The following is a 57,671-nucleotide window of genomic DNA, read 5'->3' as shown; positions in this document are numbered from 1 at the left end:
CCTCAAATCATTCTATGCTTCTGTGGAATGTAAGGAGCGAAATCGCGATCCTTTAACGACAAATCTTGTGGTTGCAGATCAAAGCCGGACGGAGAAGACGATCTGCCTTGCGGTATCTCCATCGCTGAAAATCTATGGAATACCAGGCAGACCACGTTTGTTTGAAGTCGTGCAAAAGATTAAAGAAGTCAATAATACCCGCAGGTGGAAAGCTTTAAACAGAACATTTACAGGTTCGTCGGATGACAGCACAGAATTAAATGCAAATCCGGCATTGAAGGTTGATTATATTGTTGCCCCACCACGTATGGAATACTATTTGGAATATAGTTCCAAGATTTATAATATTTATCTGAAGTATATTGCGCCAGAAGATATTTTTCCGTACTCAATTGATGAAGTATTTATAGATGCAACAGATTATCTGAATACTTATCAGATGACTGCAAGGGAACTTGCCATGACTATGATACGAGACGTTTTAAAAACAACGGGAATTACAGCAACCGCCGGAATCGGAACGAATATGTATCTGTGCAAGATTGCGATGGATATCGTAGCAAAGCATATTAAACCGGATAAGGATGGCGTAAGGATCGCCGAATTAGACGAAATGTCTTACCGTAGGAAACTATGGAATCACAGACCGCTTACGGATTTCTGGAGAGTAGGCAAAGGCTATGCGAAGAAGTTGGAAGAACACGGTCTTTTCTCAATGGGAGATGTTGCAAGATGTTCCGTCGGAAAGCCAAATGAATTCCATAATGAAGAACTGCTTTATAAGATGTTTGGGATCAATGCGGAACTGCTGATCGATCATGCCTGGGGCTATGAGCCTTGTACGATGGAGCAAGTCAAAGCGTACAAACCGGAAACCAACAGTGTATGCTCCGGGCAAGTACTTCACTGCCCCTATGACTTTGATAAAGCAAAGTTAGTTGTAAAAGAAATGACTGATCTTATGACACTTGATCTGGTAGATAAGAGCCTTATTACTGACCAGATCGTATTGACCGTAGGTTATGATATAGAAAATCTAACGGATCCAGACAGATATAGGAAGTACAAGGGATCTGTTACGATTGATCGGTATGGGAGGAAAGTTCCCAAACATGCTCACGGAACAACAAACCTAAAAAGGCAGACATCATCTACCATGCTGATCACAGATGCAGTGATGGAATTATATGATCGGATCGTGGATAAAAATCTGCTGATCAGAAGAATCAATATCATAGCGAACAAGCTCGTGGATGAAAGTTTTTCAAAGGAAGAAGAAACGTATGAGCAGCTTGATCTTTTTACAGATTATACGGTAAAGGAACAGGAACAAGCCGAAGAAGAGGCTGTTTTAGAGCGTGAGAAACGGATGCAACAGACAATGCTCACAATCAAAAAGAAGTTTGGGAAGAACGCTATCTTGAAAGGAATGAACCTTCAGGAGGGAGCAACAGCAAAAGACCGTAATGAGCAGATCGGCGGACATAAAGCATAGAAAGTAAGTATTCAGTGTCAATGGAGGAATATTATGAAGGATCAGTGCAATCATAAATACGATGATATTATCAATCTGCCGCATCCAACTTCAAAGAAGCACCCTCGTATGTCACTTTATGCCAGGGCAGCACAGTTTTCGCCTTTTGCGGCACTTACCGGACACGAAGCAGCTATTAAAGAAACTGTAAGACAAACAGATGCAAAACAGGTGTTGAGTGAAGAAGTTATAGCAGAATTAAATAAAAAGTTATATCTGATTGCTGAAACGATCGGTACACAGCAAATGGTTGAGATCACGTATTTTGTACCAGATGCTAAGAAAGATGGGGGAGCATATATTACCTGTTCTGGTTGTGTAAAGAAAATTGATAAATATAAACATACAGTTGTTATGACTGATCAGACGATCATCCCTATTGAACAGATAAGTGATATAGAGGGAGAAATGTTTGAAGAATAGTAATGGTGCCTGATTCGATCAAAAAATCAGGCACCATTGCTGTTTCATAAAAATCTACATACTCTGATGGAATGTACGACGAATCTTTTCTTTTGTTCCCGCAAGATATCCCATATAAACCGCCTGAACAGCTTCTTTCGCATTTTTTGCAGGTTTTGAAATATCAACACCATAAGATGCAGCCATTTCTTTCATTTTAGAAAGGGCACGGATCTGCTCAGAAATTTCTTCACGCAGACGGATGCGGTCTTCTGTCATAGGTCCATCTTCAAAGTCTAAATCTTTTTGTTTTTCTTCGATCAAGTGGTCGATTCCATAAAGAGCAACACGACGGTAGTCTCCAATAATACGTCCACGTCCATAAGCATCAGGAAGTCCTGTTAGAAGTCCAGCAGTTCTTGCAAGACGGGTACGTTTTGGATAGGCATCAAAAACCCCTTCATTGTGTGTTTTTCTGTATTCATTAAAATGGCGGTCGCTCTCTTCATTTAGTTTATAACCATATTGTTCCAGTGACTGGTGCGCCATACGTTTACCGCCATATAGATTGACAATACGTTTTAGGGGTGCATCTGTCTGAAGTCTAACGATCACCTCATTTTCTTTATCAATATATCCAGGTGCGAAGTTCGTGATACCAGAAATGATATCTGTCTCAACATCTAAAACGCCTCCTTTTTTCAATTCTTCAGCAAGCAGTTCTTCACATTTATTCCAGACTTTTTTTGTTTTCTGAGATACATCAGCTAAGAAAGAGTCATCTCCTTCATAGAGAGTGTAGTTTTTCTGTATAAAATTTCTTACATTGATTTCTTTTGTCCAGACACCATCGTTGAATCCATTCCATTCGTTTAACATGATTTTTCCTCCGTAAAATAAACATGATTAAAATAGGTTTGTTGTAACATCTCTGTTTTCTTTTTATCCATGGCAGGTACACCTTCTAAAGAATAAGGAATATCCATAACTTTATATTTGTTGGTACCAAGTAAATGATAGGGAAGCAGCTCAACTTTCTTTACATTAGGAATCGTTTGAATATAAGCTTTTAACTGATCCATATGATCTTCGCTGTCAGTAATTCCTGGAACAACGACATGGCGAATCCATATCTTAGTCTGATGTTTTTTTAAAGCATTCAAAAATTCTTCAAAACGATCCATTGATCTTCCTGTCATTTTTTCATAATCCGTTTTATGGATGTGTTTCAGATCAAGAAGAACAAGATCTGTATGATTTAAAATCTCATCATAATCAGAAAGTCCATAACCTGCAGTGTCGATGCAAGTGTGAATGCCTTCATTCTTGCATAGTTTTAAAGTCTCTTTTAAAAAATCAGGTTGTAATAAAGGTTCTCCACCAGAAAAAGTAACACCACCATCTTCTTTAAAATAAGGTTTAAATCGTCGGATCTTTGCAACGAGTTCTTCCGGTGAGTATTCGGTCCCGCCAGATAATTCCCAAGTATCAGGATTATGGCAGAAACAACATCTTAGAGCACATCCTTGTAAAAAGATAACGGTTCGTATCCCTGGTCCATCAACCAGACCCATGGATTCGATGGAATGGACATGACCAACTGTCATAATATTCCTCCTTATGGATGATACGTACTTAGGACAAATACGTAAAAAGTTAACAGGATCAATATCTGAACGATGAAGCGTTGTAAAAATAGAATAAAAAAACGCCGCACGTCCAGACAGATTGCCCAGACGGTCGGCGATTAATGATCATACTTCCATGTGGTTAATTCCACGTGCTCCGTCAGTTATATGACCTTATGGCTATAAGATACTATAGAAAATGAGATTCATCAACCCCTTAATTTTGTCGAAAAGCTTCACAAATTGTACAAAAAGTGATACAATATGATTATCAAAACAACTTAAAGGAGGATATGCCTATGAAGCTAGAGAAATTGCAGTTCGTTGTAGAAGATGGAGTTGGTATCATCACAATGAACTATATGAAGAATCTTAATGCAATTGATGATCAGATGGCAGACGAGTTGATGTACGTAGTAGATACTTGTGAGAATGACCCGAATGTGAAAGTTGTTGTTTTAAAAGGAATGCCAAAGGCATTTTCAGCAGGAGGAGACATTGGATACTTCTATAACCTGATCCAACAAGGTGGAGAAGTGAATATGGATTCTCTGATCAGTAAAGTTGGCAATGTAACCGATGGTCTGAAGCGTATGAGTAAGCTTGTGATCTCAAGTGTAAGTGGAGCGGCAGCAGGTGCAGGAGTAAGTCTTGCATTTTCGGGGGACTTTGTTGTATGCGCAGACAATGCGAAGTTTATTATGGCATTTGTGAATCTTGGACTAGTTCCAGATACCGGTGGAACGTACCTGTTTGTTAAGAGTCTTGGAATTCAGAAGGCAATGGAACTGTGTGTTACAGGAAGACCAATGAAAGCACAGGAAGCAAAAGATGCCGGAATGGTATATGATGTAGTTCCAGCGGAGGAATTAGATGATACCGTTATGAAACTTGCTAAGAAATTTGCTAGTGGACCATTACTTTCTTATAAGAATATCAAGAAACAGATTTATCAGGCAGGGCTTGCTGATTATAAGAAATACCTGGATGAATGTGAGATTCCGACACAGCGTGAATGTGCGGCATCTTCTGATTTTATAGAAGGAGTCAAAGCTTTTATGGAGAAGAGAAAGGCTGAATTCAAAGGAGAATAAAGCCAGGATCAAACCATGAACATAGAAGGGAGGTCACGCCTTTGAAGTCAAAAGTTGTAACAAGAGAGGAAGCGCTCTCAAGAATTCATGATGGACAGACGATCATGTTTGGAGACTGGCATGGAGAATTTGCAGCAGATGAGATCATTGATGGAATGTTAGAAAAAGGAATCAAAGACATTGATGCGATCGCTGTATCTGCTGGAATGGCGGATCAAGGAGTCGGAAAGCTGATCAAAGATCACAGAGTTAAGAGTTTGATCACAACACATATTGGGTTGAACCCGATCGCCAAGGATCAGATGTTTGCAGGAGAACTTGCGATAGAATTTAGTCCGCAAGGAACCTTTGCAGAAAGAATCCGTTGTGGTGGAGCAGGCTTAGGTGGCTGTCTGACACCAACAGGACTTGGTACAGAAGTAGAAGAAGGTAAACAAAAACTAACGATCGATGGCAAAGAATATCTTCTGGAATTACCATTGCGTGCAGATGTTGCTTTAATCAAAGCAACGAAAGCAGATACTGCAGGTAATATTTCATTCCGAATGAATTCCAGAGCAACAAACAGTACGATGGCTATGGCTGCTGATACGGTGATCGTTGAAGTCGAAGAGATCGTGGAAGTGGGTGAACTAGGACCAGAAGAGATCGATGTTCCAGCACCTGTGATTGATATGATCTATGAAAGAACCGGTGAGAAACGACCAATGTGTCCAATGTGGCAGCGAGCCAAAGCAAAAGCGGAAGGAGGTCAGTGATATGGCAGGATTGACAGGAAGAAAGCTGATCGCATCACGATGTGCAAAGTTTTTTAAAGATGGAGATTTTGTAAATCTTGGTATCGGAGTTCCGCTGATGTGTGTAAATTATCTCCCAGAAGGTGTGGATCTGTGGCTGGAAGCAGAGATCGGAACCGTCGGAAGTGGACCAACCCCAAGCTGGGATAAAGTAGATATTGATGTTATTGATGCCGGCGGACAGCCTGCATCTGTGATCAAAGGTGGAAGCGTGTATGATCATGAGATGTCTTTTGCATTTATACGTGGCGGACATATTGATGCAGCAGTTCTTGGTACACTTCAGGTAGACCAAGAAGGCAATATCGCTAACTGGACGATTCCAGGGAAGATGGTGCCAGGAATGGGTGGTGCCATGGATCTGTGTGCCGGAGTGAAGAAGATCATCGTAGCAACAGACCATTGTGAAAAGAGTGGAAAGTCTAAGATATTAAAGAAATGTACACTTCCTTTGACGGGAGTTCATTGTGTAACAGATATCGTAACAGAACGTTGCTATTTTGAAGTTACAAAAGATGGTCTCGTGTTAAGGGAACTTGCAGAAGGATATAGTGTAGAAGATATCCTTGCATGCACAGAAGCTGATGTGATCGTACCGGATGAAATTGGTGTTATGAGCTGATAATAGACGCAGGAAAGCATATAGAAAAACAGCACTGTACAGGAATAAAATTCCCAATGCAGTGCTGTTTTTATTAGTTTATTTAATCTTCTTTTGGTAATGCAATATTTAAAATAATTGCAACAAGTGCCGCAGGTACAATACCAGATCCTCCAAAGATTAACTGAATTCCTTCAGGAAGTCCGGAAAGAACTGTACTGTTTGCACCGATTCCGTATCCAAGTCCAAGTGCTACAGATACGATTGTGATATTTCTCATACCCATTGGTTCTTTTGTGATCAGCTGAATACCACTGATTACGATAGAAGAGAACATCATAACGGCTGCTCCACCTAATACGCTCTGTGGCATGATAGAGATCAGGGCAGCAAGTTTTGGAAATAACCCACAAAGAATTAAGAAGATTGCTCCTGTAGCCAGTGCAAAACGGTTTACGATCTTTGTCATAGTAACAAGACCAACGTTCTGGCTGAATGATGTATTTGGTAAAACACCAAAGAATGCTGCGAGTGTAGATCCGATACCATCACAGACAACACCACCAGAAAGCTCAGAATCTGTAGCTTCACGATCCATACCACCTTCGATAACACCAGAAATATCTCCGACTGTTTCTACAGCGGTTACGATAAACATGATAAGTACAGGAATGATCGCTCTTGCATCAAAAACAATTTTTACAGGCATAAATTTTGGAACAGCAAACCAGCTGGCTTGTGCAACTTTATCCCAATTTAATACCCATGCTTTTGTGTATTCTACACCATCTGCATTCACGGCAGTTGTGGGAAGTACAACACCCATGATTCCCGCAATGATATATCCTGCGATAATTCCAATCAATACGGAAGAAGCACTTGTCATACCTTTTGTTCCATGCTTTAATGCGATGATGATCACAAGAACAATAGTTCCAAGTAATAAGTTCTCAATTGATCCGAAATCATTAGCGGAATTTCCACCACCAAAAGAATTGACACCAACACCGATCAGTGACAATCCAATGGAAAGTACAACCGTACCGGTAACAACCGCTGGGAAAAATCTTCGAAGTGGTTTTAACATAAATCCTAATACAGATTCAAATAATCCACCGATAATGGAAGCACCCATGATCGCACCATATCCAAGAATTCCACCACCCATGACTCCAGCAACACTGCTGCAGACACCGATAAATCCTGAACTGGTTCCCATGATGATTGGAACTTTTCCACCGATTGGTCCAATTGCATACAACTGGATCAGAGTGACAATTCCGGCAATTAACATAGCATTTTGTAAAAGCGCAATCTGAACGTCTGCAAATTCGGTTCCGGAAGCAATACCACAAGCCCCTGTAATGATCAGAACTGGAGTTAAGTTTCCTACGAACATGGCGAATACATGCTGCAGACCAAGGAGAATCGCTTTTTGCAGCGGAAGTTTTCCATAAAAATCGTACTCCGCACCTTTGTTTTTCTCTTGATTCATTTTTCTTTCGTCTCCTTTTTATAATGCATGATGAGCAGTTTTATACTGCTGTTTTTACAGCATAATATTATAAAGGATTTGGAAGAAAATGTATAGTTCTTTTTTATGAGCAATTAATTATTATAACTTTATAATTTAAGAATCTGATTAAGAATCTAAAAAATAGAAATATATAAGGAGATTTAAAAGAAAACACAAAATAAGTTTGAATAACTATAACATATTTGCTATAATAAATCATATCAGTATGCAGAAATACAGGAGGCTTTTACTATGGAGAATAAAAGTAGTTACCAGATAAACGAGCAGGGAGTGCTCGGAGAAGTGAAAATTGCAGATGATGTGATCGCAGTGATCGCAGGAATCGCAGCGACTGAAGTGACAGGTGTTGCCAGAATGTGTGGAAATATTACAAATGAACTGGTAAGTAAACTAGGAGTTAACAATTTATCCAAGGGAGTCAAAGTTGTCGTAGAGGATCATCATGTAAGAGTCAATCTTGCATTAGAACTTGATTATGGAGTAAGTATTCCAGAGATATCAGAGAAAGTTCAGAATCGAGTAAAGTCTGCCATTGAGAATATGACGGGATTGAAAGTAAAAGAAGTCAATGTTCGTGTTGCAGGTGTGGCAGCAGAAGAAGAGTAGAAATAATATAAAAGCAAAGTCAGACGGGACTGATCAACAGTTCCGTCTTTGTATCGCAGAAAGGAATCATAATGAAAAGAAGTGAGGTAAGAGAACATATTTTTAGAATTTTATTTTGTGTAGAATTCTGTGAAAAGGAAGAATTTGAAGATCAGGTAGAGTTATATTTTCATGGACATGAGAGTATTAATGAGAAGACTCAGAAAGAGATTACAGCAAAGACAGAGAATCTGATTGAACACTTAGATGAGATTGATGAAGAAATTTCAGCTCATACAAATGCATGGAATCTTGAAAGACTTGGAAAGGCAGAATTGTCTATTTTAAGACTTGCAACATATGAAATCTTATTAGATGAACAGGTGCCAAGAAAGGTAGCGATCAATGAAGCAGTAGAACTTGCAAAGAAATACTGCAACGAGAAAGCAGCTCCATTTATCAATGGTGTGTTAAGTAAGATTGGACAGGATATGAATGAAGAATAAAGTTTTTTCTGTAACACAGATTAATACTTATATCAAGAGAATGTTTCAAAGTGATTATGCTCTGAGAAGAATCTCGATCAAAGGACAGGTATCAAACTGCAAATACCATTCTTCCGGGCATATTTATTTTTCATTAAAGGATGAAGGAAGCCAGATATCTTGTGTTATGTTTGCGAATGCAAGATATGATGGGCTGAAGTTTGAGTTAGAAGATGGACAGGAAGTTGTAGTTGATGGGAATATCAGTGTGTATGAGCGTGGAGGAAGTTACCAGCTTTATGCACAAGAGATCCGCCTCAATGGAATCGGGGAGCTTTATGTAGCTTATGAGATGTTAAAGCAGAAGTTATATGAAGAAGGTTTATTTGATCATGAGAAGAAGAAACCAATTCCTAAGAATCCAAAGAAGATCGGAGTGGTAACTGCAAGGACAGGTGCGGCGATCCATGATATCATTAGTACAGCAAAGAGAAGGAATCCTTATGTCCAGCTTATTTTATATCCAGCGAAAGTGCAGGGAGATGGAGCGTCAGATACCATTGTTGCAGGAATTAAAGCATTAGATCAATATGGAGTGGATATCATCATTGTCGGAAGAGGTGGTGGATCCATCGAAGATTTATGGGCATTTAATGAGGAGAAGGTTGCAAGAGCAATCTATGAAGCACAGACACCGATCATTTCTGGAACAGGACATGAGGTAGACACAACAATTGCAGATTATGCTGCGGATCTTCGAGCAGCAACACCAACGGCGGCATGTGAGCTTGCAGTTCCAGATATCAGAGAAGTGATGGAAGGAATCACCAATAGAGAATATACGCTTCGAACATTATTGAAACAGGTGGTTCGTAGATATCAGATGAAATTGCAACAATATCAGATTACAATTGCTAATTTTGATCCTCGTTTTCAATTACAGGAACAGAAGATGCATTTAGCAGAATTGGAAGAACAGATCCATGCAGTAATGAAGAACAAGATGACTGACTATCAGCACAAACTGGAATTGTATACAAAGGAACTTCACGGATTGTCTCCGACGGCGAAACTTATTAATGGTTTTGGATATATCGAAGGATCAAACGGAGAGCCAGTGACAAGTGTTAAGAAGGTGATGGAAGGAGATCAGATTTCATTGACGATTTCTGATGGAACGATCATTACGAAAGCAGAGCAGATCAAGAGAATGGATGAAATTAAGGAAAGTTAAGAAAGAGGAAATTTGATATGGCAAAGAAAAAATTTGATATAGATCAGGGATTTGAGCAGTTAGATGAGATTCTTACAAAGCTTTCCGGAGAAGAGATCAAACTTCCAGAGGCAGTAAAATTGTATACGGAAGGTGTCGGGCTTGTAAAACAGTGCAAAGATTCTTTAGATAAAGTAGAAAAAGAACTGATCATATTAGAAGAAAATGGGGAAGAACATGAACTTTAAGGCTGAGATGAATGAAAGGGTAGAGCAGATTGAACAGATTTTAGATCAATATCTGCCACCCAAAGAAGGATTACAAAAAACAGTTTTAACTGCAATGAATACAACAGTAAAGGCAGGAGGAAAACGTCTTCGTCCAATGCTGATCAATGAAACTTATAAGATGTTTGGAGGAGAGGGAGATATCGTAAAACCATTTATGGCGGCGATTGAGATGATCCACACATATTCTCTGATCCATGATGATCTGCCAGCATTAGATAATGATGATTATCGAAGAGGACAAAAGACATGTCATATTGTTTATGGAGAAGATATGGCGATCCTTGCGGGTGATGCGTTGCTTAATTATGCATATGAAGTTGCAACGAAAGCATTTGATCTTGCGGATCAAGATGAGATGATGAATGTAGTTGAAGCAGTGAAGATTCTTGCGAGAAAACCTGGAATCTATGGAATGATCGGTGGACAGGTTGCAGATGTTGAGCTAGAGGGAACACCGCTTAGTATGGAACAGATTTTGTTTATCCATAAGAATAAGACATCAGCATTGATCGAGGCTTGCATGATGATCGGAGCAGTTCTTGCAGGGGCATCGAAAGAAGATGTTATGGCGATGGAAGAATGTGGGGAATATATTGGACTTGCATTCCAGATTCAGGATGATATTCTGGATCTTACTGGAGATGAAGAAGAGATTGGAAAGCCAGTCGGAAGTGATGAGAAGAATCACAAGACGACTTACGTGACATTAAAGGGATTGGAACAATCTGCAAAAGATGTAGAAGAAATTTCAAAGAAAGCAATTGAGATTTTAGCAAGATATGATGTGGGAAATCGTTATCTTACAAATCTTACAAGATTTTTAATTCATCGAACACACTAAGCAGAGAGAAAGAGGAAGCATTATGTTAGAATATATCAATGATCCAAATGATATAAAACGGATTCAGCCAGAGGATTATAAACTTCTGGCGAAAGATATCCGCCGTTTTCTGTTGAAAAATGTCAGTCGTACAGGAGGACATCTGGCATCGAATCTTGGAATCGTAGAACTTACGATGGCACTTCATCTTGTTCTTGATTTTCCAAAGGATCAGTTGATCTTTGATGTTGGACATCAATCCTATGTACACAAGATTTTGACAGGCAGAAAGGATGGATTTCAGAATCTGCGACAATTTCATGGTATGAGTGGATTCCCAAAGAGAAAAGAAAGTAACTGTGATGCATTCCATAGTGGACACAGTTCCATGTCTTTATCTGCTGCACTTGGGATGGTTACGGCAAGAGATATCAATCATACAGATGAGACGATCGTTGCGGTGATCGGAGATGGTGCTTTATCTGGAGGAATGGCATACGAAGCATTAAATAATATGGCAAGATTGCGTAAAGAAAAGAAAAATCTTATGGTTATTTTGAATGATAATAAGATGTCTATTGCAGAAAATGTCGGTGGAATGTCTGCATATTTAAATAAAGTCAGAACAAAGAAAGAATATGTTGAATTCAAAGGAAATGTAGAGCAGTCTTTGATGAAGATTCCGGGGATCGGAAGGGAACTGACAACGATCATTAAGAAATCAAAAGATTTGATCAAACAGTTATTTGTTCCGGGAATGTATTTTGAAGATATGGGGATTACATATGTTGGACCGATTGACGGACATAATATTCCTTTAATGGTGGATACATTAAATCGTGCAAAACAATTAGATGAGCCAATCATCATTCATGTTGTAACAAAGAAAGGAAAAGGTTATCGCCCTGCGGAACAAAATCCAGCGAAATTTCATGGAATCAGCCCGTTTTCCCTAAAGACAGGAGAAGTACTTAAAAAGTCAGATAATCCATCTAATACAGCTGTATTTTCCCAGACATTGATCGAAGAAGCAAAGAAAGATAAAACGATCGTTGCTGTAACGGCAGCTATGCCAGATGGAACTGGACTAGGTAAATTCAAGGAACATTTTCCAGATCGATTCTTTGATGTAGGAATTGCAGAGCAACATGCGGTAACATTTTGCGCAGGTATGGCTTCTAGAGGATTAAAACCAGTATTTGCAGTTTATTCCACTTTTTTGCAAAGAGGATTTGATCAGGTTCTTCATGATGTTGCGATTGGTAATTATCCAGTGATCTTTGGGATCGATCGTTCAGGTCTTGTTGGAGCAGATGGAGAAACGCATCAGGGAATCTTTGATATCCCATATTTATCTATGATTCCAAATGTTACAGTCATGGCACCGATCAATGGAAGAGAACTTAAAGAGATGTTAAAAGATGCACTACATCATGCAAAGGGACCAACGGCGATCAAGTATTCTAGAGGAGAAGCTCTTTCTTTGTATGAAGATCAGTTTGAAGAGTTACACTATGGAAAAGGTCAGGTAATCAAAGAAGGAAGCGATGCCGTGATCATTGGTGTGGGTAATATTTTTGATGAGGCAGATCAAGCAGTGAAGATCCTTGGAGAAGAAGGATATAATATTGGACTTGTGAATCCAAGATATATAAAACCATTTGACAAAGAAATGATTCTTGATCTGGCAGGAAAATATGACAAGATCATTACTGTTGAAGAAGGCGTTTTAAATGGTGGTTTTGGAATGATGATCAATGAATTCTTAAGTGAAAATGATTATAAAGGGAAAGTAAGATGCTTTGGAATTGATGATCAGTTTGTAGAACATGGCTCTGTGAGTGAATTAAGAAAAATGCTTAAGATTGATGGAGAAAGTATTGCTGACTCTATCAGACAATGGATGAAGGAATAGAACAATGAAAAAAGAACGTTTAGATGTATTATTAGTAAAGAAAGGGCTTGCATCTTCCAGAGAAAAAGCGAAAGCGATCATTATGTCAGGTATCGTGTTTGTCGATGGACAAAGAGAAGATAAAGCAGGATCTACTTTTGATGAGAAACAGGAGATTGTAGTAAAAGGAAAAACATTAAAATATGTTAGTCGTGGTGGATTGAAACTTGAGAAAGCCATGAATAACTTTGATATCGTACTAAAAGATAAAGTCTGTATGGACGTTGGAGCTTCCACAGGTGGATTCACAGATTGTATGCTGCAAAATGGTGCAGTGAAAGTTTATTCTGTGGACGTTGGACACGGACAGTTAGACTGGAAATTAAGAAATGATGAGAGGGTTGTCTGCATGGAACGCACAAACATGCGTTATATGACAGAAGATGATATTGATGAGAAAGCATCATTTGTATCAATTGATGTTTCCTTCATTTCCCTTACGAAGATTCTTCCTGCGGTATATCGAATCTTGAATATGGGCGGAGAAGTGGTTGCACTGATCAAGCCACAGTTTGAAGCTGGAAGAGAAAAGGTCGGGAAAAAGGGTGTTGTAAGAGATCCGAAAGTCCATGAAGAGGTAATTGAGAAGATTTGTGATTTTGCATCGTCTAATGGATTTGAATTACTACATCTTGATTATTCTCCGATCAAAGGGCCAGAGGGAAATATTGAATATTTATTACATATGAGAAAAACAGAGACAATGGAGAATGGACATACAATGGCAGATCAGATTATAAAGATCGTAGATGCATCTCATAATGATCTGGCAAAAAATAAGGAATAACATGAAGAATTTTTTGATTTTAACGAATGAGCAAAAAGATCCGGGATTTCGTATTTCAAAACAAATTCAGGATTATATTGAGAAAAATGGTGGAAAAAGCCATAGGATGTGTGAGTTTACAAGACATATTCAGAAAGATATGAAATGTATTACGAAAGATACAGAATGTGTGATCGTTCTCGGTGGAGATGGAACAATGCTTCATGCAGCCAGACTGGTTGTAGATCATGATATTCCAATGGTTGGAGTCAATCTTGGAACACTTGGCTTTTTGACAGAGATTGAGTTATCTAAGCTGTATGAGGGCCTAGATGGACTGTTAAATGATACTTTTCAGGTTGAAGAGAGAATGATGCTAGATGGACGTGTGATCCATGCAGATCAGGAAACAGATCATCTTCCTGCATTAAATGATGTTGTGATCGCAAGAAGTGGTTTTTCGAGAATTATTTCATTTCGTATTATGGTCAATGGAAAGCTGCTAGATGTTTATGAAGCAGATGGAATCATTATCTCGACGCCAACAGGTTCTACAGGATATAATTTATCTGCTGGAGGTCCTGTTGTGAATCCGAAAGCTAACGTAATTCTTGTAACACCGATCTGTCCTCATTCATTGCAGTCAAAGAGTCTTGTTTTGTCGCAGGATGATGAGATTGATATTTATATTGAGAATGTAAGGGAATCTCAGTTAGAAGAAGCCTATGTTACATTTGACGGGCAGGTTGCACGAAAACTTCAGCCGGGAGATGTCCTTCAAGTAAGAAGATCAAAGAAGATTGCAAGGATCATTAAAGTGAAAGGAGACAGCTTTTACAGAATCCTTCGAATCAAAGTTGGAGGTCAGAATGAAGAAGAATAGGCAGGAAGCGATCATTGAGTTGATTCAGAAGTATCCAATTGAAACACAGGAAGAGTTATTATCAAGATTGAATCAGATTGGCTTTAAGACGACACAGGCGACGATTTCGAGAGATATCAGGGAACTTGCGCTGATCAAAAAACCAGATGCAGATGGGAAACAGATATATTGTCTGATCGATCAAGAAGATGAGACTTCAAGAAAATATCAGAGAATTCTTGCAGAAGCGATTGTGTCCATGGAATTAGCAGAGAATATGCTTGTTGTAAAAACAGTTTCTGGAATGGCAATGGCATCAGCAGCGGCACTTGATTCGTTAAATATTATCGGTATGGTTGGGACGATTGCGGGTGATGATACAATTATGTGTGTCATGAAAGATAAAAATATTGGAAGAACTGCGATCGCAGAGATTAATCATATGATCAAAAAATTAAAAGAATAAAAAAACAGAGAGGAAATCTATGCTGCAGAATTTACATGTAAAGAATCTTGCGTTGATCGACGAGATTGAGATTACATTTGATGAACATTTAAATATACTAACTGGTGAGACAGGTGCAGGGAAATCGGTCTTGATAGGATCCATAGAAAGTGCACTAGGTAAGAAAATCTCTAAAGATATGATCCGTCCAGGTGCTAAAGAAGCAGTTATTGAACTGCTTTTTTGGATTGAAGATGAAAAACTCATCAAAGAAATTGAAGCGTTTGATCTTGAAGTGGAAGATGGGCAGATCTTTATTAAACGTGTGATCAACGAAAAGAGAAGTATTAATAAGATCAATGATAGTACAGTTACATTAAATACGTTAAGAGAAGTATCAAGAAGATTATTTGATCTTCATGGGCAACAGGAACACCAAGTGCTCTTAAAAGAGAAAAATCATCTAAGTATGATGGATCATTTTTTACCAATAGAAGCAAAAAAATCGTTAGAAGAATGCAGGGAACTGTCAAAGAAATATCACAAGATTGAAGAAAAAATTAAAGAAATATCAATCGATGATCAGCAAAGATTAAGAGAACTTGATTTTCTTAAACATGAGATTTCAGAGATTGAGAATGCAAATCTGATCGAAGGAGAAGATGAAGAATTAGAAGCGGTCTATAAAAAGATTCTTCATAGCAAAGAGATCATTACATCTTGTCAGGCGGCAAGTATGCTGACTGGATATGAAGAAGAGATTTCTATCGGGAATCAACTAAGTGAAAGTCTTAGAAAAATGCAGGAAATCAGTCATTTAGATCCGGTAATACAAGGATTTTATGAGCAGTTATTATCCATAGAAGATCTTTTGAATGGATTTCACCAGGAATTGACAGATTATATGGAAGATATGGATTTTGATGAACAGACATATCAGGAAGCAGAAGAACGATTAAATGTCATCAATTCCCTCAAAGATAAATATGGTTCCTCCATTGAAGAGATCCTTGCATACGGACAAAAAGCATCAGAGCGGTATAATATTTTATGTGATGTAGAACATGAGATTGATATACTAAAACAGGAACAAAAACAGATAAAAGAACAATATATAAAAGAAGCTGAAAATCTGTCGCAAAAACGAGAAAAAGAAGCTAAAAAACTGGAACGTGATATTACAAAAGCGTTGGAAGATCTGAATTTCTTAGATGTGAGATTTGAGATCGAAATGACAAGAAAGAATCAGATCTCACCAGATGGAATTGACCAGATACGTTTTATGATCTCAACAAATCCGGGACTTCCAATGCGTCCAGTTCAGGAAGTTGCATCTGGTGGTGAGTTGTCACGTATCATGCTTGCATTAAAGTCCGTTTCGGCACAGGCGGATGGTGTTGATACATTGATCTTTGATGAGATTGACACGGGAATCAGTGGAGAAACAGCAAATCGTGTTGCTAAGAAAATGGCAGTGATTTCAAAAGATCATCAGGTAATTGCGATCACGCATCTTCCACAGATTGCAGCTATGGCAGACAGTCATTATTTTATCAGGAAACAGACAGACCAAAAAAATACACAAACAATGATTTACAAATTAAATAAAGAAGAATCATTGAAAGAAATTTCGAGAATGATCAGTGGAGATCAGAGAAGTGAAGCATCCATGGAACATGCAAAAGAAATGAAAACATTGGCAGATCAAACAAAATTATACTGATTATGAAAACGGTAATTTTCATATAATAAAAAGGATATATCAATTACGATATGTCCTTTTTTAGGAGGAAGAATATGAAAAAATACAGTTACCGTAAGCTTCTCATTATACTTTTTATGTTGAATTTATTTGCAATCACAGTGTTTTATATCAAATATTGTAAATCACAATTGCCAAATACGATTCATATCAAGAAAGGAGAAAAAATATCACTTTGCTATAATATTCCAGCAAGTGCGACGATCAATAACCAGAAGATTAAACTAAACAGAACTTTTATTTTTCAGAAATGCAGCAGTGGGCAGTATGAGATGAAAACTAGTTTGTTTGGGGCTATTCCGCTTAAAAAGATTAAGGTAAAAGTAGTTGATGGACAGAAAGTTATCCCGAGTGGACAGGTTGTCGGAATTTATGTTGAAACAAATGGACTTTTAGTGATCGATACCGATGGTTTTACTGGAGAAAATGGAGTCGATCATGCACCAAGCAAAAATAAATTGTATCGTGGGGATTATATTAAAAAGATAGACGGAGCAGATGTTTTGTCGAAAAAGCAGTTTATTGAAAAAATTAATCAAAGTAATGGAAATTCTGTTACATTGACAGTCAGCCGTAGATCAAAAGTGTTGAAGATTAAGATTAAGCCGGAGTTTTCAAAGACAGATCATATGTATAAGATCGGGGCATGGATCAGGGATAATACACAAGGAATCGGAACTATGACATATATAAAAAAAGATTCTTTTGGAGGCTTAGGACATGGAATTTATGATATGGATACAGGAAAGCTTTTAAAGATCAAAGGCGGATTTTTATTAACTCCACAGATTTATTCTATCAAAAAGGGAAAATCAGGAACACCAGGAGAGATTGTTGGAAGTATCGAGTACAAAGAAGAAAATATTATAGGATCTATAAAAAAGAATACAGAAAAAGGAATTTATGGAACAGTATCGGATACGGAAAGTAAAGCATATGAAATTGGATACAGACAAGACGTTAAGAAAGGGAAGGCTTATATTTTGTCAAATCTTACAGGCTCTATGAAGAAATATGAAATTAGAATTTCTAAAGTTGTTCCATCCGATACAGATGTTTTAAAAAGCATGGAAATTGAAGTTACAGATAAGCGGTTGTTAAATCTTACAAATGGAATCATACAAGGAATGAGTGGAAGTCCGATCATACAGGATGGAAAATTGATTGGTGCAGTAACCCATGTTTTTGTAGATGATCCGACAAAAGGATATGCAATTTTGATGGAAACAATGATTTATGAGATGAAAAAATAGAAGATGCTTTTTAAGTATAAATTTGTTACAATAGAAAAATAAAAAATAGGAGGATGAGGGATATGAAGATTTTGCATCTGGCAGATTTACATCTTGGAAAAAGAGTGAATGAGATGTCGATGATCGAAGATCAGAAGTATATATTAGATCAGATCATAACATTGATCAAAGAAGAAAGTGTAGGAATTGTTTTACTATGCGGAGATATTTACGATAAATCAATCCCTACGATCGAAGCAATACATCTTCTTGATGAGTTTTTAGATCAATTAAGTAAAATGGCGATTAAAGTACTTATGATAAGCGGAAATCACGATTCAATTGATCGTTTATCATTTGGGAAGAGCTTATTTACACGTTCTAATTTATATATTGCATCGCAATTTGAAAATGAAATAGAAAAGATCACAGTAAAAGAAAATGGAATCACAGTGAATTTTTATATGTTGCCATTTGTAAAATCTGCTTATATCAGCCATATATTTCAGCTGCAGACAGACTCATATGAGGAATGTTTCCGATATCTGATTGAACACACAAAGATAGATGAAGAAGAAACAAACATTTTGTTATCCCATCAGTTTGTGACTGCAAATAAGAAAAATCCAGAGTTATCAGACTCAGAAACAAGTAGTCTTGGAGGAATTGATAATATTGATTTTCATATTTTTGATCCATTTGATTATGTAGCACTTGGACATATTCATAAACCACAGGCGATGGGACGTGAAATGGTTAGATATGCAGGATCGATTCTTAAGTATTCATTTTCAGAGATTCATATGGACAAGAAGGCAACAATTCTTACAATTGATGCAAAGAAAGAAATATCTTTGTCATTTCACCCACTAAAACCTTTGAGAGATATGAGAGAAATTGAATGTTCATTAGAAGAATTATTAAAAAAACAATGTGAGATTGGTAATCAAGAAGATTATATGCATGTAATTCTTACAGATGAAGAACAGATTTTAGATGCGATTGGAAAAGTGAGAACAATTTATCCAAATGTTATGCAGATCAGTTTCAAAAATCGTAGACACATGAAACAGTTAGAAAGTGCACAGATCAAAGAAGATCAGATTTCAGATCAAAGTCCAGCGGAATTATTTGAGCAGTTTTATAAGATGCAAAATCATATTGATTTGGATGAGAAAAGATTACAGCTGGTGTTATCAGTTTTTGAGGAGGTGATCCGATGAGACCACATACATTGATATTGTCAGCATTTGGACCATTTGCTGGAGAAACTATTATTGATTTTACAAAGTTCAAAGATGGTATTTTCCTGATTTCTGGAGAAACAGGTGCTGGAAAAACAACTATTTTTGATGGTATTTGTTTTGCTTTGTATGGGGAACCAAGTGGTTCTTATAGAAAACAGGATATGCTTCGTAGTGATTTTGCAAAAGAGGATGTAGAAACGAAAGTTGTTTTCTTGTTTTCACATAGAAATATAGAATATAAGATTGAAAGAATTCCATCTTATATGAGAAAAAGTAAACGTGGTGATGGTATGACACGTCAATCACCAGAAGCAGTTTTATATCAGGATGAAGAAATTCTTGAGACAGGAAATTATCAGGTGACAGCCAAAGTAGAAGAACTTCTTGGTATGGATCGGATACAGTATCAACAGATTTCTATGATCGCACAGGGAGAATTTTTAAAACTGCTTTATGCCAAAGGAAAAGAAAGAAGTGAGATATTTCGTAAAATTTTTGGTACTGGTTATTTATACGAATTTCAGGAAAAAATTAAACGACGTCATCTTTCTTGCAAATATGAATATAGCAATATTCAGGATACGTTATTAGAACAGGAAGATAGTGTTTATATACCAAAAGATGAGCCAGAATATAAGATATATAAAGAATATTATAAACAGAAGCATCAGATTCCGGAATTTCTGGATATTGTAAATAGGTATCATAATCGTAAACAAAAAGAATATGAAGTTTTAAGAGAGCAGAAAGAAAAAGACGAACAAATATGGAATGAGCAGAAGATTGTTTATTCACGAATGAAAGATAAAACTGAGGAGGCTAAAAAGCTTAAATTATTGATCAAGGAACTTTCAGAGGATGAAAAAGAAGCTAAAAGACAGCAGCGCCTGATAAAAAAACAATATGATAAGATTCAGAAAGATGCCCCCAAATTACATAAAAAAGAGCTCCGTGTGGTAGAGATTGAAAAACAGACAAAGCAGTATAAAGAATTGGAAAATCTGGTAAAAAAGCAGGAATCTTATCAAAATGTAAAACAAAGATATGAAAATCAAAGAGAAGAATTAAACCAGAAAAAAGAAAAAGAACAGCAAAGAGAAAAAACAATTGCAGAGTTTTTAGGTCAGACAGAAGAAATAGAGGAACAATATGATGAACTTCAAAAAGAGGAACTTCGTATGTCTGTTCGTGAAAAGCAGCTGAAGGAACTTTGTAAAGACAAAGAAAAATATCTTAAAGAACTTGTAGTTTATGAAAAGGAAATGAAAATTTATGAGAAAATTCGACTGGAACGCAGAAAATTAAAGGATCGTTTATCTGACTGGCAGGATCAGTATGATTGTAATCAGGCAGGTCTTCTGGCACGAACGTTAATAGAAGGAAAACCATGTCCTGTCTGTGGTTCAACAATACATCCGAATGTAGCACAGTTTAAAGAAAGTGATATTACGCAAGAATTGTTAAAAAATCTCAGAGAACAGACAGAAGAGATTGATCAGGAGTATAATACGGTTTTTTCAAAAGTAAGACAAAGAAAAGGGATGGTAGAGGCTCAAAGGGAAAATCTATGCCGAAAAAGTGGAAAAGAACCAGAAAATTTTGAAGAAATTGATCAATTATACGAAGAAACGATCAAAGAGTATAAAAAGATTAAAAAAGCGTTTGAGTGCATAGAGAGACAGAAAGAAAAAATTGCAGATCAGAGAGACAAGATTGAAAAATCGAAACAAAAGCAGAAATCTTATGATGAAAAAATAAATGAATTGTTGGAAAAGATACATGAGAAAGATATTTTATATAAAGAGGCAGGAGCAGGAATTTTTGAAATCAAAAAAAATCTTTTATATAAATCTCTTAAAGAGGCAAATGAAACAAAACAACAATTGCTTGATGAGATTGCAAAAACACATGAAACGGCAGATGAGATTAAGAACAAGCGGGAAATAATTCAAAGACAAGAAGTCCAGATCATAGCAGCAAGGGAAGAAAAAGAGAAAAATCTTCAAGAACTTACAGTCTGGTTAGAGCAGATGAGGTCATCCAAAGAAGAGTTTATAGATCTTAAAAAGTTTGAATTAAAATTAAACAGAGAACAAAAACAGATTCAAAAACAGACAGAAGTTCTTGAACAATTAAATAAGCAGATTCTTTTAAACAAACAGACGGCTGATCTTATGGGGAAAAAACTTGTGGAATATAAAGAAGCAGAAGAAAATTATACATTGTTAAAGGATCTTTCAGATACAGCAAATGGGGAACAAAAGGGAAAAAACAAAGTTTCTTTTGAACGATTTGTACAGTCGGTGTATTTTGATCGGATTCTTTCTGCTGCGAATCAGCGATTGGCTGTCATGAGTGAACAACGTTATTATCTGTTTAGAAAAGAAGAAAATGACAATAAAAAGGGATCTTCTGGACTTGAATTAGAAATTCTTGATGAATGGACAGGGAAAAAAAGAAATATCCGGTCTCTTTCAGGAGGAGAATCATTTAAAGCAGCTTTGTCATTGGCGTTGGGATTAAGTGACGTGATCCAGAATAAAAAAGGCGGGATCATGGTGGATACAATCTTCATTGATGAGGGATTTGGAACACTTGACGGAGATTCGTTAAACAAAGCAATACAGATCATACATTCATTATCACTTGAAGGAAATAAGCTGGTTGGTATTATATCACATGTTGAAGAATTAAAAGAGCAGATTGATCAGAAGATAGAAGTTTACAAAGATCATGCAGGGAGTAAAGTGAAATAATCAGGAATTCTTGTGACAGAAGATTATAGTCATGTTATACTAAGTGCAAAAGAAAAAATATGACAACGATTTTAAAAAATACAATTAATTTTGTCGAATTATGTCGAATCCTTTGGAAATCGACCAAAACTTGCGGAGAAATATGGGTTGTTTGTAAACTTAGAGAAAATATATAATAAAAATGTAGAGAAAAACAGAATGGGAGGACTGGATATGAACAAGATTAATGTGGCTATTGCAGATGATAACCAGAGAACCGTTGAGATGATGACAGAACTGTTAGAACAAGAAAGCGATATCGAAGTAATTGCAAGTGCTGATAACGGAGAAGATGCGTTGCGCATCATCAAGGAAAGACAACCGGATGTAGTGTTACTTGATATTATTATGCCAAAGCTTGATGGAATTGGGGTATTGGAACATTTGCAGAATGAAAATCTCAGTAAAAGACCAATCATTATTATGTTTTCTGCAATGGGCCAGGAAAATGTCTGTGAAGAAGCTATGGATTTAGGTGCATCCTATTTTATTTTGAAACCTTTTGATTTACGCACGATCATTAAACAGATCAAACAGGCAAGAATAAAGCAAGAGGTGCCTGAAAGACCATTCGTTTCTGTACCAGAGAAGATCCATGGATTAACAGAGAACCAGCTGGAGATCATTATAACGAATATGATTCACGAGATCGGAGTTCCAGCTCACATTAAAGGATATCAGTATTTGAGAGATTCTATTATGATGGCAGTATGTGATATGGATATATTGAATTCTATCACAAAGCAGCTGTATCCATCGATTGCTGAGAAATTTGATACAACACCAAGCAGGGTAGAACGTGCAATCAGACATGCAATAGAAGTAGCCTGGGGAAGAGGAAAAATGGATACGATTGATGCGTTATTTGGATATACGATCCATGCAGGTAAAGGAAAGCCTACAAATTCAGAATTTATCGCATTGATCGCTGATAAGATACGTCTGGAATATGGAGATGAGATAATATCTCAAGGGAAATAGGCAGTAGATATAGACATTGTCATGATCAGGAGGCTGAAAAAGATGGAAAAGAAGTTAAAGATTTTGATTGTAGATGGAGATGTATCGGAGGCAGAGATCCTAGAGTCTAGATTACAAACAGATTTTGAAGTAGCAGGAACTGCATTTGACGGAGTCAGAGCAGTGGAGAAAATCAAAGGACAATTACCAGATGTTGTACTAATTGATATTATGCTGCCACAGATTGATGGAATTGGTGTTATTGAAAAATGCAGAGAAGAGATGGAATATGAACAGCTTCCAGTTTTTATTGTATTGACTTCTATAGGAACAGAGAAACTCATAGAATGTATTAATCATATGGATATTGATTATTGTATGATGCGGCCGTTCAAACAAGAGGTTTTGATTCATAGGATCAAACAAGTGGCAAAGATTAAAGGGTTGGATCAAAAGATCCGTCAGAAGGAAAAACTACAAAGTGTAGAAATAAGAAAACAAAGAACGGTTCTGGATTATGAATTTAATATGAAGCAAGATGTGACAAAAATTATCAGGGATCTTGGAATTCCGGCACATATCAAGGGGTATCAATATATAAGAGAAGGGATTATTATGGCAATTGAAGATATAAATATGATGAATTACATCACAAAACTTTTATATCCGACAATTGCTAAAAAATATAAAACGACATCAAGCAGCGTCGAAAGAGCGATACGTCATGCGATCGAAGTTGCATGGAGTCGTGGAAAAGTGGAATTATTAGAAGAAATGTTTGGGTATACGATCAGTGCAGGTAAGGGGAAACCTACAAATTCAGAATTTATAGCACTGATTGCAGATAAGCTAAGATTAGATTATCATATCAATGCATCCTAAAAAGATGTAGATAGGATGTAGAAGAACAAAAATAGGGAGATTGCTTGGAGGAGAAAATATGGATGAGAGATACAATGTTTTAATTGCTGATAGCTATCCACACGAATCCAAACAATTAAAAGAAGAACTGCAAAAGCAATATAATGTAATAGCAATCGCAGAAAATGGTGAAGAAGCACTTTCTGGAATTATAAGTCTAAAACCAGATTTAGTGATCGTTGATCTGATGTTACCAGGACTTGATGGGCTTGGGGTTATTGAAAGGTGCAGGGAAGTGATGAGCCCAGATGAAGTGCCGGCATTTATAGCCTTGACAATGATGGAAAATCAAGATCTGATGGAGTATATCAGACATTTGAAAGTTGACTACTGCATGATGAAGCCATTTCAAGCAGCGATTCTTGCAGAGAGAATTACACAGATGATAAGAATTCGTTCTGTAAATACAAAGATTCAAAAAGAAATACATAAAGAAAAAGAAGAAATACCATCTATTGGTAATAAAAATGATATTCGAAGAGAGATAAGTCTTTTAGTAAGAAATTTAGGGATTCCAGCACATATCAAAGGATGCCGTTATATAAAGTGTGGAATTTTAATGGCTATGGAAGATGCAAACAGTGTTAATTATATTACCAAATCACTTTATCCGGATATTGCTAAGAAATACAAGACAACGATAGGAAGCGTTGAGAGAGCAATCCGTCATGCGGTTGACATTGTGTGGATCAGAGGAAACAAACAACTGTTAGGTGAAATTTTTGGAACTTTTGTGATTGAGCAGCAGGAAAGACCAACGAACTCTGAATTTATTGCTGCAGTTGCCGACTGGATGAGATTGGAATACCAGATTCGGGTATCATAAAATTTGGAGGAAAATATGAAACAATATATTCCAAGCTATTATAGAAATTTTCAATGCATTGCACAAAAATGTAAAGACAATTGTTGCATTGGATGGGATATTATGATTGATCGGCGATCATATGAACAATATCAAAAAGTTGCAACTCCATTTAAAAAACGTTTGAATGAGGGAATTATTCAGGAAGAGGAACCTAAGTTTTATATGAATGAAGATGGAAGATGTGCTTTTTTAAATGAGAATAATCTATGTGATATATATATTCAGCTAGGGGAAGAGGCTTTATGTGATATATGCACTGAACATCCAAGGTTTCATAATGAATATGGACATATTGTGCAGTCAGGTCTTGGATTGGCTTGTGAAGAAGCAGCTCGATTGATCTTAAACGATTTAGACTTGAAAATAGAAGAAGATGTTTTGAAATCAGAAAAAGAAGATGATGAATGGGTTAATGAATTAATGAAGCTAGAGATGTTGTTATTAAATATTCTGAAAAATAAAGAATATTGTGTGGATGAGAAGATTGATAAAATTTTTGATCTGACAGCAGCATATCAAAAGGAAATAAATTATACAGGAGAACTTACAGTACCGATTGATCAGAAGAAGATAAAACCACAACATCTTATGTTGAAGATGAGGCAGAAAGATTATTTGGAATACTGGTTTGATTTCTATAGTAATCTTGACTATATGGATGAAACATTTCAGAGTCTGCTTAGGAAATCGGTAAAAGAATTTGAAACGTGTAAGAAACAAGATATAAATGATCAATATATAGAGCGATTATTGTATTATTTTATTTATCGGCATTTTATTAAGGCATATGAAGATGATAATCTGATAGATAAAATAAAATTTGCAGTTTTAAGTGTATTGATGATAGAAATTGTGGCAAAGTATTGTAAGGTATACGATAGTTCTTTTGAACTTTTAGATATTGCTAAAATGTATTCAAAAGAAATTGAATATTCAGAGGAGAATATAGAAGCAATCTTTGAAGAACTATTGTTTGACTAATATACATAATATCTTTATAATAATTGAGAGATAGTAAATGATAAATAGAAAAACCGAAAGAGAAATATTGTATGGAAATTCGAAAGAGGAAACCAATAGGAAAGAAAAATATCAAGTATATTGAAGAACTGTATGCAGAATATTCAAAAAGGTTGTTTTTCATTGCAAGAAAATATGTTGAAAATGAAGATTTTGCAGAAGATGTTGTACAGAGTGCATTTGCGAAAGTGTTGACATATCCTGATGGTATTTTAAAAGTGCCGAGAGATGAAGTGTTTTATTTTTTGTCTACAGTTCTAAAACATGAAGCGTATGATATTATTCAGGAAGAGAAAGATAATGAACATGAAAGTCTTGTTTATGACGATGGGACGGAAGGTGATTTTATTGAAGATCCGAGAGATAACTATCTTCAGATGATAGATTTGGATTCATTAAAATATAATCTTTCTCGAATGAAAAGACGTCATCGAGATACATTATTATTTCGGTATGTTTATGGCTTAAAATGCAAAGAGATTGCAGACATATTTAAGATTTCAGAACGAACGGTAAAAATACGATGCAGTGAGGCGAGAGTTCAATTAAAGAAGATGATGGAAGAGGACGAATTATAAAGAGAGATAAGAAAAAGGTTAGCGATAAAATTGTGCTAACCTTTTTCTTAATATTATTGATTTGTAACAATCTCGGTCAGCTTGCTTCCAACTTCTTCATATTTTTCTGGGAAGAAAATACGAATTGTATTTTTACCGCTTTTGATCTTTTGAAGATTCAAAGTGAATGTCTTATCGTGCATGTCATTGGAAACAGGAGCTGAATTAAAACTATCGATTACATTTGATACCAGTTGTTTTTTAGCATCAGATAACTTCTCAATATGCAGAGGCTTTAACTCATCTAAAGTTGTTTGTTTTGCCTGCTTGAAAATATCAAGGTAATTAATATATTGGCTGGAAACTTTTACAGTTGATTCTTTGTCATTTTTCTTAACGACGGAAACTTTATATTCCAAAGAAGCCAGTTTCTTGCTGATTGCTTTAAAAATGTCTTTTGCCTGTGATTTTGTGATCGCAACTCCAGCATCTTTAAAACTTTTCTGGATTGTAGATACCATAGAGGACTGATAGGTTTTTAAAGTTTCCTTTGATTCCTTAGAATCAATTCCAAGATCAGTCATAGCAGAGGTGTCTTGCCTGATGATCAGATCATAAAAGGCCTCCATTGTCTTGTCTGGTTTTGCAATCGCATTGGTTTGTCCGCATCCGGCAAGAGATAATAATAACAAGATACCTAATACACCGGACAGGATTTGTCTGTAAATCCTACGTTTCATACTCTTTATCCTTTCTGTTTATTTGTATATTTAATATTATATGGATTTTGCCAGATAAAGTCAATCATTGTCGAAAGCTGCTCAAAGGTATATAAGATTTGCGTTTGCGTAACAAAAAGTTGTGTGTTAAACTAAATAACCGAAAGATGAAAAGGAGTGTTTTGGATTTATGGCAAGTAAAACATATGATGCTAACAGTATTTCAGTTTTGGAAGGATTGGAAGCTGTCAGAAAACGTCCTGGAATGTATATCGGAAGTGTATCTACAAAGGGACTAAATCATTTAATATATGAAATCGTAGATAATTCAGTGGATGAATTTCTTGCAGGATATTGTAATGAGATCACAGTTTCATTAAATAATGATGGGACTGCAACGATCATAGATAATGGACGAGGAATTCCAGTTGGAATCAATGAAAGAACAGGAAAGACAGCAGTTGAGATGGTATTTACTATGCTGCATGCGGGTGGTAAGTTTGGAGATGGAGGATATAAGATATCAGGAGGCCTTCATGGAGTAGGTGCATCTGTGGTAAATGCATTATCTACATGGCTTACAGTGACTGTCAGACAAGGCGGAAAGATTTATCAGCAAAAGTATGAAAGAGGAAAAATCATAACACCGCTTGAAGTGATTGGAACATGTCGAAAGTCTGATACAGGAACAAAGGTACAGTTTCTTCCGGATCCAGAAATTTTTGATAAAACATATTTTAAAGCAGCGATGGTAAGAAACCGTTTGCATGAGACAGCATATCTGAATCCAAACCTTACGATTCATTATATTAACCAAAGAGAAGGTGAAGAAACCACAGTTGATTATCATGAGCCAGAGGGAATCTGTGCATATGTAAAAAAATTAAATGAAGGAAAGCAAATGCTTCATGAACCAGTTTATTTTAAGCGTATGGTTGATGGAATTGAAGCAGAGGTGGCTTTTCAGTATACAGAAGATTTTGGAGAAAATATTCTTGGCTTTTGTAATAATATCTATACGATCGAAGGTGGAACACATATCACTGGATTTAAAACGAAATTCACAACGATCATGAATCAGTATGCGAGGGAGATAGGCGTTTTAAAAGAGAAAGATGCAAACTTTACGGGAACAGATGTAAGAAATGGTATGACAGCGATTGTTTCTGTAAAACATCCTGAGCCAAGATTTGAAGGACAAACGAAGACAAAACTTGATAATCCAGATGCAGCCAAAGCAGTTGGAGAGATTGCAGGAGAAGAACTTGTTTTATATTTTGATAAGAATTTAGATACATTAAAGAAAGTGTTGGCATGTGCAGAAAAATCTGCAAAGATTCGAAAAGCAGAAGAAAAAGCAAAGACGAATATGCTAGTGAAACAAAAGCTATCAATTGACAGTAATGGGAAATTGGCAAACTGTGAAAGCAGAAAAGCAGAGGAATGTGAAATCTTTATCGTTGAGGGAGATTCTGCAGGAGGTTCTGCAAAAACAGCAAGGAATAGAAAAACACAGGCAATTCTTCCAATCCGTGGAAAAATCTTAAATGTAGAAAAAGCAACGATGGATAAAGTACTTGCAAATGCAGAGATCAAGACAATGATCAATTCTTTTGGATGTGGATTTTCAGAAGGATATGGAAATGATTTTGATATTACAAAGCTTCGTTATCATAAGATCATTATTATGACAGATGCCGATGTGGATGGAGCACATATTGCCACGTTACTTTTAACATTTTTCTACCGTTTTATGCCGGAGCTTATTACACATGGACATGTATATCTTGCAACGCCTCCATTATATAAGGCAATGCCAAAAAAAGGAGAAGAAACATATCTTTATGATGATGTGGCACTTTCTAAATACCGTGCAAATCATAAAGGAAGCTTTACGTTGCAAAGATATAAAGGCTTAGGTGAAATGGATGCACAGCAGTTGTGGGAAACAACATTGAATCCAGAAAGCCGTACTTTAAAACAGATTGAGATCGAAGATGCGAGAATGGCATCAGATGTAACTTCCATGCTTATGGGAAGTGATGTGCCGCCTCGCAGACAGTTTATTTACGAAAATGCAAATGATGCGATGCTTGATATATAAAAAGAAAGGAAAACATAAATAATGTCAGAACATATTATTAAAGCGGAATTTTCTGAGGTTATGCAAAAATCTTATATTGATTATGCCATGAGTGTTATCTGTGCAAGAGCATTGCCGGATGCAAGAGATGGTTTAAAGCCAGTACAAAGACGAGTGCTTTATTCTATGGATGAGTTAGGCCTCCGCTATGACAGACCACATAGAAAATCTGCTAGAATTGTTGGAGATACAATGGGTAAATATCATCCCCATGGAGACAGTTCGATTTACGAATCATTAGTCGTTATGTCACAGGATTTTAAAAAAGGAATTCCGCTAGTAGACGGACATGGTAATTTTGGTTCCATTGAAGGAGATGGAGCTGCGGCCATGCGATATACAGAGGCAAGACTTCAAAAGATTACACAGGAAGCTTATCTGGCAGATCTGGATAAGAATGTTGTTGATTTTGTATCCAACTTTGATGAGACAGAAAAAGAACCTGAAGTACTTCCAGTTAAGATACCGAATCTTTTGGTAAATGGTGCGGATGGAATTGCGGTAGGTATGACAACAAGTATTCCACCACATAATCTTAGTGAAGTAATTGATGCGGTGAAAGCCTATATGCGTAAGGAAAGTATTACGAATGAAGAATTAATGGAATATATTCAAGGACCGGATTTTCCAACAGGCGGTATTGTGATCAATAAAAAAGATCTTTTAAATATTTATTCTTCAGGAATCGGAAAGATAAAATTAAGAGGAAAAGTGACTTTGGAACCTGCAAAGAAACGAGGAGAAAAGGATAAACTTGTAATTTCAGAGATTCCATATACAATGATCGGGAATAACATATCTAAGTTTTTATCTGATATTGTATCACTGATTGAAAATAAAGTAACAACAGATATCTTAGATATTTCAAATGAATCATCAAAAGATGGAATCAGAATTGTTCTAGAACTGCGAAAAGGGGCAGACGTGGAACGCCTTAAAAATCTTTTATACAAAAAGACAAAGCTTGAAGATACATTTGGTGTTAATATGCTTGCAATCGTCAATGGACGGCCGGAGACATTGGATTTAAAAGGAATCATTGAAAATCATACACAGTTTCATTACGAAGTAACTAGAAGAAAATATAAAACGTTATTAAATAAATTATATGAACAGCGCGAGATCAAGGAAGGATTGATCAAGGCTTGCGATATGATAGATTTGATCATCGAGATCATTCGTGGAAGTAAAAATCAGAAAGAAGTTAAGGCATGTCTTACAAAAGGAGATGTTGGTAATATCAGATTTCAGTCATCGGATTCTATGATCGAAGCAACAAAACTTTCATTTACAGATAAACAAGCAAGTGCGATCCTTGATCTGAAATTATATCGTCTGATCGGTTTGGAAATTTTAATGCTTAAGGAAGAATATGAAGAAATTGTTACAAAGATCGCAGAATACGAAGATATTCTGGCTAATGAAAAATCATTAAAAAATGTAATACGAAAAGAATTAGACTCGATCAAAAAAGAATTTGGATCACAAAGAAAAACCATTGTTGAAGACGCAAAAGAGGCAGTTTATGTTGCAGCACCAATTAAAGAAGAGACCGTTTATTTTGTGATGGATCGCTTCGGTTATTCGAAAACAATGGATAAAGCAACCTATCAGAGAAATAAGGATAATATTTTAAAAGAATATAAATTTATTGTGCCTTGCATGAACACAGACAAAATCTGTGTGTTTACCAATCTTGGACTGATGCATCAGATTAAAGTGTTTGATATTCCGGCAGGTAAGTTCCGCGATAAAGGTGTACCGATTGATAATCTTTGTAATTATGATAGTGCGAAAGAATATATTATACAAGTACTTGATGCCCAGACAATGATACATAGTACGTTGCTATTTGCAACTGCAAAGAGCATGTTAAAGGTAATGGATGGAGACTTATTAAATGCATCAAAAAGAACAGTACAGGCGACAAAACTATCCGAAGATGAACTGGTTGCTGTAATTGTGGCAGATTGGAGTGAAGAATCTGAGGATAAAGTTGTTTTACAGACAAAAGATGGAGTATTTTTAAAATTTCCATATGCAGAAATTCCGAAGAAGAAAAAAAGTGCACTTGGTGTGAGAGGAATGAAATTATCTAAAGATGATCTTATCACGAATGTATATGTTATGGATGCACAAAATATAAGTTCCATTATGTATAAGGAAAAAGAACTCGAATTTAACAGATTAAAATTGTCAAAACGAGATACGAAAGGAACTAAGGTCCGCAGATAAAACAGAAAGGAAATGTTATGAAAGTTGATTTGATCATACCGACTTATAAACCTGGAGAAAAATTCAAGAAATCATTAAAACGACTTGCACAGCAGACAAGAAAACCAGACAGGATCATTTTGATTAATACAGAAGCACAATATTTTGATGAGGAGATGATACGTCCATATGACAATGTGGAAGTGCATCATATTAAAAAAGAAAACTTTGACCATGGGGCAACAAGAGATTATGGAGCCTCACTTGCAGAAGATGCAGATATTTTAATGTTTATGACAGATGATGCAATTCCAAAAGATAAATATCTAGTAGAGAATTTGATAAAGGCGTTTAATGATCCAAAAGTTTCAGCAGCATATGGAAGGCAGATGGCAGATCCAAAGAAAAATTATATCGAATATTATACAAGAATCTTTAATTACCCAGAAGAAAGCAGGATTAAGAGGAGAGAAGATCTTGATACGCTGGGAATCAAAACTTTTTTTTGCTCTAATGTATGTAGTGCTTATAGAAAGACAGATTATGATGCAATGGGAGGTTTTGAACACAAAACAATTTTTAATGAAGATATGATCATGGCCTCTAAACTGATCGAAGATGGAAAAGCTGTTGCCTATCAGGCCGATGCAAGAGTCTGGCATTGGCATGATTATAAAGCAATGCAGCAGCTTCATCGTAATTTTGATCTTGCTGTATCACAGGTGGATCATGGAGGCTTGTTCTTGAAAGTAAAATCTGAATCCGAGGGAGTTAAAATGGTTATTTCAACGATCAGACATTTGATAACTAAAGGAAAAATTTATCTGATTCCGAAATATGTGATTGATTCTGGATTTAAACTGATTGGTTATAAGCTTGGAAGAAACTATAAAAAGCTTCCGAGATGGATGATCTTAAAACTTACAATGAATAAGACGTACTGGAATTTTAACGAAAACTTAATAAAATAATCTACAGTTTTTATTGATTCTATGATATAATGAGTAACCGAAAGCAGTCAATTGCGAGGAGGACACGAATGAAGATTAGAAAGTTTAAGATTATCCTGAGTATTTTTCTGATAATCGGAATTGCCGTTGGAGGAATGCTTGGATATTATGATGCACGATTAGAAGCATCTGTGAATCAGGGAAAATCATTAAATTCGGTTGATGTTGGAGATAATCTTACGTTTAACAAAGATGTTGTGAATATTTTACTTGTAGGATCTGACCATGGTGCTATTAAGGGAGATCATGGACGTTCAGACAGTATTATGATCGCTACTGTGAATTTTAAGAGCAAAGAATTAAAACTTACATCATTGATGAGAGATATGTATGTTGAGATTCCAGGTCATGGACACAACAAACTCAATGCGGCATATGCATTTGGAGGAGTCGAGTTATTGTATAAGACGATCGCGAAGAATTTTGGAATTAAGATTGATAATTATTGTGTTGTTGATTTCTCAACATTTGAGAAAGTTATCAATAAAGTTGGCGGAATTGAGATTTCATTAGAAGAGAAAGAAGCAAAATACTTAAATACAACAAACTATATTTCAAAGAAGAAATATCGTAATGTGAAAGTTGGTAAACAGACATTAAATGGAAATCAGGCATTAGGTTATGCCAGAGTACGTTATGTTGTATCTAAGAAATACGGAGATGGAGATTTTGGAAGAACGGGTCGTCAGAGAGCAGTTCTTCAGGCAGCTTTGAATAAAGTATTACAGCAGAGCCCAACAACAATTGCAGATATTGCGCTTGAAGCATTAAAAGATGTGTCAACAGATATGAATGCAAGCTATTTAAAAACACTTGTATTAAAAGTTGTGAAAATGGGAACAACGGAGATCGATCAGATGAGGGTCCCAGTGGAAGGCACTTATAAGATGGGACGTGCACAGAGTAATATGTTTGTATTCTTTACAAACTTTAAAGCAAACAAAGCAGCCCTTAAATATTTCTTGTTTGATAAAGGAACAGAAAAAGACTGGGCAAAAGAATATGGTGGAACTTCAAATGTAGAAATGTTTGGATATGGAAGTGCATCTTCTGATTCAACATCCAGTACGTCAAGTACAAGTAGTTATCGTTCAAATTATAATATTGATACAAGTGACTACACAACAAGAAGATCAACTTATGCAACAGAGAGCAAAAGTACTTATCATCGAAGTACAGAAAGTACAACTTCAGAACCTTCGACATCAAGGGTTACTACAGCAGAGCATCATACTACAGTTGCAACAGAGTCGAAACCTTCGAAACCTGCAGGTGAAGAAGAATAAATTAAAAGCAATTAAAATGAAAATGTGTCAAGAAAGAATGGTGGTTAGAGCTACATTCTTCCTTGACACATATTTGTATAATTGGTAGAATAAAAAAAGTTACCAATACCCTGTAATATACCATTACGGTGATGGAATAAGAAAAGGAAAGGAAATAAAAGATATGCGACAGATTGTTCTTTCTATTTTAGTAGAGAATACTCCCGGAGTATTAAGCCGAATTTCTGGTTTATTTACAAGAAGAGGGTATAATATAGACAGTATCACAGCATGCACAACACAGGATCAGAAGTTTTCAAGAATTACGATTGCGGTTAGTGGTGATGATATGATTTTAAAACAGATCAAGAATCAACTTTCCAAGCTGGAAGATGTCGTAAAGATTTTTGAACTGGAGAATAGCAAGTCTGTTTGCAGAGAATTGATTCTTGCGAAGGTTCGTGCAAATAAGGCAGTGAAACAGGAAGTTGTCACGATCGCAGATATTTTCAGAGCAAAAGTTGTGGATGTATCTAAAGATAACTTGATGATCGAGTTAACGGGTAATGTGAATAAAATTGAAGCATTTATCAATTTGATCAGTGATTTTGAAGTGATTGAACTTGTGAGAACAGGAATCACTGGTTTATCAAGAGGGGAAGACAATTCCCACGTATTTTAATTTACAAGTAATGGGTCATGACCCTTACTATATAAGCCAAAAAATGGAGGAATGAAAAATGGCAAAGATTTATTATCAAGAAGACTGTAACTTATCACTGTTAGATGGAAAAACCATCGCTATTATCGGTTACGGAAGTCAGGGACATGCACATGCCCTTAACTTAAAAGAGTCTGGATGCAATGTTATCATCGGTCTTTATGAAGGAAGCAAATCTTGGAAGAGAGCAGAAGAACAGGGATTTGAAGTGTTCACATCTGCAGAAGCTGCCAAGAAAGCTGATATCATCATGATTCTGATCAACGATGAAAAACAGGCTAAATTATACAAAGAAAGCATCGAACCAAACTTAGAGCCAGGAAACATGTTAATGTTCGCTCATGGTTTCAATATTCATTTCGGATGCATCACACCTCCAAAAGATGTAGATGTAACTATGATCGCCCCTAAAGCACCAGGACATACAGTAAGAAGCGAATATCAGGCAGGAAAAGGAACTCCTTGCTTAGTAGCTGTTGAACAGGATGCTACAGGTAAAGCATTAGACTTAGCACTTGCTTATTCTTTAGGAATTGGTGGAGCAAGAGCTGGTGTTCTTGAAACAACATTTAGAACAGAAACAGAAACAGACCTTTTCGGAGAACAGGCAGTACTTTGCGGTGGTGTTTGTGCATTAATGCAGGCTGGTTTCGAAACATTAGTAGAAGCTGGATATGACCCAAGAAACGCTTACTTCGAATGTATCCATGAAATGAAACTGATCGTAGACTTAATCTATCAGTCAGGATTCGAAGGAATGAGATATTCTATCTCTAACACAGCTGAATATGGTGATTACATCACAGGACCAAAAATTGTCACAGAAGATACTAAGAAAGCTATGAAACAGATTCTTTCTGATATCCAGGACGGAACATTCGCAAAAGACTTCTTATTAGATATGTCTGATGCTGGATCTCAGGTTCACTTCAAAGCTATGAGAAAATTAGCTTCTGAACATCAGTCTGAAGTAGTCGGAAAAGAAATCCGTAGCTTATATAGCTGGAGTAATGAAGATAAATTAATCAACAACTAGATTTTGTTTATCTTACATAAGAATATAAAAGATCAGAGATTTTAGATTTCTGATCTTTTTCTTTTATAAAATTATATAGACAGTTATGTGCCGGGAAGGAAGAAGATTAATGAAATTTGTGATTCAAAGAGTAAAAGAAGCATCTGTAAAAGTAGATGGTGAATATACTGGAAAGATAAAAAATGGGTATCTGGTTTTGATCGGAGTCGGCCACGAAGATACAAAAGAAGAAGCAGATAAATATATTAGAAAAATGATCAATTTACGCATTTTCGAAGATGAGAATGGGAAAACAAACCTTTCTCTAAAAGATGTAGGAGGAGAGTTGCTATTGGTATCTCAGTTTACACTCTATGCAAGTTGTAATAAAGGAAACCGTCCTAGTTTTACACAAGCTGGAAATCCTCAAAAAGCGGAGCAGTTATATGAATATATCATTGGTGAATGTAAAAAAGAAATAGATATCGTGCAGACAGGAGTATTTGGGGCACATATGGAAGTTTCTTTGATAAATGATGGTCCATTTACGGTTGTTCTTGAAGATTTGTAGTGGTAAAATAAATATAACAAATGATTATATTTTTTAAGAAAGGATGATGACGTTATGGATTTGACAAATGGAATTAAAAAGGCATTTTTGGCAAGTGTAGGTGCAGTGGCTACAACGGCTGAAGTTACAAAAGACATCGTTGAGAAAATGATCGAAAAAGGCGAACAGACCGTAGAGCAGGGAAAAGTTCTGAATCAGGAACTTAAGCATAATGCAAAAAAGAAAGTAAAAGAACATGTTTCTGTAGAAGTCACAAAAAAATACGATGATGCGTTTGAATGCGTTGATGAGATGTCAGCAGAAGATCTTGAGTTGTTAAAAGAACGAATTGCAAAGGCAGAAGCACTTCAGGAAGAAAAACAGGAAATGGAAAGTGAAGAATCTGAAACAATGGATTTTGGGGAAGAATCAATCAATTCAGAAGCAGCAGAAGATCTGGAATGATTAAAAAGAGGTTTTTATGAAACAGGAAACAGGGAGACTAAAGGAGATTCTTCATGTATTAAAAGAACATAAAGTGACACAAGGGATTGATCCAGTTAAATTATGTGGAATTTTAGAAGATCTTGGGCCGACGTATGTAAAGCTTGGACAGATTATGTCAATGCGTTCAGATATACTGCCAGAGCGTTACTGTAAAGAACTTGCAAGACTTCGCACGGATGTAAAGCCAATGGATTTTAATACTGTATGGGGGATTCTTAAGAAAGAACTTCATAAAGAACCAAATGAGATTTTTCAGAAGATTAACAAAGAACCAATCGGATGTGCATCAATTGCACAGGTTCATAAAGCTGTGTTGAAAGATAAAAAGAAAGTTGTATTAAAGATTCAGAGGCCAAATATCAAGCAGATAATGGAAGAAGATCTTACATTACTTAAGAAGGCCTCTGGATTTTTAAATTTTGCAACAGGAACAGGAGATCTCATTGACTTTAGGAAAGTGATCGATGAACTTTGGGAGACTTCCAAGGAAGAGATGGACTTTATTAAGGAAGCACAGCATCTAGAACGATTTTATAAGAATCAGGAAGATGTCAGATATGTAACCTGCCCGAAAGTATATAAAGAATATTCGAATCGTCATCTTCTTGTTATGAGTTATATAGATGGAATACAGATCGATCATATTAAAGAATTGGACGAAGAAGGATATGATCGTTATGAAATCGGACAGAAAACAGCACAGAACTATTGCAAGCAGATTCTTTCAGATGGATTTTTTCATGCAGATCCACATCCAGGGAATCTATGGATCAGTGAAGGGCAGATCGTATGGCTTGATCTTGGAATGGCAGGAAACTTATCAGAACATTATCGTGCAATCATGAAACGTGCGATTACAGCGATCTTAAAGAATGACATCTATGAGCTTAAGAATGCATTTTTATCATTTGGCAAAGCAACACAGAAGATAGATCATGCTAGTTTATATACAGATCTTGATGATATGGTCGGCAAGTACATGAACATGGATTTTGGAACCATGGATCTTGGCGAGTTGATGGAAGATGCACTGGACTTGCTGAAGAAACATAAGATAGCAATCGATTCAGACATTACGTTATTAGCAAGAAGTATGGTAACGATGGAAGGAACCTTAAAACTTTGTTCACCACAAGTAAATATGATCAAGATTTTGACATCATATATGTCTGCGAACATGATAAATGAGATTGATCCTAAGAGAGAAGTAAAACACGCATTAAGAGATATTTATGGATCATCTAAAAAATCTTTGGAGATTCCAGCACAGATATCAGATCTATTGAATATCACGAAGAATGGACAAGTAAGGATTAATCTTGAGTCATCACAGATGGATGAAGTAAGACGTGATATGAAAAAAGGAATGGATCATTTGATTCTTACATTGATCGTTATGGCGCTATGGTTTAGCTCTGCTTTACTATGTTTAAGTGATGTTACTCCAAGAATTGATGGAATGCCATATATTAGTGTGGCTGGTTTTATTACGGGATTAGTTATTGTTATTTATTTGCTGATTAAAATGATCATACAAAAAGGAAGACATAGGAAATGATAACACAGATGGGAAACATAAAGATTGAGATTCAGCGTAGAAAAATTAAAAATATGAATATTTATATCAAACCTCCGAAGGGAGATGTTCTTGTCACTGTACCGATGAGAATCTCTGATGAAGAGGTTTTTCGATTCCTTAAGAAGAAAGAACAATGGATTTTGAAAAATCATGAAAAAATGAAGAATCAAAAAACATTTCAACAAAAGGAGATTTCGATAGAACAGCGAAAGTGGCTGGAAAATAAGATTATAGAATATGCAATGAAATGGGAACCTGTAATGGGAGTTCATTGCACTGGTTTTATGATCCGGAATATGAAAACCAGATGGGGAAGCTGCAGCATTCACAGTAAAAAGATTCGAATAAATCTTCAGTTGGCAGCAAAACCAGAAGAATGTATAGAGTATGTGTTAGTTCATGAATTATGTCATTTGCTAGAGCCAAGTCATAATGAGAGATTTTATTATTTTATGGCTTTATACCTTCCTGACTGGGAAAATCGGAAGAAAAAGCTCAACGTTTGATTGTGAAGAAAGTGCTAAAAACGAATTTTTATCTTACATTTTTTGAAATTTTGCGTTATGATAAAATGTAAAGCTCAAAAGAAGGAGATAAGATGATAACGAATGATGAATAAAGAGATAACAAAACCAAACGAACAGAATATACTAGTTGGAATCGACGTTGGGTCTACGACAACGAAAATAGTAGCGCTTGATGCTGATCATGATCATCAGCTGTTATTTTCTGATTATGCAAGACATCATGCAAATCAGATTGCTAGTGTGATCAAAAGTATTAAAGAGTTTTGCAGTCATATAAAACAAAAAAAGATCAGATTGTGTCTGACAGGTTCTGGAGCAAAACCAGTTTCTTCTATTTTGAAAGTACCATTTGTACAGGAAGTTGCTGCGAATGCGATTGCTTTGCAGGATAAATTTCAGAAAGTAGGAACGGCAATCGAATTAGGTGGACAGGATGCGAAGATGATCTTTTTTAAAGATTCTGAAAATGGACAGCCACAGAGTGTTGCAGATATGCGAATGAATGGAAGCTGTGCAGGTGGAACGGGAGCATTTATTGATGAGATTGCATCTGTATTAAAAGTTCCAGTGGAACATTTTAATGAATTAGCGCAAAAAGGAACACATCTTTATGATATTTCAGGAAGATGTGGTGTTTACGCAAAAACAGATATTCAGCCACTGTTAAATCAGGGTGTAGCCAAGGAGGATCTTGCATTGTCAGCATTTCATGCAATCGCAAAGCAGACGATTGGAGGACTTGCACAAGGTCTTGAGATCAAAAAACCTGTTGCATTTGAAGGTGGACCATTAACTTTCCATCCGACATTGGTAAAAGTGTTTGCAGAACGTCTGGAACTTAAGAAAGAAGAAATCCTTTGTCCAGAGCATTCAGAATTAATGATCGCATATGGAGCAGCGCTGTCTTTGGAGAAGATGTTCTCAGACAGTAAGGCAAAAGATGTTGATAAACTTTTAGAAACTTTAGAAAGTGCACAGAGAAATAATGCACACATATCAGGAGAAGCTGCGGTACCGTTTTTTGCGTCCAAAGAAGAAAAAGAAAAATTTAAAAAAGCACATCAGAAGAAAAAGGTAACATGGAAGCGGCCTAAAAAAGGTGAAACAGTAAGATGTTTCCTTGGAATTGATGCTGGAAGTACAACAACCAAGTTTGTATTGCTTGATGAACAGGAAGAAATTCTTGATTCTTTTTATGCACCGAATGAAGGAGATCCACTAAAAGTTGCTAAAGATGCACTGATTTGTTTAAGAAAACGATATGAAGATGTAGGAGCGAAACTTGAGATCCTTTCCGCTGGAACAACAGGATATGGGGAAATGCTGTTTTCCAAAGCGTTTGAAATTCCATGCCACACAGTAGAAACAGTTGCCCATACAAGAGCTTCTGAGAAATATGTAAAAGATGCCTCTTTTATTCTGGATATTGGCGGACAGGATATGAAGGCAATCTGGCTGGAAGATGGAGTTATTACAAATATCCTGCTAAATGAAGCATGTTCTTCCGGATGTGGATCCTTCCTTGAAAACTTTGCTTCATCTTTACATATTCAAACAAAAGAAATCGCAGACAAAGCATTTTCATCAAAAAATCCAGCTGTTTTAGGAAGCCGTTGTACGGTATTTATGAATAGTAGTATCATTACGGAACAGAGAAACGGAAAGAATCCAGAAGATATCATGGCTGGATTATGTCGATCTATCATTCAAAATGTATTTACAAAGGTAATCCGTGTATCAAATCTTGATTCTTTAGGAAAGAAGATTGTTGTACAGGGTGGAACTTTTGAAAATGATGCAGTCTTACGTGCAATGGAAGAATATGTAGGACGTGAAGTGGTAAGAGCACCATACCCTGGAATCATGGGAGCTATTGGTGTAGGACTGATTGCTAAGGAACAGTATGAAAAGGATCCGGAAAGTGTGAAAGCATGGGATCTTACAGATCTTGATACATTTTCATATACACAGGAGGCAAATGCACCTTGTCCGTTCTGTACTAACCATTGCCAGAGAACGATCGTACAGTTCTCAAATGGAAATTCATGGGTAACAAACAATCGTTGTGAAAAAGGTGAGATCATCGGTGATCCAAAGAATACGGAAGTATCTAAAAAACTAAAAGAAACCATTAAGAAAAATAAAAGTGTTCCAGATTTATTTGAAGAACGTAAGCAATTATTATTTAAAGAATATCCATACCCAACGCCAAAGAAGGAGAGGAATATTACGATTGGAATTCCAAGAGTGCTTTCCTATTGGGATACGATGCCATTTTGGACTACATTTTTCAAAACTTTGGGATACAATGTGCAGTTATCCGATGAAAGTACAAGAGAGATTTATGAAAGTGGATTATCAGCAGTAACTTCAGATACCGTATGTTTCCCAGCTAAGTTAGTTCATGGCCATCTTAGAAATCTAGTGAAAAAATATCATGTAGACAGAATCTTTATGCCATCGATCACAACAGTACCACCAGAGAATACAGAAAAAACAAGTGAATCTATGTGTGCTGTTGTGAAAGGATATCCAATTGTTATCAGAAACTCCGATAATCCACAGGATAAATGGAATGTTCCATTTGATGCACCATTATTTCACTGGCATACGAAGAAAGACAGACAGCGTCAGCTGCTTGCATATATGCAGGATGAATATCATATTTCAAAAGAAGAAGTGCTTGAAGCAATGAGGGCAGGAGATCTTGCACAGAAATCTTTTGAGGAACAGCTAAAGAAACGTGGACAGAAAATCTTAGATGATGTAGAAGAAAAAGACAGCTTTGCAGTTGTTTTGGCTTCACGTCCATACCAGAATGATACATTGGTAAACCATGATCTTTCTAAAATGTTTATAAAGGCAGGAATTGCAGTATTAACTGCAGATTCACTGCCAGAAGTGAACAAAACACAACTGTCTAAAAGCCGCATTGATATAGTAAATAACTATCATGCAAGAATGCTGTCATCTGCGATCCTTGCAGCACAAAGTGAACATCTTGAGTATGTACAGCTTGTAAGTTTTGGTTGCGGACATGACGCTTATTTATCCGATGAGATCACAAGAATGATGAAAGAGATTTCTGGCAAGACACCACTGATATTGAAAGTAGATGAAAGTGATAATCAGGGACCACTCGGAATTCGTGTCCGTTCGTTTTTGGAAACTGTCAAGATGGGAAGAGAGAAACAAAAGAAACTTAATGTACATGAATTACAGGAGCCATATGCAGTCAAATTTACAAAACAGGATAAAAAAGAAAAGATTGCATTAGTACCAAATACATCTCATGCATTTTGCCGAATTATGACGGCTGCATTAAAAGGTCAAGGAATTCGAGCAGTATCATTGGATATCGGGCGAGAAGATGCAATCCGCCTGGGAAAACGATATGTACATAATGATATTTGTTTCCCGGCACAGGTTGTAATCGGGGAAGCATTAGCAGCACTTGAAAGTGGAAAGTATAATGGAAAAGATGTTGCAGTTGTCATGGCAAAATATGTGGGTGACTGCCGTTTGACACATTACGGAGCATTACTTAGAAAAGCATTGGATGATGCAGGATATGAAAATGTTCCGATTCTCACAAATGACGATGTGGATTCTCATAACATGCATCCAGGATTTAAGTTAAATCTTGCATCCTCTGTAAAAATTGCATTTGCGCTGCCGATAATCGATGTGCTGGAAGAATTACTGCGAAAGATTCGTCCTTATGAGACGGTCAAAGGAAGTGCAGATAAAGCATTTGATAAAGCGTTAGACTGTGTGATCGAGGGACTTGAAAAATCTGGTGTCCATGGGGCAAGAAAAGGATTTAAAGAAGCAATCAATATTATGAAGAATATATCTTATGACAGATCAAACCTGAAACCGCAGATTCTGATCGTGGGAGAATATCTTTTGAATTTTCATCCAGGTGCCAATCATGACATTGAAAGGTATCTGGAAGATAATGGATTTGAGATTATTGAAGCAAGAATGACGGATGTAATCAGAAAAACATATTTTTATCAGGATGCTCAGATAAAAGAATATCACTTAAATAAACCAATCGATCAGAAAATATGGTTTAGGACAGCGGATACTTTCTTTGATCTTGCACATAGTCTGACAGATTCGATTGCAAAGAATCATCCATTGTATAAGCCGGCAATTCGCATGGATGAACTGGTAAAAGCAAGTGATCCGGTGATTCATCATACATTTGATGCGGGAGAAGGCGTTTTGATTCCAGGAGAGATCATTCATCATGCAGAACATGGATGTAGATATTTCTTGATCTTACAACCGTTTGGATGTCTTCCAAATCACGTTGTCGGAAGAGGAATTTCAAAAAAATTAAAAGAAATGTATCCAAATGCACAGATTCTTCCACTGGATTATGATCCGGATGTAAGTTTTGCGAATATTGAAAACAGGCTTCAGATGCTAGTTATGAATGCAAAACAGGAAATTCTTGAAGAAAATGAAGAACGTGATCATAGAAGAAGCCATCATTATACACAGACAGAAGATAAAAATTATCGAGGAAAGAGTTATAATGTTGGAAAAACTTCTGGTGTATAAAGACAGAAATTGATTTGTTGAATTATGTAAAATATGATATAATTATGGGGATTATAAAACTAGGAGATATATTTGATAAGGAGGAGAAAGGTCATGGATATTCAGGAATTTTATGATAGTATTGATGAAAACTATGAAAATGTAAGTAGTCGTATGATGGGGAATCAAAAACTGGTCGAGAAATTTGTTCGCAAATTTTTGGAGGATCCAACATATAAACAGATTAAAGAATCTGTTGAGAAGATGGATTATGATGAGATTTTAAGAGCAACTCATACGATGAAGGGAATCGCAAGCAATCTTGAATTTACACAGTTACAGCAAAAAAGTGCAAAGGCAGTAGATATGATCCGTGCAGGAGAAAAGGAAACTGTATTGCCAGTGATTGACGAAATCGAGAAAGAATATCAAAAAGTTGTAGATGCTATTCAAAAATTGGATTAAATTGGATAATGTAGAAAAAATTATTAGAAATTTGAAAAACCTTGTGTTAAAATAGGAATATAGGAATTTGTTTAGATATTATGAAAACTTGCCAAATAGATAGAAAGGATGAGATGAATGTTTGAACAAGGCGAGTATATTGTTTATGGAAGCACAGGTGTTTGCAAAGTTGAAAAAGTGACAACCATGGATATGGATGGAGTGCCAGGCGATAAACTGTATTATATTTTAAGACCATATCATAAGGAAGACCGTGAGATATTTACTCCAGTTGATAATAAGAAGACAAAGATGCGCAAGTTATTATCTTCAAATGAGATCAAATCTTATCTCAATGAATTTAATGAATTGGAAGATTTTGAGATTACGAAAGAAAAATTCAGAGAAGATAATTATAAACAGTGTGTCAGAGGCTGTGATTTTAGAGAAATTTTAAGACTTGTAAAGTCACTTTTGAAACGCAAGAGATCCAGACTTTTGAGTGGAAAGAATTTCCCATCGACAGATGAACGTTATTTAAAAATAGCAGAGAATATTTTATTTTCAGAGATTTCCTATGTACTTAAACTTTCAAAGAATGAGGTTGAAGATCTTTTTCGTACGAATATGAAAGAGATGGCAACAACTTAAGAAAATATAAAAAATCAACAAATGTAAAAGGATCTTTTCTATCTTGGAAGAGGTCCTTCTTTTTATAGTTGTTCTTTTCTTGATGATATGATATAATTTCACATAGTGATTTGGCAAAGAAAGAACAAAAGAGGTAGATCAATGAAAGATTTAAAAGATATGAAACGTGTACTTTTAAAATTAAGCGGTGAAGCACTTGCCGGGGATAAGAAGACAGGATTTGACGAGGCAACTTGTGCAGATGCAGCACGCCAGGTAAAGACATTGGTAGATGAAGGACTTCAGGTAGCAATTGTTATCGGAGGAGGAAATTTTTGGAGAGGCCGCACAAGCGAAAGTATGGAACGTACAAAAGCTGACCAGATTGGAATGCTTGCAACAGTCATGAACTGTATTTATGTATCAGATGCATTCAGAACTGCTGGAATGGAGACAGAAGTATATACGCCATTTGTGTGTGGAGCATTTACAGAGTTATTCTCAAAAGACAAAGCAGTGAAAGCTTTGAATGAAGGTAAAGTTGTATTTTTTGCGGGAGGAACAGGGCATCCTTATTTTTCAACAGATACAGCAACAGCACTTCGTGCGATTGAGATTGAAGCAGATGCTATTTTGTTAGCAAAATCTATTGATGGTGTCTATGATAGTGACCCTGCAGTGAATAAGGATGCAGTGAAATACGATAGTATCACAATGGAAGAAGTACTAGATCAGAAATTAGGAGTTATCGATCTGACAGCAACTATTATGTGTCTTGAGAATAAGATGCCATTAGCTGTATTTGGATTAAATGAAGAAAACAGTATTGAGAATTTAATGAAAGGTAAATTCAACGGAACTTATGTAACCGTTTGATAAATTAGGAGGACGAAAGAAACATGTTAAAACAATTTGAAGACAAGATGCAGAAATCTTTAGACAGTATGACGAATGACTTTATGTCAATCCGTGCAGGACGTGCGAATCCACACGTATTGGACAAGGTAAAAGTTGATTATTATGGAGTTGCAACTCCAGTAGCACAGGTTGGAAATGTTTCTGTGCCAGAGGCAAGAACAATTATGATTCAGCCATGGGAGCCAAACTTATTAAAAGAGATTGAAAAAGCAATCTTAGTATCAGATATCGGAATCACACCAACAAATGACGGTAAAGCAATCAGATTAAACTTCCCAGATCTTACAGAAGAGCGAAGAAAAGAACTTGCAAAAGATGTTAAGAAACGTGGAGAAGAAGCAAAAGTAGCTGTTAGAAATATCCGTCGTGATGCGAATGACTTTGTCAAGAAACAGAATAAAGCCGGAGAATTAAATGAAGATCAGGCAAAAGATGAAGAAGATAAAGTACAGAAGATGACAGATAAATACATCAAACAGATTGATGAAGCTGTTGAAGCTAAATCAAAAGAAATCATGACAGTTTAATCGAATCATCAACAGGGTTGAAATCTCAGCCCTGTTTTGTTTCATGTGAACATGAAACAGATTTATAATAAGATATAGGAGGTCTGAATGGAGAATTTAAATATTCCACAGCATGTGGCGATTATCTTAGATGGAAATGGAAGATGGGCAAAGAAACGTCATCTGCCTAGAAATATGGGGCACAGACAAGGAAGTAAAGTGGTAGAACAGATTATCGAAGATGCACATGATCTTGGAATTAAATATCTTACGGTATATGCATTTTCAACAGAAAACTGGAAGCGCCCTCAGGATGAAGTGAATGCACTGATGAAATTACTTCGTGATTATTTAAAAACATGCATTAAGCGTGCAAATAAAAATAATATGAAAGTCAGAGTGATCGGGGATATTACAGGATTGTCAGAAGATCTGCAGGAAAAGATCATTGAACTTGAAAAGGCATCCAAAGATAATACAGGAATTAATTTTACAATTGCGTTAAATTATGGAAGTCGTGACGAGATGGTTCGTGCTATGAGACATATGGCGGAAGATCTTGAGAATGGAAATCTTTTAAAAGATGCGATCACAGAGGAAGTATTTAAAGGATATCTGGATACAAAAGAACTACCAGATCCAGATTTGATGATCCGTACGAGTGGAGAAGAAAGATTATCAAACTTTATGTTATGGCAGTTAGCATATACAGAGTTTTATTTTACGGATGTGCTATGGCCAGATTTTAATAAAAAAGAATTAATAAAGGCGATTGAGTATTATAATGGACGTGATCGCAGATTTGGAGGAATATAAATTTATGTTTAAGCAGAGACTGATCAGTGGAATCATCTTAGTACTGATCGCAGCATTTGGTTTATATATGGGCGGTGTTGTTACATTTGCAATGACATTGATCGTTGCATTGATTGGATACAGCGAGATTCTAAGAATTTATCATATTGAGAAATCATCCTTGGCTGTGATCGGTTATACGGGAACGATTCTTTATTATGTTGCATTATTTTTTGATCTAGAACAGTGGACAACGGCTATCATTATTTTATTTTTAATTTTTTTACTGGGATGTTATGTTGTACGTTTTCCAAAATATAAAGTAGATCAGATGATGGCAGCGTTTTTTGGATTTGTATATGTAGGGGTTATGATGTCCTTTATTTATCAGATCCGTGAATTACAAAATGGAGGAGAGTTTGTTGTATTATTATTCCTTGCTGCATGGGGAAATGATACTTTAGCATATTGTACAGGAATGCTGATCGGTAAACATAAGATGTCTCCAATCTTAAGTCCTAAGAAGAGCATTGAAGGACTGATTGGAGGAATTGTTGGTGCAGCAATTCTTGGTGGATTATATGGAATGTACTTAAACACATATATCAGATTTAGCTTTAATCCGGTTACAATGTTCCCTGTTATTTGTGGACTTGGCGGAGCAGTTTCTGTAATTGGAGATTTAGCAGCATCTGCGATCAAAAGAGATTCAGGAATTAAAGATTATGGTACATTGATTCCTGGTCATGGAGGAATTCTTGATCGTTTTGACAGTATTATTTTTATTGCACCAGTTATTTATTATCTAACAGTTATGATTTCAGGAGGAGCAATCTAGAGTGAAGTATATTTCAATCATAGGGTCAACAGGTTCGATCGGAAGTCAGACATTAGATGTTGTACGCAGTAACAAAGATTTGAAAGTTACAGCATTGGCTGCCGCAACAAGTATTGATCTTTTGGAAAAACAAGCAAGAGAATTTAAACCATCTGTGGTAGCAGTATATAATGAGCAAAAGGCAGAAGAATTAAGAGTTCGTCTTGCTGATATGGATATTAAAGTTTATGCAGGAATGGATGGTTTATTAGAAGTAGCAACAGAGAAACAGTGTTCGATCGTTGTAACAGCAATTGTTGGAATGATTGGAATTCGTCCAACGATTGCTGCAATGAAGGCAGGAAAAGATATTGGGCTGGCGAATAAAGAGACGTTAGTTACAGCTGGTCATATCATCATGCCTTTGGCGGATGAATTAGGTGTTTCTATTTATCCGATAGACAGTGAACATTCAGCAATTTTTCAATGTCTTCAAAGTGGAAATGAAAAAGATCTTGATTCATTGATCATTACGGCATCTGGTGGACCATTCCGTAAAAAAACAACAGATGAATTAAGGAATGTAACAGTGGAAGACGCATTAAAACATCCGAACTGGTCGATGGGACATAAGATTACGATCGATTCTGCAACATTGGTAAATAAAGGACTTGAAGTATTAGAAGCAAATTGGCTGTTTGATGTAGATTTTGATGATATTCATGTTGTTGTCCAACCAAAAAGTATTATTCATTCCATGATTCAGTATAAAGATGGAAGTGTTATTGCACAGATGGGAACACCAGATATGAAACTTCCAGTTCAGTATGCACTGTTTTATCCAGAACATCGTTATCTGGAAGGAGAGCGTCTTGATTTTGCAAAGTTAAAAGAAATTACTTTCGAAGAGCCACCGGTTGATGTTCTAAAAGGACTTCCATATGCATATAAAGCTGGTAGAATTGGTGGAAGTATGCCGACAGTGTTAAATGCTGCAAATGAAAAAGCAGTTGCATTATTTTTAGATCACAAAATTAAATTTTTGGATATTTATGACATCATTGAGGATGCAATGGATGCCCATAAAGTGCTTCCTAATCCATCACTTGAGGAAGTGTTAGAGACAGAACAATGGGTATATGAACATATAGAAAGCAGGTAAATCATTGAATATTATCATTGCAATTTTAATTTTTGGAATTATTATCATTGTACACGAATTTGGACATTTTTTGATCGCAAAGAAAAATGGAATTCAAGTAGATGAATTTTGTATTGGACTTGGGCCAACGATCATAGGGAAACAAGTTGGCGATACATTTTATTCTATAAAGCTGTTGCCTTTTGGCGGGGCATGTATGATGGGGGAAGATGAAGAACGTCCAGGTGAGAATGCATTTAATAATAAATCTGTCTGGGCAAGGATGGCAGTTATTTTTGGTGGACCATTCTTTAATTTTATTCTGGCATTTGTATTTTCATTGATCGTGATCGGAATGTCAGGAGTTGATATTCCAAAGATTTCACAGGTGGAAAATAATTCTCCAGCATATGAGTCAGGAATCAAGGCTGGAGATATAATGACAAAAGTTGATGGAAAGAAGATTCATAATTATCGAGAATTTTCTTATTATATGTATTTAGATTATGCTGGAGATAAAATTCCGATTACTATAGTAAGAGATGGAGAAGAAAAAAACATTGAGGTAACACCAATGTATAACAAGGAAAGATCACAGTATATGATCGGAATTACATGGAGTGGATATCAGAAAGTCAATCCGTTAAAGACGCTTGAATACAGTTTTCGTGAAGTTGGACTGCAAGTGAAGATTACATTAAAGAGCGTAAAAATGCTAGTCTCACAAAAACTTGGAGTAAAAGATCTCTCTGGACCAGTAGGAATTGTAAAGACGGTTGGAGATCAATATACACAGGCAGCTGCTTATGGACTTAAAACAGTATTTTTGACAATGGCAAACTGGATCATTTTGATCAGTGCAAATCTGGGTGTTATGAATCTTTTGCCATTACCAGCATTGGATGGTGGACGTTTATTATTTTTGATCATTGAAGCAATAACAGGTAAGGCAGTGCCACAGAATATGGAAGCGTTGGTACACACTGCAGGATTGATTTTACTGATGCTTTTAATGGTAATTGTAATGTACCAGGATATTGTAAAGATTTTCATGTAAAGGGGGATTTGCATGTATACAAGAAATCAGACAAGAGTTATTTCAATTGGAGATGTTAAGATTGGAGGAGGCAATCCGATTGCTATCCAGTCTATGACTAATACAAAGACAGAGGATATAGAAGCGACAGTCAAACAGATTCTTGCTCTTGAGAAGGCAGGATGTCAGATTATTCGCTGTACCGTCCCAACAATGAAAGCTGCAGAAGCATTTACAGAAATTAAGAAAGAAATTCATATTCCGCTAGTTGCAGACATTCATTTTGATTATAAACTTGCGATTGCGGCGATGGAACATGGTGCAGATAAGATCCGCATTAATCCAGGAAATATTGGTTGTGAAGAAAACATCCGCAAGGTCGTAGAAACGGCAAAGAAATATCATGTGCCAATTCGTGTTGGTGTAAACAGTGGATCACTAGAAAAACCATTAGTCAAAAAATACAATGGAGTGACAGCACAAGGATTGGTAGAAAGTGCATTAGATAAAGTGGCAATGCTTGAAAAATACGATTTTCATGATATGGTAGTCAGCATTAAATCATCAGATGTTTTAATGTGTGCAGAGGCATATCGTCTGGTTGCAGAGAAAATTGATTATCCACTACATGTAGGAATCACGGAAGCAGGAACTGTCTTTAGTGGTAATATTAAGTCAGCCGTTGGTCTTGGAATCATTTTAAATCAGGGAATTGGTGATACCATCCGTGTCTCATTAACAGGAGATCCTGTCAATGAGATTGCAAGTGCAAAATTGATTTTGAAGACGTTGGGACTTCGAACAGGAGGAATTGAGGTTGTATCTTGTCCAACTTGTGGACGTACAAATATTGATCTGATTTCACTTGCAAATCAGGTAGAAACAATGGCTGCAGATTTTGAAGATCTGAATCTTAAGGTTGCAGTTATGGGTTGCGTTGTAAATGGACCAGGAGAAGCTAAAGAAGCAGATGTAGGAATTGCGGGTGGTAATGGAGAAGGACTTTTGATCAAGAAAGGTGAAGTCATCCGTAAAGTACCAGAAGATGAACTGCTTAATACTTTAAGATACGAATTAGAACACTGGGGTGAATAAAATGGAAGTGACAACGAAACCATTTTTCAGTGTGTTCCCGGATCTGAAAGTTTCAGACGATGTAAGATCATTGTTTGAAGACGCAAATATTAAAGAAATCACATTAAAGAAAAGAGACAATATGCTTAAGATCTCTTTTCAATGTGATCATCTGATTTCAAGAGTTGATACATGGAGAATGGAACGAACAATCAGAGAACAGCTGTTTTCAAAACGTTTTGTAAAGATTCGTTTTCAGGAAAGTTATCATTTATCCGAACAATATAATCTCAAATATCTAATGGAGCATTACATGAAAAGCTTCCTCTTTGAGTTAAAAGGCAAAGGGGAGGTTATTTTTAATGTTGTAAGAAAAGGAGATTATAAAGTTTCTGATAATGTGATCACATTTTATTTTGAAGATACTTTTGTAAATCGAAATAAAGCACCAGAAATCAAAGACTTTTTTGAAACAATTTTAAAAAATCGTTTTTCGATTGACGCGAAAGTCGGATTTGATTTTTCTAAAACAATTGATCAGAGTCTTAAGATGGAAAGCAATTATCGCTTACAGCAGGAAATTCATACAATTGTGGAACATGCAGATACGGTGGAGAAAGAACAAAAAGAAGAGAAGAAAGCTAGAAAAAAAGCGGCAGTTACAAAAAAAGAACATACGTTTAAGAAGAAACCAAAATATTCAGATGATCCAACACTGTTATATGGCCGAAATTGTGATGGTGAGTTAATGGAAATTAAAGATATCTATGATGAAATTGGTGAAGTTGTAGTTCATGGCCAGATTACATTTCTTGAGACTAGAGAAATCCGAAATGAAAAGACAATTATTATTTTCCATATTACAGACTTTACAGATACGATCAGTTGTAAGATTTTTGTTCGAAATGAACAGCTTCCGGATATTTTGGACGGGCTCAAAAAAGGTAAGTTCTATCGTATCAAAGCAGTTGCAATGTATGATAAATTTGATCATGAGATTGCACTTGGTTCAGTCGCAGGAATTAAAGCTATCACAGATTTTAGGGAAAAACGTCAGGATACATCGATGGAGAAACGTGTGGAATTACATCTTCATACTGTAATGAGTGATAATGATAGTGTGGTACAGATCAAAGATATTGTAAATCGTGCTTATGAATGGGGACATCCAGCAGTTGCAATTACAGACCACGGAGTTTTACAGGGATTTCCAATTGCACGTCATGCGTATGAAGATCTGAAATTAAAAGAAGACGATCCATTTAAGATCATTTATGGTGTAGAAGGATATTTTGTTGATGACCTTGGAGATCTGATCATTGATTCAAAAGGACAGTCATTAATGGACAGTTATGTTGTATTTGACATTGAAACAACAGGATTTAACAGTGTGAATGATCGAATTATAGAAATTGGTGCTGTCAGAGTCATTGGAGGAGAGATTAAAGAAACATTCAGTGAATTTGTCAATCCAGAGTGCCCAATTCCATATAAGATCACACAGCTGACAACAATCACAGATGGCATGGTGAAAGATGCTGGAACAATTGAAGAGATTCTTCCGCAGTTTTTAAAATTCTGCGAGGGATCTGTTCTGGTTGCACATAATGCAGGATTTGATACTGGATTCATTCATGAAAATGCCAAAAGATTAAATCTGCCATATGATTATACAGTCGTAGATACACTAGGACTTGCAAGATGTTTGATGGGACATCTTGGTAAATTTACATTGGATAATATCTGTAAACATTTAAATATTATACTAGAAACACATCATAGGGCAGTTGATGATGCGACAGCAACAGGAAAGATTTTTGTAGAATTTATTTCTATGTTAAAAGAAAAAGGCATTACAGATCTTGATCAGGTTAATGAATTTGCAAATGATAATGTTGATCTAATTAAAAAAGGTCGTATGTATCATGGGATTATCCTTGTAAAGAATAATACAGGTCGTGTAAACTTAAATCGTTTAGTATCGGAATCACATTTGAATTATTTTAACCGTCGACCAAGAATGCCAAAATCTCTGATCAATAAATACAGAGATGGGCTGATCATTGGTTCTGCATGTGAAGCGGGAGAATTATATCAGGCATTATTGGATGAGCGCTCTGATGAAACGATTGCCAATATTGTATCATTTTATGATTATTTGGAGATTCAGCCAGTTGGCAATAACGAATTTATGATCGAATCAGAGCGAGTGGAGAATGTAAATTCAGTTGAAGATATTCAGAGATTGAATCAAAAGATCGTGGATCTTGGAGAACAATTCCATAAGCCGGTTGTTGCAACTTGTGATGTACATTTCTTGAATCCAGATGATGCGATCTATCGTTCTATTTTATTAGCTGGAAAAGGGTTTAAAGATGCGGACAAACAGGCACCGCTTTATTTTAGAACAACGCAGGAAATGTTAGATGAGTTTGCATATCTAGGAAGTGAGAAAGCAAAAGAAGTTGTAATTACCAATACCAATAAGATTAACGATATGATTGAAAATATATCTCCGATCCATCCAGATAAATGCCCGCCAGTTATCCCGAATTCAGATAAAACACTGAGAGAGATTTGTTATAAGAGGGCCCATGAAATTTATGGAGAAGATCTTCCAGAGCGAGTGACAAGCCGTCTGGAAAAAGAGTTAAATTCTATCATTGGAAATGGATATGCGGTAATGTACATCATTGCGCAAAAACTGGTGTGGGATTCTAATGATCATGGATATCTGGTAGGGTCACGAGGATCGGTAGGATCTTCTTTTGCAGCAACAATGTCAGGAATCACAGAAGTAAATCCGTTGCCAGCACATTATATTTGTCCGGAATGTCATTATGTAGATTTTGATTCGGAACAAGTACAGAAATATGCAAAGATGGGTATGTCTGGATTTGATATGCCAGATGCATATTGCCCAAAGTGTGGAACAAAGATGACAAAAGAAGGACAGGATATCCCCTTTGAGACATTCCTTGGATTTAAAGGAAATAAAGAGCCGGATATTGACTTAAACTTTTCTGGAGAATATCAGGGAAAAGCTCATGCTTATGTGGAAGTTATCTTCGGAAAGGGAAAAGCATTTCGTGCAGGAACAATTGGTACACTTGCAGAAAAAACGGCATATGGTTATGTATTGAAATATCTGGAAGAACGAGGGATTACAAAACGTCGCTGTGAGATTGAAAGATTAGCTCTTGGATGCACTGGAGTTAAGAGAACAACCGGTCAGCATCCAGGTGGAATCATTGTAGTGCCTCATGATAAAGAAATTTATGATTTTACAGCAGTACAGCATCCGGCAAATGATATGAATACACCGATCATCACAACCCATTTTGAATATCATTCCATTGACCAGAATCTGTTAAAACTAGATATTCTTGGACATGACGATCCGTCTATGATCCGAAGAATGGAAGATATCACAGGAATTGATGCGCAAACGATCCCAATGGATGATAAAGGTGTTATGGGATTGTTCCATGGAACAGAAACATTAGGAATCACGCCAGAAGATATTGATGGAACGCCACTTGGATCACTTGGAGTTCCAGAGTTTGGTACAGACTTTGTAATTCAGATGCTTCAGGATACGCATCCACAGAGCTTTTCTGATCTTGTCCGTATTTCTGGTTTGTCTCATGGAACTGATGTATGGCTTGGAAATGCCCAGACATTGATTGAGAATGGAGATGCAGTGATTTCCACTGCAATTTGTTGTCGAGATGATATCATGGTATATTTGATCAACCAGGGACTGGAACAAGAGGCATCCTTTAAGATCATGGAAGGCGTCCGAAAAGGAAAGGGACTAACGGATGAACAGGAGCAGATGATGAGAGATCATAACGTACCAGACTGGTACATCTGGTCTTGTAAACAGATTAAATATATGTTCCCAAAAGCCCATGCGGCAGCTTATGTTATGATGGCATGGAGAATCGCATGGTATAAGGTGTATCATCCACTGGCATATTATGCAGCATATTTTAGTATTCGTGCGAAAGCATTTTCGTATGAAGATATGTGCCTTGGAAAAGAACATTTAGATGAAAAGATGAGAATCATCAAAAACACACCAAAGCATGAAGTAAAGAATGCCGACCTTGACCTGTTACGAGAAATGAAGATCGCAGATGAAATGTACGCGAGAGGCTATGAATTCTGGCCATTAGATATTTACAAAGCAAAAGCAAAAGATTTTCAGGTAATTGATGGCAAGATCATGCCAGCACTTACAAGTATCGACGGAATGGGAGAAAAAGCGGCGCAGCAGGTAGAAGAAGCAGCCAAGGGAGAACAGTTTACTTCCTTAGAAAACTTCAGAAATCGCACCAAGGCACCGCAGGCATGTATTGATAAAATGAAGGAATTAGGAATCATGGGGGATCTTTCAGATACAGACCAGTTAAGTTTTAATTTTCTTTGAGAATATGTGAAAAAACTCTTGTCAAGAGATATTTTTCATGTTAAACTAAATATAGCTTAAGAAAAAATGACTTAGGAGTGGGCAGATGTCCACTCCTATTTTGTGTAACAATGAAGAAATAACACTACAAAAGAAAGGGTTGATACATTGGCAAGACGAGTTGATATTGAAACAAAAACAGAAGAACTAGTATTACCGATCATTGAAGCCAACAATTTTGAACTGGTGGATGTAGAATATGTCAAAGAAGGGGCAAACTGGTATCTAAGAGTTTATGCAGATAAAGAAGGCGGGATCGCAATTGATGATTGTGTACTGATCAGTCGAAGCTTAGAAGAGAAACTAGATGCAGAAGATTTTATTGAAGATGCATACATTTTAGAAGTAAGTTCTCCAGGACTTGGAAGACCACTAAAAAAAGAAAAAGATTACGTAAGAAGTGTTGGAAAGTCCATTGATATCAAGCTTTATAAAGCAATTGACAAACAGAAGGAATTTACTGGTATTTTAAAAGAAAACACAGAAGATCAGATTGTACTTACAGTCGAAGATCAGGATATTACATTTGAGAAAAAGAGCATTGCAAGTGCTCGTTTGTCGTTAGATTTTTAAGGAGGAAGAAAGAGAATGAGTGAATTAATTGCGGCATTAAATCAGTTGGAAAAGGAAAAAGGTATTGATAAAGACGTTATCATGGAAGCCATTGAAAATTCCCTGCTTGCTGCATGTAAAAGAGATTTTGGAAGTGCAGATAACGTTGTAGTTAATATGGATCGTGAAACAGGAGATATCTATGTCTATGCGATCAAAGAAGTTGTAGATGAAGTTTACGATCCTGCACTTGAGATCAGTCTTGGAAAGGCAAAGGCTATTGATAAGAATTTAAATCTTGGGGATACTGTAAGAATCGAAATCACACCAAAAGATTTTGGACGTATTGCAGCAATGCATGCAAGAAGCGTGATCGTACAGAAGATTAAAGAAGAAGAAAGAAGAGTTGTATACGATCATTTCTACTGTAAAGAAAAAGATATCGTAACAGGTGTTGTACAGCGTTATGTTGGAGAGAATGTAAGTGTAAGCTTAGATGATAAAACAGATGCTCTCCTAATGAAATCTGAGCAGATCAAAGGTGAAGTATTTAAACCAACAGAAAGAATCAAACTTTACATTGTAGAAGTAAAAGAGACAAATCGTGGCCCACGTATTCTTGTTTCAAGAACACATCCAGATCTTGTAAAACGTCTGTTTGAAAAAGAAGTTGCAGAAATCCAGGACGGAACAGTTGAAATCAAAAACATCGTTCGCGAAGCTGGATCAAGAACAAAGATGGCTGTATGGTCTAATGATAAGAATGTAGATCCTGTTGGAGCATGTGTTGGATTAAATGGTGCCAGAGTAAACGCGATCGTAAATGATTTAAAAGGTGAGAAGATCGACATCATCAATTGGAATGAAGACCCTTGTGTATTCATCGAGAATGCATTAAGTCCATCAAAAGTTGTTTCTGTAGCAGTTGATGTAGAAGAAAAGAGTGCAGAAGTTGTAGTTCCAGATTATCAATTATCATTAGCAATTGGTAAGGAGGGACAGAATGCGAGACTTGCTGCAAGATTAACAGGATACAAGATTGATATTAAGAGTGAATCACAGGCTGCCCAAGAAGCAGCAAAAGCCAGTGAGGAACCAGAAACAGATGATTTTGAAATTGAAGAAGATCTTTTTGATAATGAAGAAATCAATGACGATTTCACAGAAGATGTAGAAGATACAGAAGAAGCTGTTGAAGATTTCGATGCAGAGGATATCGAAGAATAGAAAATATCAGCAGGTGATAAAATGAATCGAAAAATTCCAACGAGAAAATGTATCGGATGCGGTGAATTAAAAGAAAAGAATCAATTAGTCCGGATCGTGAGATCAAAAGAAGGTAAAATAAGTCTTGATGTGACTGGAAAGAAAAATGGGAGAGGGGCATATATCTGCCCTGATCCAGAATGCTTAAAACAAGCATTTAAGAAAAAGGGATTGGATCGTTCTTTTAAGATGGCTGTACCGGAATCAGTCTATGAGACATTAAAAAAGGAGATGGAAAAACTTTATGAATAAAGTGTTATCTCTTCTTGGTCTTGCATTTAGATCAGGAAATCTGGTCAGCGGAGAATTTGCCACAAGAGAAGCAGTCAGGAAAAAGGCAGCGACTCTTGTCATTGTAGCCAATGATGCTTCCGATAATACAAAAAAGATGTTTGCGAATCAGTGTAAACATTATCAGGTACCTTTTTATTGCGGAGGATTAAAAGAGGAGCTTGGGCATGCGATTGGAAAGGAGTTTCGAGCTTCCATCGCGGTAACCGATCAGGGATTTGCTGATGCTCTTTTAAAACAGCTTGATAAATAAAAATCACAGGAGGTATATTTATGGCAAAATTCAGAGTCTACGAAATTGCAAAAAAATATAATAAAGACAATAAAGAAATTTTAGAAATTTTGAAAGCCAATCATGTGGAAGTAAAAAACCATATGAGTACCATAGGAGATGAGCAGATCAAAATGATTGATAATGCATTGAAACCAAAGAAAGAAGCAAAACAGAATAACAATTCAAAGAAACAGGAAAATTCAAAGAAACAGGAAAATTCAAAGAAACAGGAAAATTCAAAGAGAAAAGATAATAAAAAAGCACAGAATATGGA

Annotated in this window: 53 protein-coding genes and 1 riboswitch (1 of these 54 running past the window's edge); of the genes, 49 read left to right on the top strand and 4 right to left on the bottom strand. The window is 36.2% G+C overall.

The genetic code is table 11. The features are described 5' to 3' along the window. Together KE503_RS08930 and KE503_RS08925 are read left to right on the top strand one after the other, a co-directional pair. Window positions 1-1,495 carry the 3' portion of a Y-family DNA polymerase gene (locus KE503_RS08930; protein WP_212385034.1) on the top strand. Its footprint begins 32 nt before the window's first position, so 1,495 of the gene's 1,527 nt are visible here — the last part of the coding sequence; the start codon falls outside the window, past its left edge; it ends in the stop codon at window positions 1,493-1,495. Between the two features lie 33 nt (window positions 1,496-1,528). Then, entirely contained in the window at window positions 1,529-1,957 is a 429-nt protein-coding gene (locus KE503_RS08925) for a hypothetical protein (RefSeq protein ID WP_212385033.1), read from the top strand. A gap of 54 nt (window positions 1,958-2,011) precedes the next feature. Here the strand turns inward: KE503_RS08925 and KE503_RS08920 are convergent, their stop codons facing one another. Both KE503_RS08920 and pflA read right to left on the bottom strand, forming a co-directional pair. Further along, window positions 2,012-2,815 carry a pyruvate formate lyase family protein gene (locus tag KE503_RS08920; RefSeq protein ID WP_330621961.1) on the bottom strand — a complete coding sequence of 268 codons (804 nt, stop codon included), beginning with the start codon at window positions 2,813-2,815 and terminating at the stop codon, window positions 2,012-2,014. Further along, the gene (gene pflA / locus KE503_RS08915; protein ID WP_212385032.1) at window positions 2,809-3,543 is read right to left on the bottom strand and encodes a pyruvate formate-lyase-activating protein; all 735 of its coding nucleotides are present in this window, start codon (window positions 3,541-3,543) and stop codon (window positions 2,809-2,811) included. The genes KE503_RS08920 and pflA overlap by 7 nt, the downstream gene beginning before the upstream one ends. A 116-nt stretch (window positions 3,544-3,659) precedes the next feature. After that, window positions 3,660-3,742: riboswitch (ZMP/ZTP riboswitch) on the bottom strand. 121 nt (window positions 3,743-3,863) lie between these two features. On the opposite strand from pflA, the gene KE503_RS08910 reads away from it, so the two are divergent. From KE503_RS08910 to KE503_RS08900, 3 genes are read left to right on the top strand one after another with little or no spacing between them, the layout of a single operon-like run. Then, window positions 3,864-4,658: an enoyl-CoA hydratase/isomerase family protein gene (locus KE503_RS08910; RefSeq protein WP_009265898.1), complete on the top strand. Its 795-nt coding sequence runs from the start codon at window positions 3,864-3,866 to the stop codon at window positions 4,656-4,658. A 41-nt stretch (window positions 4,659-4,699) separates the two neighbouring features. Continuing rightward, window positions 4,700-5,416 (top strand): 3-oxoacid CoA-transferase subunit A, encoded by a 717-nt coding sequence (locus tag KE503_RS08905; RefSeq protein ID WP_008390819.1) that lies wholly within the window; start codon window positions 4,700-4,702, stop codon window positions 5,414-5,416. A 1-nt stretch (window position 5,417) separates the two neighbouring features. Next, window positions 5,418-6,077, top strand: coding sequence for a 3-oxoacid CoA-transferase subunit B (locus KE503_RS08900; protein WP_009202892.1), 660 nt, complete (start codon window positions 5,418-5,420; stop codon window positions 6,075-6,077). Window positions 6,078-6,159: 82 nt separating this feature from the next. On the opposite strand, the gene KE503_RS08895 is transcribed toward KE503_RS08900, so the two are convergent. After that, window positions 6,160-7,551, bottom strand: a complete 1,392-nt coding sequence (locus tag KE503_RS08895) for a uracil-xanthine permease family protein (RefSeq protein ID WP_022374344.1) — start codon at window positions 7,549-7,551, stop codon at window positions 6,160-6,162. 273 nt (window positions 7,552-7,824) lie between these two features. Here KE503_RS08895 and KE503_RS08890 point away from each other — a divergent pair, with 273 nt between their 5' ends. The 18 genes from KE503_RS08890 (at window position 7,825) to KE503_RS08805 (ending at window position 26,396) form a co-directional block, all read left to right on the top strand. After that, on the top strand, window positions 7,825-8,199 hold the full coding sequence (locus KE503_RS08890) for an Asp23/Gls24 family envelope stress response protein (RefSeq protein WP_212385031.1): 375 nt from the start codon (window positions 7,825-7,827) through the stop codon (window positions 8,197-8,199). A gap of 71 nt (window positions 8,200-8,270) precedes the next feature. Beyond that, a complete protein-coding gene (nusB, locus tag KE503_RS08885; protein ID WP_022374342.1) occupies window positions 8,271-8,684 on the top strand; it encodes a transcription antitermination factor NusB in 414 nt (137 codons plus the stop codon). Further along, on the top strand, window positions 8,674-9,897 hold the full coding sequence (xseA, locus tag KE503_RS08880; protein WP_022374341.1) for an exodeoxyribonuclease VII large subunit: 1,224 nt from the start codon (window positions 8,674-8,676) through the stop codon (window positions 9,895-9,897). The genes nusB and xseA overlap by 11 nt, the downstream gene beginning before the upstream one ends. A 17-nt stretch (window positions 9,898-9,914) precedes the next feature. Further along, complete coding sequence (xseB, locus tag KE503_RS08875; RefSeq protein ID WP_022374340.1) at window positions 9,915-10,124, top strand: exodeoxyribonuclease VII small subunit; 210 nt, start codon at window positions 9,915-9,917, stop codon at window positions 10,122-10,124. Then, window positions 10,114-11,007, top strand: a complete 894-nt coding sequence (locus KE503_RS08870) for a polyprenyl synthetase family protein (protein ID WP_055197136.1) — start codon at window positions 10,114-10,116, stop codon at window positions 11,005-11,007. Before xseB ends, KE503_RS08870 begins: the two co-directional genes overlap by 11 nt. 22 nt (window positions 11,008-11,029) lie before the next feature. Continuing rightward, window positions 11,030-12,901: a 1-deoxy-D-xylulose-5-phosphate synthase gene (gene dxs, locus KE503_RS08865; RefSeq protein ID WP_212385030.1), complete on the top strand. Its 1,872-nt coding sequence runs from the start codon at window positions 11,030-11,032 to the stop codon at window positions 12,899-12,901. 4 nt (window positions 12,902-12,905) lie between these two features. Then, window positions 12,906-13,727, top strand: a complete 822-nt coding sequence (locus tag KE503_RS08860; protein WP_022374337.1) for a TlyA family RNA methyltransferase — start codon at window positions 12,906-12,908, stop codon at window positions 13,725-13,727. A gap of 1 nt (window position 13,728) precedes the next feature. Beyond that, window positions 13,729-14,589 (top strand): NAD(+)/NADH kinase, encoded by an 861-nt coding sequence (locus KE503_RS08855; RefSeq protein ID WP_117944860.1) that lies wholly within the window; start codon window positions 13,729-13,731, stop codon window positions 14,587-14,589. Continuing rightward, window positions 14,576-15,034, top strand: a complete 459-nt coding sequence (argR, locus tag KE503_RS08850; RefSeq protein WP_022374335.1) for an arginine repressor — start codon at window positions 14,576-14,578, stop codon at window positions 15,032-15,034. Before KE503_RS08855 ends, argR begins: the two co-directional genes overlap by 14 nt. Window positions 15,035-15,053: 19 nt before the next feature. Beyond that, the gene (gene recN, locus KE503_RS08845) at window positions 15,054-16,736 is read left to right on the top strand and encodes a DNA repair protein RecN (protein ID WP_022374334.1); all 1,683 of its coding nucleotides are present in this window, start codon (window positions 15,054-15,056) and stop codon (window positions 16,734-16,736) included. 74 nt (window positions 16,737-16,810) lie between these two features. Further along, complete coding sequence (gene spoIVB / locus KE503_RS08840) at window positions 16,811-18,028, top strand: SpoIVB peptidase (RefSeq protein ID WP_022374333.1); 1,218 nt, start codon at window positions 16,811-16,813, stop codon at window positions 18,026-18,028. A 62-nt stretch (window positions 18,029-18,090) separates the two neighbouring features. Continuing rightward, a complete protein-coding gene (locus tag KE503_RS08835) occupies window positions 18,091-19,230 on the top strand; it encodes an exonuclease SbcCD subunit D (RefSeq protein ID WP_022374332.1) in 1,140 nt (379 codons plus the stop codon). Further along, window positions 19,227-22,010 carry an AAA family ATPase gene (locus tag KE503_RS08830; RefSeq protein ID WP_022374331.1) on the top strand — a complete coding sequence of 928 codons (2,784 nt, stop codon included), beginning with the start codon at window positions 19,227-19,229 and terminating at the stop codon, window positions 22,008-22,010. The genes KE503_RS08835 and KE503_RS08830 overlap by 4 nt, the downstream gene beginning before the upstream one ends. Window positions 22,011-22,208: 198 nt before the next feature. Then, window positions 22,209-23,030, top strand: a complete 822-nt coding sequence (spo0A, locus tag KE503_RS08825; RefSeq protein ID WP_212385040.1) for a sporulation transcription factor Spo0A — start codon at window positions 22,209-22,211, stop codon at window positions 23,028-23,030. A gap of 21 nt (window positions 23,031-23,051) precedes the next feature. After that, a complete protein-coding gene (spo0A, locus tag KE503_RS08820) occupies window positions 23,052-23,891 on the top strand; it encodes a sporulation transcription factor Spo0A (RefSeq protein ID WP_081020024.1) in 840 nt (279 codons plus the stop codon). Between the two features lie 58 nt (window positions 23,892-23,949). Further along, complete coding sequence (gene spo0A, locus KE503_RS08815) at window positions 23,950-24,756, top strand: sporulation transcription factor Spo0A (protein ID WP_022374328.1); 807 nt, start codon at window positions 23,950-23,952, stop codon at window positions 24,754-24,756. A gap of 15 nt (window positions 24,757-24,771) precedes the next feature. Further along, window positions 24,772-25,779 carry a flagellin lysine-N-methylase gene (gene fliB, locus KE503_RS08810; protein ID WP_212385029.1) on the top strand — a complete coding sequence of 336 codons (1,008 nt, stop codon included), beginning with the start codon at window positions 24,772-24,774 and terminating at the stop codon, window positions 25,777-25,779. Between the two features lie 71 nt (window positions 25,780-25,850). After that, the gene (locus KE503_RS08805; RefSeq protein WP_055197151.1) at window positions 25,851-26,396 is read left to right on the top strand and encodes an RNA polymerase sigma factor; all 546 of its coding nucleotides are present in this window, start codon (window positions 25,851-25,853) and stop codon (window positions 26,394-26,396) included. A 53-nt stretch (window positions 26,397-26,449) separates the two neighbouring features. On the opposite strand, the gene KE503_RS08800 is transcribed toward KE503_RS08805, so the two are convergent. After that, on the bottom strand, window positions 26,450-27,115 hold the full coding sequence (locus tag KE503_RS08800; RefSeq protein ID WP_212385028.1) for a hypothetical protein: 666 nt from the start codon (window positions 27,113-27,115) through the stop codon (window positions 26,450-26,452). Between the two features lie 169 nt (window positions 27,116-27,284). Between KE503_RS08800 and KE503_RS08795 the strand changes: the two genes are divergently transcribed. The 26 genes from KE503_RS08795 to KE503_RS08670 form a co-directional block, all read left to right on the top strand. Continuing rightward, complete coding sequence (locus KE503_RS08795) at window positions 27,285-29,198, top strand: DNA gyrase/topoisomerase IV subunit B (protein ID WP_022374324.1); 1,914 nt, start codon at window positions 27,285-27,287, stop codon at window positions 29,196-29,198. A 21-nt stretch (window positions 29,199-29,219) separates the two neighbouring features. Continuing rightward, on the top strand, window positions 29,220-31,472 hold the full coding sequence (locus tag KE503_RS08790; RefSeq protein ID WP_212385027.1) for a DNA gyrase/topoisomerase IV subunit A: 2,253 nt from the start codon (window positions 29,220-29,222) through the stop codon (window positions 31,470-31,472). A 17-nt stretch (window positions 31,473-31,489) separates the two neighbouring features. After that, window positions 31,490-32,422 (top strand): glycosyltransferase family 2 protein, encoded by a 933-nt coding sequence (locus KE503_RS08785; RefSeq protein WP_117944853.1) that lies wholly within the window; start codon window positions 31,490-31,492, stop codon window positions 32,420-32,422. Window positions 32,423-32,490: 68 nt separating this feature from the next. Continuing rightward, window positions 32,491-33,747: an LCP family protein gene (locus KE503_RS08780; RefSeq protein ID WP_212385026.1), complete on the top strand. Its 1,257-nt coding sequence runs from the start codon at window positions 32,491-32,493 to the stop codon at window positions 33,745-33,747. Between the two features lie 163 nt (window positions 33,748-33,910). After that, entirely contained in the window at window positions 33,911-34,408 is a 498-nt protein-coding gene (ilvN, locus tag KE503_RS08775; protein ID WP_022374320.1) for an acetolactate synthase small subunit, read from the top strand. A gap of 58 nt (window positions 34,409-34,466) precedes the next feature. Continuing rightward, the gene (gene ilvC, locus KE503_RS08770; protein ID WP_022374319.1) at window positions 34,467-35,483 is read left to right on the top strand and encodes a ketol-acid reductoisomerase; all 1,017 of its coding nucleotides are present in this window, start codon (window positions 34,467-34,469) and stop codon (window positions 35,481-35,483) included. A 109-nt stretch (window positions 35,484-35,592) separates the two neighbouring features. Next, entirely contained in the window at window positions 35,593-36,033 is a 441-nt protein-coding gene (dtd, locus tag KE503_RS08765) for a D-aminoacyl-tRNA deacylase (protein ID WP_022374318.1), read from the top strand. Between the two features lie 54 nt (window positions 36,034-36,087). Continuing rightward, complete coding sequence (locus KE503_RS08760) at window positions 36,088-36,477, top strand: hypothetical protein (protein ID WP_055197158.1); 390 nt, start codon at window positions 36,088-36,090, stop codon at window positions 36,475-36,477. Between the two features lie 16 nt (window positions 36,478-36,493). Continuing rightward, entirely contained in the window at window positions 36,494-38,077 is a 1,584-nt protein-coding gene (locus KE503_RS08755) for an ABC1 kinase family protein (protein WP_055197160.1), read from the top strand. Beyond that, window positions 38,074-38,604 carry a M48 family metallopeptidase gene (locus KE503_RS08750; RefSeq protein WP_212385025.1) on the top strand — a complete coding sequence of 177 codons (531 nt, stop codon included), beginning with the start codon at window positions 38,074-38,076 and terminating at the stop codon, window positions 38,602-38,604. Before KE503_RS08755 ends, KE503_RS08750 begins: the two co-directional genes overlap by 4 nt. Before the next feature lie 102 nt (window positions 38,605-38,706). Further along, a complete protein-coding gene (locus KE503_RS08745; protein ID WP_212385024.1) occupies window positions 38,707-43,200 on the top strand; it encodes an acyl-CoA dehydratase activase in 4,494 nt (1,497 codons plus the stop codon). A 93-nt stretch (window positions 43,201-43,293) separates the two neighbouring features. After that, the gene (locus tag KE503_RS08740; RefSeq protein WP_212385023.1) at window positions 43,294-43,644 is read left to right on the top strand and encodes an Hpt domain-containing protein; all 351 of its coding nucleotides are present in this window, start codon (window positions 43,294-43,296) and stop codon (window positions 43,642-43,644) included. 117 nt (window positions 43,645-43,761) lie between these two features. Next, entirely contained in the window at window positions 43,762-44,274 is a 513-nt protein-coding gene (locus KE503_RS08735; RefSeq protein WP_022374312.1) for a CarD family transcriptional regulator, read from the top strand. Window positions 44,275-44,433: 159 nt separating this feature from the next. Next, window positions 44,434-45,129, top strand: coding sequence for a UMP kinase (gene pyrH, locus KE503_RS08730; protein WP_055197212.1), 696 nt, complete (start codon window positions 44,434-44,436; stop codon window positions 45,127-45,129). 23 nt (window positions 45,130-45,152) lie between these two features. After that, window positions 45,153-45,698 carry a ribosome recycling factor gene (gene frr, locus KE503_RS08725; RefSeq protein ID WP_212385022.1) on the top strand — a complete coding sequence of 182 codons (546 nt, stop codon included), beginning with the start codon at window positions 45,153-45,155 and terminating at the stop codon, window positions 45,696-45,698. An 87-nt stretch (window positions 45,699-45,785) separates the two neighbouring features. Continuing rightward, complete coding sequence (locus tag KE503_RS08720; RefSeq protein ID WP_212385021.1) at window positions 45,786-46,493, top strand: isoprenyl transferase; 708 nt, start codon at window positions 45,786-45,788, stop codon at window positions 46,491-46,493. Between the two features lie 4 nt (window positions 46,494-46,497). Next, entirely contained in the window at window positions 46,498-47,310 is an 813-nt protein-coding gene (locus KE503_RS08715; protein WP_055197166.1) for a phosphatidate cytidylyltransferase, read from the top strand. A 1-nt stretch (window position 47,311) separates the two neighbouring features. Then, window positions 47,312-48,451, top strand: a complete 1,140-nt coding sequence (locus KE503_RS08710; RefSeq protein ID WP_117944844.1) for a 1-deoxy-D-xylulose-5-phosphate reductoisomerase — start codon at window positions 47,312-47,314, stop codon at window positions 48,449-48,451. A 4-nt stretch (window positions 48,452-48,455) separates the two neighbouring features. Next, the gene (gene rseP / locus KE503_RS08705; RefSeq protein WP_022374306.1) at window positions 48,456-49,487 is read left to right on the top strand and encodes an RIP metalloprotease RseP; all 1,032 of its coding nucleotides are present in this window, start codon (window positions 48,456-48,458) and stop codon (window positions 49,485-49,487) included. A gap of 12 nt (window positions 49,488-49,499) precedes the next feature. Continuing rightward, on the top strand, window positions 49,500-50,561 hold the full coding sequence (gene ispG, locus KE503_RS08700; protein WP_212385020.1) for a flavodoxin-dependent (E)-4-hydroxy-3-methylbut-2-enyl-diphosphate synthase: 1,062 nt from the start codon (window positions 49,500-49,502) through the stop codon (window positions 50,559-50,561). 1 nt (window position 50,562) lies between these two features. Next, a complete protein-coding gene (locus KE503_RS08695) occupies window positions 50,563-54,975 on the top strand; it encodes a PolC-type DNA polymerase III (RefSeq protein ID WP_212385019.1) in 4,413 nt (1,470 codons plus the stop codon). Window positions 54,976-55,122: 147 nt separating this feature from the next. Further along, the gene (gene rimP / locus KE503_RS08690; RefSeq protein WP_022374303.1) at window positions 55,123-55,587 is read left to right on the top strand and encodes a ribosome maturation factor RimP; all 465 of its coding nucleotides are present in this window, start codon (window positions 55,123-55,125) and stop codon (window positions 55,585-55,587) included. A gap of 15 nt (window positions 55,588-55,602) precedes the next feature. Continuing rightward, window positions 55,603-56,793 carry a transcription termination factor NusA gene (gene nusA, locus KE503_RS08685; protein ID WP_055197172.1) on the top strand — a complete coding sequence of 397 codons (1,191 nt, stop codon included), beginning with the start codon at window positions 55,603-55,605 and terminating at the stop codon, window positions 56,791-56,793. Between the two features lie 21 nt (window positions 56,794-56,814). Further along, a complete protein-coding gene (gene rnpM, locus KE503_RS08680; protein ID WP_022374301.1) occupies window positions 56,815-57,084 on the top strand; it encodes an RNase P modulator RnpM in 270 nt (89 codons plus the stop codon). Next, complete coding sequence (locus KE503_RS08675; RefSeq protein WP_022374300.1) at window positions 57,077-57,376, top strand: L7Ae/L30e/S12e/Gadd45 family ribosomal protein; 300 nt, start codon at window positions 57,077-57,079, stop codon at window positions 57,374-57,376. Before rnpM ends, KE503_RS08675 begins: the two co-directional genes overlap by 8 nt. 20 nt (window positions 57,377-57,396) lie before the next feature. After that, the coding region (locus KE503_RS08670; RefSeq protein ID WP_212385018.1) for a translation initiation factor IF-2 N-terminal domain-containing protein at window positions 57,397-57,671 on the top strand (275 nt) is incomplete at its 3' end.

It is taken from the genome of Anaerostipes sp. Marseille-Q3525, from assembly GCF_018223505.1.
Classification (GTDB): domain Bacteria; phylum Bacillota; class Clostridia; order Lachnospirales; family Lachnospiraceae; genus Anaerostipes; species Anaerostipes amylophilus.
The sequence above is the reverse complement of the archived record's forward strand: the minus strand, read 5'-3'. Positions and strand labels throughout refer to the sequence as shown.

What these genes read in the sequence shown, in the direction of transcription:
- KE503_RS08925 (WP_212385033.1), top strand. Translation starts at nt 1,529, where the DNA reads ATGAAGGATCAGTGCAATCATAAATACGATGATATTATCAATCTGCCG.
- KE503_RS08920 (WP_330621961.1), bottom strand. Translation starts at nt 2,815, where the DNA reads ATGTTAAACGAATGGAATGGATTCAACGATGGTGTCTGGACAAAAGAA.
- pflA (WP_212385032.1), bottom strand. Translation starts at nt 3,543, where the DNA reads ATGACAGTTGGTCATGTCCATTCCATCGAATCCATGGGTCTGGTTGAT.
- KE503_RS08910 (WP_009265898.1), top strand. Translation starts at nt 3,864, where the DNA reads ATGAAGCTAGAGAAATTGCAGTTCGTTGTAGAAGATGGAGTTGGTATC.
- KE503_RS08900 (WP_009202892.1), top strand. Translation starts at nt 5,418, where the DNA reads ATGGCAGGATTGACAGGAAGAAAGCTGATCGCATCACGATGTGCAAAG.
- KE503_RS08895 (WP_022374344.1), bottom strand. Translation starts at nt 7,551, where the DNA reads ATGAATCAAGAGAAAAACAAAGGTGCGGAGTACGATTTTTATGGAAAA.
- KE503_RS08890 (WP_212385031.1), top strand. Translation starts at nt 7,825, where the DNA reads ATGGAGAATAAAAGTAGTTACCAGATAAACGAGCAGGGAGTGCTCGGA.
- nusB (WP_022374342.1), top strand. Translation starts at nt 8,271, where the DNA reads ATGAAAAGAAGTGAGGTAAGAGAACATATTTTTAGAATTTTATTTTGT.
- xseA (WP_022374341.1), top strand. Translation starts at nt 8,674, where the DNA reads ATGAAGAATAAAGTTTTTTCTGTAACACAGATTAATACTTATATCAAG.
- xseB (WP_022374340.1), top strand. Translation starts at nt 9,915, where the DNA reads ATGGCAAAGAAAAAATTTGATATAGATCAGGGATTTGAGCAGTTAGAT.
- KE503_RS08870 (WP_055197136.1), top strand. Translation starts at nt 10,114, where the DNA reads ATGAACTTTAAGGCTGAGATGAATGAAAGGGTAGAGCAGATTGAACAG.
- dxs (WP_212385030.1), top strand. Translation starts at nt 11,030, where the DNA reads ATGTTAGAATATATCAATGATCCAAATGATATAAAACGGATTCAGCCA.
- KE503_RS08860 (WP_022374337.1), top strand. Translation starts at nt 12,906, where the DNA reads ATGAAAAAAGAACGTTTAGATGTATTATTAGTAAAGAAAGGGCTTGCA.
- KE503_RS08855 (WP_117944860.1), top strand. Translation starts at nt 13,729, where the DNA reads ATGAAGAATTTTTTGATTTTAACGAATGAGCAAAAAGATCCGGGATTT.
- argR (WP_022374335.1), top strand. Translation starts at nt 14,576, where the DNA reads ATGAAGAAGAATAGGCAGGAAGCGATCATTGAGTTGATTCAGAAGTAT.
- recN (WP_022374334.1), top strand. Translation starts at nt 15,054, where the DNA reads ATGCTGCAGAATTTACATGTAAAGAATCTTGCGTTGATCGACGAGATT.
- spoIVB (WP_022374333.1), top strand. Translation starts at nt 16,811, where the DNA reads ATGAAAAAATACAGTTACCGTAAGCTTCTCATTATACTTTTTATGTTG.
- KE503_RS08835 (WP_022374332.1), top strand. Translation starts at nt 18,091, where the DNA reads ATGAAGATTTTGCATCTGGCAGATTTACATCTTGGAAAAAGAGTGAAT.
- KE503_RS08830 (WP_022374331.1), top strand. Translation starts at nt 19,227, where the DNA reads ATGAGACCACATACATTGATATTGTCAGCATTTGGACCATTTGCTGGA.
- spo0A (WP_212385040.1), top strand. Translation starts at nt 22,209, where the DNA reads ATGGGAGGACTGGATATGAACAAGATTAATGTGGCTATTGCAGATGAT.
- spo0A (WP_081020024.1), top strand. Translation starts at nt 23,052, where the DNA reads ATGATCAGGAGGCTGAAAAAGATGGAAAAGAAGTTAAAGATTTTGATT.
- spo0A (WP_022374328.1), top strand. Translation starts at nt 23,950, where the DNA reads ATGGATGAGAGATACAATGTTTTAATTGCTGATAGCTATCCACACGAA.
- fliB (WP_212385029.1), top strand. Translation starts at nt 24,772, where the DNA reads ATGAAACAATATATTCCAAGCTATTATAGAAATTTTCAATGCATTGCA.
- KE503_RS08805 (WP_055197151.1), top strand. Translation starts at nt 25,851, where the DNA reads ATGGAAATTCGAAAGAGGAAACCAATAGGAAAGAAAAATATCAAGTAT.
- KE503_RS08800 (WP_212385028.1), bottom strand. Translation starts at nt 27,115, where the DNA reads ATGAAACGTAGGATTTACAGACAAATCCTGTCCGGTGTATTAGGTATC.
- KE503_RS08795 (WP_022374324.1), top strand. Translation starts at nt 27,285, where the DNA reads ATGGCAAGTAAAACATATGATGCTAACAGTATTTCAGTTTTGGAAGGA.
- KE503_RS08790 (WP_212385027.1), top strand. Translation starts at nt 29,220, where the DNA reads ATGTCAGAACATATTATTAAAGCGGAATTTTCTGAGGTTATGCAAAAA.
- KE503_RS08785 (WP_117944853.1), top strand. Translation starts at nt 31,490, where the DNA reads ATGAAAGTTGATTTGATCATACCGACTTATAAACCTGGAGAAAAATTC.
- KE503_RS08780 (WP_212385026.1), top strand. Translation starts at nt 32,491, where the DNA reads ATGAAGATTAGAAAGTTTAAGATTATCCTGAGTATTTTTCTGATAATC.
- ilvN (WP_022374320.1), top strand. Translation starts at nt 33,911, where the DNA reads ATGCGACAGATTGTTCTTTCTATTTTAGTAGAGAATACTCCCGGAGTA.
- ilvC (WP_022374319.1), top strand. Translation starts at nt 34,467, where the DNA reads ATGGCAAAGATTTATTATCAAGAAGACTGTAACTTATCACTGTTAGAT.
- dtd (WP_022374318.1), top strand. Translation starts at nt 35,593, where the DNA reads ATGAAATTTGTGATTCAAAGAGTAAAAGAAGCATCTGTAAAAGTAGAT.
- KE503_RS08760 (WP_055197158.1), top strand. Translation starts at nt 36,088, where the DNA reads ATGGATTTGACAAATGGAATTAAAAAGGCATTTTTGGCAAGTGTAGGT.
- KE503_RS08755 (WP_055197160.1), top strand. Translation starts at nt 36,494, where the DNA reads ATGAAACAGGAAACAGGGAGACTAAAGGAGATTCTTCATGTATTAAAA.
- KE503_RS08750 (WP_212385025.1), top strand. Translation starts at nt 38,074, where the DNA reads ATGATAACACAGATGGGAAACATAAAGATTGAGATTCAGCGTAGAAAA.
- KE503_RS08745 (WP_212385024.1), top strand. Translation starts at nt 38,707, where the DNA reads ATGATGAATAAAGAGATAACAAAACCAAACGAACAGAATATACTAGTT.
- KE503_RS08740 (WP_212385023.1), top strand. Translation starts at nt 43,294, where the DNA reads ATGGATATTCAGGAATTTTATGATAGTATTGATGAAAACTATGAAAAT.
- KE503_RS08735 (WP_022374312.1), top strand. Translation starts at nt 43,762, where the DNA reads ATGTTTGAACAAGGCGAGTATATTGTTTATGGAAGCACAGGTGTTTGC.
- pyrH (WP_055197212.1), top strand. Translation starts at nt 44,434, where the DNA reads ATGAAACGTGTACTTTTAAAATTAAGCGGTGAAGCACTTGCCGGGGAT.
- frr (WP_212385022.1), top strand. Translation starts at nt 45,153, where the DNA reads ATGTTAAAACAATTTGAAGACAAGATGCAGAAATCTTTAGACAGTATG.
- KE503_RS08720 (WP_212385021.1), top strand. Translation starts at nt 45,786, where the DNA reads ATGGAGAATTTAAATATTCCACAGCATGTGGCGATTATCTTAGATGGA.
- KE503_RS08715 (WP_055197166.1), top strand. Translation starts at nt 46,498, where the DNA reads ATGTTTAAGCAGAGACTGATCAGTGGAATCATCTTAGTACTGATCGCA.
- ispG (WP_212385020.1), top strand. Translation starts at nt 49,500, where the DNA reads ATGTATACAAGAAATCAGACAAGAGTTATTTCAATTGGAGATGTTAAG.
- KE503_RS08695 (WP_212385019.1), top strand. Translation starts at nt 50,563, where the DNA reads ATGGAAGTGACAACGAAACCATTTTTCAGTGTGTTCCCGGATCTGAAA.
- nusA (WP_055197172.1), top strand. Translation starts at nt 55,603, where the DNA reads ATGAGTGAATTAATTGCGGCATTAAATCAGTTGGAAAAGGAAAAAGGT.
- rnpM (WP_022374301.1), top strand. Translation starts at nt 56,815, where the DNA reads ATGAATCGAAAAATTCCAACGAGAAAATGTATCGGATGCGGTGAATTA.
- KE503_RS08675 (WP_022374300.1), top strand. Translation starts at nt 57,077, where the DNA reads ATGAATAAAGTGTTATCTCTTCTTGGTCTTGCATTTAGATCAGGAAAT.